Source organism: Bradyrhizobium sp. AUGA SZCCT0158 (assembly GCF_018130065.1).
Classification (GTDB): Bacteria; Pseudomonadota; Alphaproteobacteria; order Rhizobiales; family Xanthobacteraceae; genus Bradyrhizobium.
In genome coordinates, this window is record NZ_JAFCME010000010.1 from 1 (window position 1) to 54999 (window position 54999).

Genomic DNA, 54999 nt, shown 5'->3' on the forward strand with positions numbered 1-54999 from the left:
CCTGCTCAGAAGGGCGTCGGCCGTCGTCACGGACGTTGGGCGGGTTGCGGTGGACGCTGGTTTACGCTGAGACGACGGCGTGGATAAGCGTACGGCAAAACCGTGTGGTCCTGGCGCCCGTTGCAGGCGTCAAGTTGCCGGAGAAGCGTGAGCTGAACCGGCAGCGACGGAGTCAACCAAGAACTCGTCTCCGGGGAGATCACGGCATAAGCCGTAAAGCCATTGCGCAGGGAAGGCCAGGTGTTCTCCGCTGCCCTGTATGCTCGTGTGCAGCCTACTTAGTGCAAACCGCACACGGGACCGCGGGTGCAGCGCGCACCCGGTCTTCCCTGCGCCCTCCTCCTTCAGGAAGGGCGAAAAGTGACGCAAAACTCGGGCATCTCATGCCGTGAGAATGTGGACCCATGCCCTCACATTGTTTGATTCAGATCAGAAGACCATCATCGCAATCGGGCTAATTTCACGTTGCGGAAGGCAAATCAGAATCGAAGCACCAACTCGCAACGACAACCCGTGCTTGCCAAGTTCCCGCATTATGCAAAGATGGCTGCGCCTGGCCGGGCGCCTGTCCATGCCTTCTTGGTGCATTGCTTGATACTTCGGCTTGCTCTTTCGGAATGGAGAGTTGCGTGAGCGAATCCCTTCACCCTGCCGCCCCTCATCATCTGCCAGGCTTCATCACGGCGCCGGGAGACACCGACGTCCTGATGATCGTTGTCGGCATTATCCTGATTGCCGCCGTCGTCGGGGTCGGCAATCTCTATTTGCACCTGCACACGCTGCCGGAACGGATGGCCCACAAAACGCAGAAGCTGCAATTTGAGATCGTGGCCGTGCTGGGCCTGCTGGCGTTGTTTACGCACAACCACCTGTTCTGGGTGATCGGATTGCTCCTCGCAATGGTCGACCTGCCGGACTTCGGCACGCCGCTGCGCAGGATCGCCGGATCGGTCGAGAAGATGGCCGGCGGCCCGCCCGAACCAGACCCAACCGAGCCGGCTCCAGAAACCGCAGCCCACGCCGGCACGCACGGCCACGCCGCCAAGAGTGAGGCAAAGGCTCATGCTTGAGATCATCCTCTGCTCGCTGGTGACGATACTGCCGGACTATCTCTATCGCCGCTATCGGCAGGGAAAGCGCATCGGCCACGAAATCACGCTTTATTCGGTCTGGTTTGAACTGCGATATGGCATCATCACCTGCCTGATGCTCACGGTCGCGCTGATTACGATGATCTTCTATTATCATCCGTCGACCAATTCGGCGACGATGTACTACCGGACCGTCCCGATCATGACCGAAGTGACCGGCCGGGTGGCGGAGGTTCGCATCGATGTCAGCGCGCCCGTCAAGCAAGGTGAGGTGATTTTCAGACTCGACAGCGCCAAGCAGGAAGCAGCGCTGCTGACCGCCAAACGCAAGATCGCCGAAGTCGATGCCGCCATGCTGGCCGCACAGGCGGATGTTCTCAAGGCGGATGGGCAGATCCTGCAGGCTCAGGGCGATTATCAGCAAGCCACCGATGAGCTGAACACCAAGCGGGACCTCCAGCAACGCAATCCCGGCATCGTCCCGCAACGTGACATCGAAAAGCTGCAGGTGCTGCAGGCCGGCCGGCAGGGTACGCTTGATGCCGCCAACGCTTCAAAACAATCGGCCGCGGTCCGCGTCACCGCCCTGCTTCCCGCCGAGAAAGCGAGTGCAGAGGCGGCGCTGGCCGAAGCGCAGGTCGATCTGGACAAGACCTTTATTCGTGCCGGGTTCGACGGGCGGGTCGAGCAGTTCGGGCTGAGACCGGGCGATATCGTCTCTCCAATTATGCGGACGGCCGGCGTTCTCATTCCGGAGGGCGCGGGACGGAGGGCTCTCATGGCAGGATTTGGCCAGATCGAGGGTCAGGTCATGAAAGTCGGAATGGTGGCCGAGGCCACCTGCATTTCCAAGCCGTGGGTGATCATTCCGATGGTGGTTACCGTTGTGCAGGACTACATCGCGGCCGGCCAGTTCAGGGGCGGCGAACAACTGATCGAGGCGCAGAACACCGCGCGTCCGGGCACCATTCTCGTTTTCATGGAGCCGATCTACCAGGGCGGGCTGGAGGGCGTGACGCCCGGCAGCAGCTGTATCGCCAACGCCTACACCAGCAATCACGAACGGATCGCGTCAGGCAAGCTCAGCGCGTTCAAGAGCTTTGCGCTGCACGTCGTCGACGCCACCGGCCTCGTGCACGCCCTGCTGTTGCGGATTCAGGCCCTGCTGCTGCCCGTCAAGACACTGGTGCTGAGCGGGCACTGAGCCTTTTTTTGGATGCTGCCGATGCCGGTACAGAGACACCAGGCATTCCGGCCGCTCCGTCGCGGCTCGCGAACTCAGTGCGAGGTCATCCAGGCGCGGGCTTCGCGCTGCGCCGTGGCGATCTCGACATCCGACATCATCTCGGCGACTTCGCGGCGCATCGAGATCGCGTCTGCGCGGCCCTTCAGGGCGGCGAGATTGAACCATTTATGGGCGGCGACCAGGTTGACGACGCCGGAACGGCCGCTCGCCCAGTACAGGCCGCGCTCGAACAGCAGGTCGGGGATTGCGGTCTCCACCGGTGTCGCCGTCTCCAGATCGAATTGTCCCTGAAACATCGTAGTCTCCCCTTTTTATTGTTGCCGCCCTCCCCCGAGCGCGGCCCCTGTCCACTGTCAAAACGTCCCGTTATCGCCCCGCGCCGTTTGCCGGCTTGTTGGGATGATCATGGCCCATCAAATTTGAAGGGCAGTTTAAATATCGCGATGAACGGGGTGTAAACGTGAAGCGCCCGGGCGCCGATGGAGAATCTCAGAAGTGCCTGTGCCGCAGCAACAAGTGAGGATTCGTGAAGACCGGTTTACCGTGCCGCTTGGCAGAACGATAACCATCGCGACGCCTCGCATCTCGCGCGCGCCATCATCGGCGCAAACGGAAGACCTGGTATTGCAAGAGTTCCCGCAATGGATCGGGCGGGTGCGCGCCTGACCGATGCGCATGGGCGCGATCTGCGCCCGCCCCGGCGCAGGCCATGGGTGGTCAGGACAGGAACCCAAAGGGATTTGGAAAGATCAACATGCCGGGCGCCAAAGGCGCAGCGATCGGGAACGCAAGACGTTCCGGGGAGCAGCCGTTCCGGGGAACAGCAGGCGTTCCGGGGAACGAGGGCGTCGGCGAACACGTCAGGACCAGATTTCAATCGGGCTTTGGCCCGGTGAAATTGCGGAGCAAAGATTCCGCACCGAACGAAGAAAACTTGTTTCTTCTGCCGGACCGGTTTTGGAAAAGCGAACTCTTCCGAAAGTCGATCCAGCCGTTTGACCTGATGTCTCGCCGACACCCTCTTTCGTCGACCGAGCCTTCCGGATTATGTTTGCTCCGAGAAGCAAACCGTCTGAAGGCTCGAGTGACGCGCCGGCATCAAGCCGCCGGCAATTCTCTCAAAGACGAGAGCTTACTTCTTCTTCTTGGCGACCTTGCGGGTCTTCTTCGCAGTCTTCTTCACTGCGCTCTTTGCCTTCTTTGCCTTCTTAGCTTTCTTGGCCATGTTGCCCTCCTAATGTAAGTGAGATGGCTTAGTTCGCTGCGTGCACTCGGGAATCGATGTGCACTACACCCCGAATACACCAACACGTTCAAAAAAACAGCGTCCCGCTTAAGGAAGTGTTGACGCGGGAATGCGAGGGCGCGCTCGAAGCATCCTTCGGCGGCGGCGCAACAAGCTCGCGCAGCGATGCAAAAAGTGCAGCAACGACCGACGTCGGCGTTTGTCAATATTGAAGGAAACGCTTGCACTATAGATGTTTTGGCGATTCACGCATGCAATGATCAATGCGCAACCAACGTCATCGCGACTCAGCAAGACCGCCCAAAAGCCGCTTGCGCGGACTCTGAGTCGCGAATTTTGGCAATAAAAAAATTTTCGTGGATACAGCCTCCACGTCTCATCGGCGCTCGCCAAAACCGATTTTTGGGACGAATCGCAGCGACCGATTCGCTGATCCCGTTGTCCGTCGTGACGATGATTTTGATCCGCGATGCGCGATCGATGCACGCTTGCGCGCGTCGATCGCGACGGCAGCGACGGCGAAAGCGTCCCGTTACGGGACGCTTCCGATGCCGAGCTTCGCCTTCAAGAGATCGTTGACGGCTTGCGGATTGGCCTTGCCGCCGGACGACTTCATCACCTGGCCGACGAACCAGCCGGCGAGTTGCGGCTTGGCTTTCGCCTGCGCGACCTTGTCCGGGTTGGCGGCGATGATGTCGTCCACCACCTTCTCGATTGCGCTTAAGTCCGTGACCTGCTTCATGCCGCGCGTCTCGACCAGCGCGCGCGGGTCGCCACCTTCCTGCCAGACGATCTCAAACAGGTCCTTTGCGATCTTCCCGGAGATGGTGCCCTCGCCGATCAGGTCGACGATCGCCGCGAGTTGCACCGCCGACACCGGTGAGCCCGTAATATCACGGCCTTCCTTGTTGAGGCGTCCGAACAGTTCGTTGATCACCCAGTTGGCGGCAAGCTTGCCGTCGCGCGCCTTGTCGGTGAGCCCGGCCAGCACGGTTTCATAGAAGTCCGCGCTCTCGCGCTCGGCCACCAGCACGCTGGCGTCGTAGGGCGACAGTCCAAAGCTATCGATGAAGCGGGCCTTCTTCTGGTCCGGCAATTCCGGCAGCTCCGCTTTCAGCCCGGCCACGTAGGCTTCGCCGAACTCGAGCGGCAGCAAATCGGGATCGGGGAAGTACCGGTAGTCGTGCGCCTCTTCCTTGGAGCGCATCGAGCGCGTCTCGCCCTTATTTGGGTCGAACAGCCGCGTTTCCTGATCGATGACGCCGCCATCCTCGATGATTTCGATCTGGCGCCGCGCCTCATACTCGATCGCCTGACCGATGAAGTTGATCGAGTTCATGTTCTTGATTTCGCAGCGGGTCCCGAGCGGCCCGCCCGGCTTGCGCACGGAGACGTTGACGTCAGCGCGCAACGAGCCCTTCTCCATGTCGCCATCGCAGGTGCCGAGATAGCGCAGGATCGAACGCAGTTTTGTCACATAGGCCTTGGCCTGCTCGGCATCGCGGATGTCGGGTTTTGACACGATTTCCATCAGCGCCACGCCGCAGCGGTTGAGGTCGACATAGGACAGCGACGGCGCCTGGTCGTGCAGCAACTTGCCGGCGTCCTGCTCCAGGTGCAGACGCTCGATGCCGATGTTGACCGTGCGCCCGCCGTCGAGTTCGACCTCGACCACGCCCTCGCCCACGATCGGCGACTTGTACTGGCTGATCTGGTAGCCCTGCGGCGAATCCGGATAGAAATAGTTCTTGCGATCGAACACCGAGCGCAGATTGATCTGGGCATTCAGGCCAAGCCCGGTCCGCACCGCCTGCCGCACGCATTCTTCATTGATCACGGGCAGCATGCCCGGCATCGCGGCGTCCACCAGCGAGACATGGGTATTCGGCTCGCCGCCGAATTCGGTCGAAGCGCCCGAGAACAGTTTTGACCGGGAAGTGACCTGGGCGTGGACCTCGAGCCCGATGACCATTTCCCAATCGCCTGTCTGGCCCTTGATCAGCTTGCCGCTCGCCGCCGTCATGTCCGTTCTCCCAACAGCAGTGTAAAGACGATCCGGTCCCACTCTGCCTCAAGCGAATCGATCGCCGCTGGTTGGCCGGACTGGCGATACCAGTAGCCGGCGTTGCCGAGATCACCTTCCACGCGGTGCAAATAGGCGTGCACCCACGCCGCTTCCGCCGAGGATTCGTCCTGAACGATCTTATGCGCCGCGTCCCAATTGCCCTTGGCAGCCCACCACAACGCGGTGAGTGACGGGCTCAGCGTCGGCGGCGGCGCGTCATCGGAAAGGCTGGCCTTGAAATCTGCCATGGCCTCACCACCATCTGGCCGGCGTGAAGCGTCCGGCCGCCTGCTCGACCACTTCGCCGAGCGAGAACAGCGTCTCCTCGTCGAAGGGACGTCCGATCAGTTGCAGGCCGAGCGGCAGCCCCTGCGCATCCTTGCCGGCGGGAACGGCAATGCCCGGCAGTCCCGCCATGTTCACAGTCACCGTGAAGATGTCGTTGAGATACATTTCCACGGGATCGGCGCCGCCCTTCTCGCCGACGCCGAACGCCGCCGATGGCGTCGCCGGCGTCAGGATTGCGTTGACGCCCTTCGCAAAACAATCCTCAAAGTCCTTCTTGATCAGGGTGCGGACTTTTTGCGCGCGCAGGTAATAGGCGTCGTAATAGCCGGCGGAGAGCACATAGGTGCCGATCATGACGCGGCGGCGCACTTCGTCGCCAAAACCTTCGGCGCGGGTGTTCTCGTACATTTCGCCAATGGAGCGGCCGGGCACGCGCAGGCCGTAGCGCACGCCGTCGTAGCGCGCCAGGTTCGACGACGCCTCGGCCGGCGCCACGATGTAATAGGCCGGCAGCGCGTATTTGGTGTGCGGCAGCGATATCTCGACCAGCTCCGCGCCGGCCGCCTTCAGCCAGGCTGCGCCTTCGGTCCAGAGCTTTTCGACTTCGGCCGGCATGCCGTCGAGGCGGTATTCCTTGGGGATTCCGATCTTCATGCCTTTGACGGACTTGCCGATCGCGGCCTCGTAGTCCGGCACCGCGCGATCGACCGACGTCGTGTCCTTGGGATCGTGCCCCGCCATCGAGCGCATCAGGATCGCCGCGTCGCGCACGGTGCGCGCGATGGGCCCTGCCTGATCGAGCGAGGAGGCAAACGCAACGATGCCCCAGCGCGAGCAGCGGCCATAGGTCGGCTTGACGCCGACGGTGGCGGTGAAGGCCGCCGGCTGGCGGATCGAACCGCCAGTGTCGGTCGCGGTCGCGCCCATGCAAAGCAATGCGGCGACCGCGGAAGCCGAGCCGCCCGACGAACCGCCCGGCACCAGCGAGGTATTGGAGCCTTCGCGCCGCCACGGATTGACCACCGGGCCGAAGCACGAGGTCTCGTTCGAGGAGCCCATCGCGAATTCGTCGTTGTTGAGCTTGCCCAACATGACCGCACCGTCGCGCCAGAGTTGCGAAGTGACGGTCGACTCATAAGGCGGCACGAAATTGCCGAGGATTTTTGAGCACGCAGTGGTGCGCACGTCCTTGGTCGCGAACAGGTCCTTGATGCCGAGCGGAATGCCGGCCAACGGACCGCCCTCGCCCTTTGCAATTTTGGCGTCGATCGCGCGGGCCATGGCGCGGGCCTTGTCCGGCGTTTCCAGCACGAAGGCGTTGAGCGCGCGCGCCGCCTCGATCGCGGCAAGGTGCGCGTCGGTCAGTTCAAGCGAGGTGAAAGACTTGTTCGCGAGGCCATTCCTGGCCTCGGCGATCGTCATCGAAATCAAATCGGTCATTTATTGATCGGGCTGCAGAAGAATGGAGACAGGGTCTTGTCGCTCGCGGGGTCGTCTTGCTTGGGCCGCGTCAGCTCGGACGCCTCAAGCGCGTCGAGGACGGCGTCCATCGCCTTGTCGGGATCGGCGACCTTGCCTTGCCGCTCCATCGCGTCGAGATAGTTCATGTAGGCTTGGTAGGCCTTTTCATCGTCGCAGAGCATGCACATCGGACTTCCGATCTCGAACAAAGAAAGAGTTATTCCACGACCTTCGGCACCAGAAAGAAATGGTTCACAGTGTCGGGCGCGTTTCTGACGACATCGTCGGTGATCTCGCCGTCATTGATCACATCAGGACGTTTCTTCATTTCCATCGGGGTCACCGAGGTCATCGGTTCGACGCCGTCAACATTCACCTCCGAAAGCTGCTCTACGAACGCCAGCATGGCGTTCAGTTCGCCCTGCAGATGGGGAACTTCGGCCTCGGCGACCGCAATTCGCGCAAGATGCGCGATGCGGCGAACGGTAGCGGCATCAACGGACATTAATATAAGGCCTCAATCGGGGGATCGCACCCGCCGTATAGCAGAGCCCGGTTTTGCGCCGCAACCACGGGGAACCGCCCCGCCGGCATTTTGGGGCCAAAATACCGCCAAACGGTCCTTATAGGCCGCATCAAAGTGCCGCCGTTGTGCCCCGCGCCGGGAGTCCGGGGGTTTCGACAGGGAAAAGCCGCCGACGAAACCATTTACCGGGTGATGCAGTCGTTTTGAAACAGTCGCGGCGTGTACTCGGCCGTCACCCTGGAGGTCGTGCCATGTGGACAACGGAACACGACGGTGTAACGGAAAGTTGGGATCCTGCTCTGTGGTCGATCGGTGGCGTGCTTGGCGCCGCGATCCTATATCTGGCGTGTCTGGCCTGACGAACGTGAGGCAACGCCATGTCCAAAGCGAAAGAACTTCAGGAAAAGGCCGAGATGTTCGAGCGGCGCGCAGAAAGCGCCACCGATCCCATCTCGCAACGTCACTACAAAGAGATGGCCGCGCATTATCGATCGCTCGCCGTCGAGCACCTGGACGTCGTCAAACGCGACGAGCCGGCGCATTAACACAACGACCCCCGGTAGCCGCCGGACACTAAGCCAGCGAACTCAGCCTAACCAACGCCGCGCCCGCCAAAGCCCGCGTCAGTTCTGCGGCCGGCATCTCGCGGCCCATCCGCACCGCCTGCCCGGCCCAGAGATTGGTGAAATCGACCTTGCCGAGCTTTTCGGCGCCCGCCTTCAGCGGACCGAGTGCGGTCGCGGCGTGCGGAAAATCAGGCGCATCCGGGCAAATCGGTCCGACCTCGCGCATCACGCGGTTGGCGACGCCGCGCGCGGGCCGTCCGGTCATGACGTTGGTAATCACGGTGGCGTCATCGCTCGCCTGGGCAAGCGCTATCCGCGCCGGCGCGGTCACCTTCGATTCCGGGCAGCGCAGATAGGCCGTGCCGATCTGGACGCCCGCAGCTCCGAGCGCAAAGGCCGCCGCGATCCCGCGCCCGTCGGCAATGCCACCGGCCGCGATGACAGGCACTTTCACGGCGTCGACGACCTGCGGCACCAGCGCGAAGGTGCCGGGCTGCTGGGCGATATTCTCGGTCAGGAACATGCCGCGATGGCCGCCGGCTTCGGCGCCTTGCGCAATGATGACGTCGGCGCCGTGCTCCTCGAGCCATATCGCCTCTTTTACGATCGTGGCTGACGACATCACGATGGCGCCGGTCGCCTTGACGCGCTTCACCAGTGCGGCATCCGGCAGGCCGAAATGGAAGCTGACCACTTCCGGATTCATCTCCTCGACCAGCGCGCACATCGCCTCATCGAAAGGCGCGCGATTGGCGGCAGCGGCCGGCGCCGCGGGATCGAGGCCCAACTCCTGGTAATAGGGCGCGAGCCGCGCCTTCCATCCGGCCTCGCGTGCAGGATCGGCTGTAACCGCCGTGTGGCAGAAGAAGTTCAGGTTGATCGGCGCGGAGACGCGCTGGCGCATGATGTTGATCTGTTCGCGCGCCTTCTCCGCCGTGATCATCGCGCATGGCAGCGAACCCAGCGCGCCACCCTGGGCCGCCGCGATTGCCAGCTCCTGGTCCATCACGCCGGCCATTGGCGCCAGCACGATCGGGAATTCGGTCTTGAAGAGATCGAGAAGTCGGCGGTCTGGCCACATGGGTCTGCTCGCTTGAATGAGTGGAATCAGGCTCTTGATGCTGCGGAAGAATTGCGCCGTCCAGCCAGTATCTGGTCGGCCTCCGTGGCGATCCTGTCAACGATCACGGCCGCCGGCGGAACGTCATGGATAAGGCCGACGGCCTCACCGGCGATCACAGCAGCGACGTCGTAATTGCCGGCGGCTCTCGCGGCGGCATATTCGGCCGCGACCGCGGAGACATTCTGCATCAGTTCGACCTCGCGCCCGATCCAGCGGCGCGCGTGATCATTGATCAGGCAGCGGCCGTTGAACGGCGCCGGCCAGACATTGTTCCGGGAAATATCGAAGATGATACTCCTGATGCTGCTGCCGCTGGTCGCGTTACAGATGCGCTTTTTGGCTTCATCGGCGCCGTCGCATTCCTGGCTGGCGTAAAAGCGCGTGCCGAGCAGTACACCGGACGCTCCCAGCATCATCATCGCCGCCAGCCCGCGGCCGTCACCGATGCCGCCCGCCGCCGCAACCGGCACCCGGCCCGCCACGAGATCGACAATCGCCGGCACGATGTCGATGGTGGTGCGGGAGGCACCGTGTCCGCCGGCCTCGCTGCCTTGTGCAATCAGCAGGTCGGCACCGGCGTCTAGTGCCATCAGCGCCATGCCCTCGTCCTGCACCTGGCAGATCAGCAGCGCGCCGCTGGCCTTGATCTTGGTCGCAAAGGGTTTTGGATCGCCGAACGAGAGCATGATCGCGCGCGGCCGCGCCGCGAGCGCGATGTCCATCAGCTCCGGCCGCTTGGCGAGACTCCAGGTGATGAAGCCGATGCCAAAGGGGTCTTGTACGCTTTTGAGCTTGGCGGTCTCCTGCTCCAGCCAGGCCTGATCGCCATAGCCACCACCCAAAATGCCAAAACCGCCCGCGGCGCTGACCGCCGCCGTCAGCCGCGCACCGGCGATCACGTCCATCGGCGCCGACAGGATCGGATGCGTGATGCCAAGGAGAGCCGTCAATGGCGTGCTGATCGACATGTCCAAACCCTTCTAATCTGGACAGACACGATAAGCCGACGTATCATTCTCATAAAATGAATACTATAGAATGCTGCCATCGCTACCATGAAACGGAGAGCGGTCCATGGAATTGAGCGATCTCGTGACATTTTCGACGGTGGCGCGCCTCGGCGGCATCACCCGCGCCGCGGACGAACTCAACACCGTGCAATCCAATGTCACCCAGCGCGTCAAAGCACTGGAGACCGAGATCGGCACCGCACTGTTCGAGCGGCATAGCCGCGGCATGACATTGACCGGCGCCGGCCGCCGCCTGCTTCCCTATGCGCAGCGGATGGCCGCCTTGTCACGCGAAGCCGTGCTGGCCGCGCGCGACGATGGCGAGCCAAAGGGGCCTCTGTCGATCGGCTCGATGGAGACAACAGCTGCGGTGCGGCTGCCTTCCCTGCTCGCCGAATTCCACCGCCGCTTTCCGGCGGTGCGCTTGAGCCTGCGCACCTCGCCGACCGCAGATCTGGTTGCAGCCGTGCTTGACGGATCGCTTGACGGCGCCTTTGTGGCCGGTCCGATCGATCACGCCGACCTCAGTTCGACAATCGCTTTCACGGAAGAACTCGTGCTCGTGACGTCGAGGCGCTGGGCAAGTCTAGCCGCTTTGCGCGCGGGCACGCCAGAATCGGGGCCGACCGCCCTGGTCTTCCGCACCGGCTGCAGCTATCGGCAGCGTCTCGAACAGGTTTTCTCGGAGTTCGGCTGGCCGTCTTCGGCGCGGTTCGAGCTAGGCACGCTCGACGGCATGATCGGCTGCGTCGCCGCGGACATGGGCGTGACGCTGCTGCCGCGTGCCGTTGTCGGAAAAAACGAGACCGTCAACATCCACAAGCTGAAGGCCGCTCAGTCTGTTGTCGACACCCTGTTCATTCAGCGCCGCAGCGCCCACCAATATAGCGCGCTGCAAGGCTTTACCGCCTGCCTGAACAATAATGGCGAGGTCATTGCCGCCTGAGATCGAACCGGGTCCGCGGATCTGTCGTCTACCGTTTCACGAAATCTCGTGAGACATGATGAGACCGCGATGCGAAAGCTATTCAGGACCGCAGCCGAGATCGATGGCTCGCTGCGCGCGGCGGGGGTCCGTGCCGCTGACGCAATGGCCCTGGCCGCAAGGTCGAAGCCGTACATCTGGCTCGAAACCGCACCGGCCAACGACGAAGTCGAGATTACCTTGGCCGCAACCAAGATAGGCGGAACGCCAGACCTTCCAGTCACGATGCCATGGCCCTGGCGTCCGCCGTATCCCGATCATGAGCAGCGGGTCGAAGAGATGCAGACTGGCGTGACGCTCTTCAACCCGCAGGACATGGCCGCCCTTCAGGCCGAGACGCTCGAAGAGTTTCGCAAGCTGTTGCCCAGCGCGTTCGAAGGCTTCGCAGCCGATTCCGCGAAGGTCGATTTCAATCTCGATTTTCTTGTGGAGGATGCGCGGCGGACCGCGGAGCCGGCGCCGCTCCAGTTCATCGCACAGGTCGACTTGGCCGACGTCTGGTCTACGGGACCCATCGACCCGGACATCCCGCGCGACGGGCGGCTTTTGCTTTTTTACGACACCGACCATCGGCCGGGCGGCGATCGACCGGCAGACATCACGGGGGCCCGGCTGATCTATGACTTGACGCCCACCAATTCCTTAAGGCGAGCAAGCCCGCCGGTCGAATTATTGGCTCACAAGCGGACCGCCAGTTTTCGGCCGCAGCGGTGCGCGCTTCATGCCGGCGTGTGGCCTCCCTATTTCGGCTCGCCCGAATGGAATGCCTGCGAGATCAAGGCCAAGGCGGAGAAGACCGTGGAAGCCTGGTGGTACGACGTCACCCGGGACGGTCATGATCACCGCTTCGGGGGGCATCCGCTACAGATTCAGGGCAACATGCAAACCGAATGCGCGCTCGTCAGCAAGGGGCTCGACCTCAGCGCGTGGAATTCGAAGGCAGCCGAGCCGTTGAAATCCGACGCGGCGAACTGGCTGCTGCTGCTGCAAATCGCATCCGACGACCGTGCCGGCATGATGTGGGGTGATGTCGGCAACCTCTATGTTTGGATCCATCGGGACGCCTTGCGCGCCCGGCGCTTTGAAGAGGCGCGGGTGATCATGCAATGTTACTGACGTCAGACACTTCGGGTCAGCGGCCATTCAACGGCGCCGGAGTTGCGACATGACGGAACGGCCTATGCCATCAGCTGCCGCCTGACGCTCCAGCGCCGCAGCGCAACAACGGCCCAGATGGCCTCGACCAGTCCGAACGGCCAGGCGCCCTGCAAAAACCCGTAGGCCGAACCGAGCGCACATGCTCCGGCGAAGCCGAGGATGTACCGGTGGCCGCGGTCTTCAAGCGCGTAGCAGATGAGCATCGCCGTTACCGCGAACAAGCCGAACAATTGCAGTGCATCCATCCGTTGCCTCGTCGCGCCGTTTCGCTATGCGAAATTTCGTTGCCACATTTCTGTAACAAGGAAATTCGGGCCGCGCTGTGCGCCCATCGCGAAAAGCCACATCAAAATATTTGGATCGTCGCGCACTACTACGTTAGTATGAGACGCTGACTACCAAGAACCATAACGTCAACTCTGGGAGGATCTGCGATGCGCCACGCGTTCGTGCTGTGCTGTTCGGCTGCCTTGTTGGGAACGGTTGCAACGGCAAGCGCTCAAGACTGGACGAAATCGAAATGGGGACCGAACGACGAGATCGGCGCCGCCAACTATATGACCCCGGAGCTGGTTGTTAAGGCGGCCGGCCTCGTCAAGACCGGTAAGACCTACGCGCTTGGCATTCCCGTCGATACCAAGACGCCGGCCTACCCGCCCCGCGCCTTCAAGATCACCATCGTGCAACCCGGCCAGGCGGGCATCCCGGGCCTCGGGCCCACCAAGACCACCTATAATGACGACATCATCGAAGGCTGGGTCGGCGTCGGCAGCCAACTCGACGGTCTCGGCCATATCGGCGTCGAGCACGTCTATTACAATAACAACAAGCTCGCCGATTTCGCCGATCCCACCGGCCTGAAGAAACTTGGCGTCGAAAAAATCCCGCCGATGGTGACGCGTGGTGTGCTGCTCGACATGGCCGCCCACTACGGCACCGACGTGGTCAAGGAAGGCACCGCCTTCAACGTCAAGGAGATCGAGGAAGTCGCCAAGAAGCAAGGCGTCGAAATCCGTCAGGGCGACGTCGTGATCTTCCACACCGGTTGGCTCAGCCTGATCGGCAAGGACGACAAGCGATTTGGCGCCGGCGAACCCGGCCTCGGGGTCGAAGGTGCAAAATACCTCGTCGGTAAGGGCGTGGTCGCGGTCGGCGCCGATACCTGGGGGCTCGAAGCGGTCCCGTTCGAGACCAAGAACATCTTCGAGGTGCACCAGATCCTGCTGCCGATGAGCGGGACTTACATCCTCGAAAATATGGACACTGCCGAACTCGCCAAGGACAAGGCCTATGAGTTCCTGTTCGTGCTTGGCCACCCGCGCTTCAAGGGCGGCGTGCAGAGCATGATCAACCCTGTGGCGATCCGCTGAGACGACTTCGACAGGTGGCGTGGCGTTCTGGCATGGACGCCACGCCGCTTCCGGCTTTGCATGTCAGACTGGCTGCGTGTTATGCGGGTCCATGCCCGCCCTCATCCTCCCTCTCATCGAAGCGGTCACGCATTGGCCCGAGCGCGGTGCGCTGGTCGGCCTCGATCTCGGCACCAAGACCATCGGCGTCGCGGTTTCCAATGCCGATCGCAGGCTGGCGACCGGCGTTGAAACCATTCAGCGCAAGGCCTTCAAGGCCGACGCGGCGCGGCTGCTCGTCCTTGCCGGCGAGCGCAACGCGGTCGGCTTCATCCTCGGCCTGCCCATCAACATGGACGGCAGCGAGGGTCCGCGCGCTCAATCGACCCGCGCCTTTGCGCGCAATTTTTCCAAACTTACCGACCTCGCAATCGCGCTTTGGGATGAGCGGCTCTCAACGGCCGCTGTCGAGCGCGAATTGATCGGGATGGACGTCAGCCGGGCCCGCCGCGCCGAAGTGATCGACGAGCATGCCGCGATCTTCATCCTGCAGGGCGCGCTCGACCGGCTCGCCACCCTGCGCGGCGAGCGCTGAAGATGGCGGTGGTGGTCGCGGCGCTGCTGCCGGTGTTCTTGCTGATCGTGCTCGGCTTCATCCTGAAGCGGACGTTGTTGCGGCTGGAGACGCAGTGGCACGGGCTGGAGCGGCTGACCTATTACGTGTTGTTTCCGGTGCTCCTGATCCAGACGCTGGTGAAGGCCGACCTCAGCAAGGTCCCGGTCGCTGGCGTCGGCGGCGCGCTGCTGCTGTCGGCGCTGCTGATGTCGCTGCTGTGCCTGGCGCTGCAGCCCCTGCTCGCCCGCAGCGCGGTCGATGGGCCCGCCTTCACCTCGATCTTCCAGGGCGCCATCCGCTGGCAGACCTATGTGGCGCTGGCCGTCTCTGGCAGCCTGTTCGGCGATGCCGGGCTGGCGCTGGCGTCGGTGGCGATGGTCGCCATCATTCCCCTGGTCAACGTGTTCAGCGTCAGCGTGCTCGCGCAGTACGCCTCGACCGAAAAACAATCGGTCGGATCGATCGCCATGACGGTCGTGCGCAATCCCCTGATTTGGGCCTGCGTGATCGGGCTCCTGATCAACGTCACCCACCTTCCCCTGCCCAAGCTCTGGCATGACGTCGCCGACGCGCTCGGCCGATCCTCGCTGGCGATCGGCCTGCTGGTGACCGGCGCCGGCCTGCATCTCAACGGAATGTTCCGCCCGAGCCTTGCGGCGTCGGTCGCGGTGTTTCTCAAGCTGGTGCTGATGCCGGTGATCGCCGTCGCGCTGGCGCTGGGGTTCGGGCTGTCAGGCTCCAATCTGGCGATCGTCACCGCGTGCGCGGCGGTGCCGGCCTCCTCGAGCGCCTACGTGCTCGCCCGGCAGATGGGCGGCGATGCGCCGCTGCTGGCGCAGATCATCACGTTGCAGACCATTCTGGCGGCGATCACGATGCCAATCGCGATCGCATTGGTCGGGTGAGATCAGAAGTACGCAAACGCGTCGCCGCAGACGTCCGAAGATCGGCCCGAAGGCGCCGCGTCAGGTTCGTTACTGCCCGGCGAGCCAGAACGTTTGAATCGTCGCCGCCGTGTTGTTGAGACCGTGCAGCACGATGGTCAGCCAGGTCGAACCGGTGCGGTAGCGGAAATAGCCGAGCAGCAGACCGATGGTGAACACCTCACCGAAGAAGAACCAGCTGTACTGCAGGTGCATCGAAGTCCAAACCAGCGACGACAGGAAGATGGCGCCGGGCACTCCGAGGCGAGATTCCGACCAGCCTCGGTAGAGAAAGCCGCGCGCCATGATTTCCTCCGAGATCGGCGCAGCGACGCAGAACGCGATCACGAGCAGCCACAGCGCGCCGTCGGTCTGCGCCGACTTCAGCACATCGCCCATAAAGCCAGGCGTTATTTCGCGCCCCAGAGCGCGTGACAGCAAATCCCAGCCGCCGACCAGCACGGCCAGTGAGACCGCACCGATCAAAAAATTCTGCCACGTGGTCCAGCGCAGCGCGAGATAGTCAACAAATGGCGTGCGCGAGGCGCGCGTCGCGACCCAGGCCGCGAGCAGCACCGCAGGCATTCCCATGATCACGGACAGCGAGATCGTCAGCCCGGCGCCGACGACATGGATCGCCGCGGCGAGATCCCACGACCCCTGCCGCAACACAAAATAGGCGATCACCGCAGCCTGGCCGACGAACAACCCGGCAAAGATGAACAGCCCCCACAGCGCCGTGCCCCAGAACTTCCAGATCCGGGGCGGACGCAGGGCGGACGCGACGGGAGGGGGCGGTTGCGGGAGGCTGAGCGAATCCATCAACTGACTTTCAGGGCAGCGCCCGTTCCAGCAGACCAGCGACGTCGGCGCTAGCAAGATCGACCGCGCCGTACATGCTGGCGTGATTCCCGGCAAGACGCGTGGCGGCAAACAGTTCCGCATGCCGTGGCGACACCGCGTTGAGAGCCGCTGCGGCCGCAAGCAGCGCGAGTTTTTCGACCGCCAGCCGCGCCACCCGTTCGCTGTCGGGCCGGCGGAATGCCTTGCCGATAAAGCTGACCGCCTCGCCGGCCCCCGGCAGACCCAGCGTTTCGCCGGTGAGCTCGTGCAGAACCGCCGATGCCGCATCGGCCTCGCGTGACAGCGCCCGGAGCACGTCGAGGCACATCACATTGCCTGACCCTTCCCAGATCGCGTTGACCGGCGACTCCCGGTAATGCCGCGCCAAAATCCCCTCCTCGACGTAGCCGTTGCCGCCGAGGCATTCCATCGCCTCATACAAAAAGCCCGGCGCGCTCTTGCAGACCCAGTATTTGATCGCCGGCGTCAGAAGCCGCATATAGGCGGCCTCTTTGGCGTCTGACGGCGCCCGGTCGAACGCCCGGCACAGGCGCATGACCAGCGCGATCGAGGCTTCGACATGCAGCGCCATGTCCGACAGCACCGCCTGCATCAGCGGCTGATCGGCGAGATGCTTCTGGAACACGCTGCGGTGCCTTGCGTGGTGCAGCGCATGCGCCAGGCCTGAGCGCATCAGGCCGGCGGACGCAATCGCGCAATCCTGCCGCGTCAGTTGCACCATCTGGATGATGGTGCGGATGCCCTTGCCCTCGTCACCGATGCGCTCTGCATAGGCGCCTGTGAATTCTACTTCTGATGAAGCGTTGGAGCGGTTGCCGAGCTTGTCCTTCAGACGCTGGAAGCGGATCGCGTTGACGGTGCCATCGGACGCAAAGCGCGGCATGAAGAAACAGCTCAAGCCGCCCTCGGCCTGCGCCAGCACCAAAAAGGCGTCGCACATCGGCGCCGACATGAACCATTTGTGGCCGGTGATGCGATAGGCCTCGCCGTCACGCTCGGCGCGCGTCATATTGGAGCGAACATCCGTGCCGCCCTGCTTCTCGGTCATGCCCATGCCGACCGTCATGCCGCGCTTGGTCCACCACGGCGCAAAGCCCGGATCGTAAGAACGCGTTGCCAGCACCGGCATCACCTTCGCCAGCAGATCGGGCTGCTCGGCCAGCGCCGCGACCGACGCGCGCGTCATCGTGATCGGGCAGAGATGCCCGGTCTCGACCTGCGAGGCGATGTAGAATTTGGCCGCGCGCACCACTTCCGCAGCACCGCCCGCCGGCCTGCCGTCGGCGCTCCAGGTCGAATTATGCACGCCGGCATGCGCCGAGTGCGCCATCAGTTCGTGATAGGCCGGATGAAACTCGACCTCGTCGCGGCGGTTGCCGCGGGAATCGAAGGTCCGCAGTTTCGGAGTGTTCTCATTGGCGGCACGGCCTCGCGCCGCCATCGCCGCCGAACCCCAATGCGTGCCGAATTCGGATAGTTCACGGCTCGCCTCGCCACCGCCATTGGCGGCAACGGCGTCGACAAGCGGCCGGTCGACCGCGAACAGGTCGACATCTTCGAACGGCGGTGACTGGTTGAAGACCTCGTGGGTCGCGAATGATGCCTGGCTCATGGCGGGTCCTGCTCCGGGAATCAATTCCGTCGCGTGATCGGGAAATCATAGGCCTGCCGGCCGACCCCCGGCAGCGAAAAGTGCCACCACTCCTTCGAATAGTTCACAAACCCTTGCCGGGCCATCGCGGCAACCAGCGTGTTCCTGGACCTCCGTTGCGCTGGCGTGATCGAGGGGGCGGCGGTATGCGATTTGATGTCCGAGCAATCATAGCCGGTACCCATATCGACGCTGCCTTCCGGCGCCCGTACCTCGGCGGGCGCGGTGCAGTCGGCGTAGGCCTTGGTGGAATCGAATTTTGCGGAATTGTCGGCGGTCAGATCGACCAGGGTCAGATCGAGCGCGGCGCCGGTCGAATGTCCGGAGCGGGTCGCGATGTAGCCCAGGCGGAACAAATCGGCCTTGCGGAAGGCCGGGCTAAAGCGGCGATCGGCTTGCGTCTCCTTGCCGTTCTTTGACCACGCCACCATATCGGCGACCGCGCGCTCGGGCCGATAGCAGTCGAACATCTTCAACGACAGCTTTTGCCTGGCGAGTTCCTGCTGGATGTTCTTCAGCGCGAGGCCAACCTCGCGCTTCACGACGCATTCGGCGGCGTCATACCCCCTCAGCGGCTTGCCGACAAAGTTGTTCGAGGTCGCATAGCGCATGTCCTGGATGATGCTGGGATCGATATCGCGCAGGTAGACGAAGCCGCCCGGCAGGCCCTGCGCGTTTGCAGTCTGCGGCCCGGACAGGCCAAGACCGGTTAATCCGATCGCTAAGATAACGTGCCATTTCTGCATTGGACGCCTTCCCCGCGCGCCGAACGCGGCGCAATTGCGGCAACCCTCTTTACCCTGCGCGGCGACTGACCGGGGGATAACTCGCAAGCCCCCTATTCGCGCTTGCCCCGCTTGGGAAGTCTGCCTATAGCTCTCGTTTTAATGACCCCTGCATCGAAATCGACCTTCGTCCTCGGTCACCGGCATCTGCTGGGAATCGAGGGGCTTTCCGCCGCCGATATTACCGGCCTGCTCGACCTTTCCGAGGAATATGTCGAGCTCAACCGCCAGGTAGACAAAAAGCGCACTTCGCTGCGCGGTCGCACCCAGGTGAACCTGTTCTTCGAGGCCTCAACCCGAACCCAATCCTCGTTCGAACTGGCCGGCAAACGGCTCGGCGCCGACGTCATGAACATGTCGGTGTCTTCGTCCTCGATCCGCAAGGGCGAGACGCTGATGGATACCGCCGTCACGCTCAATGCCATGCATCCGGACATCCTGGTGGTGCGCCACCACGCCTCGGGTGCGGTGGAACTTCTGGCGCGCAAGGTTGACGGTTCCGTGATCAACGCCGGCGACGGCAGCCACGAACATCCGACCCAGGCGCTCTTGGATGCGCTGACCATCCGCCGCAACAAAGGCCGGCTGGAAGGCCTCGTGATCGCGATCTGCGGCGACGTGATGCATTCCCGCGTCGCCCGCTCCAATATCCTGCTGCTTAACACCATGGGCGCCCGCGTCCGCGTGGTGGCGCCCTCCACGCTGTTGCCGCGCGGCATCGAGCGGATGGGTGTCGAGGTCGCGCGCGACATGCGCGAGGGCCTCAACGGCGCCGACATCGTCATGATGCTGCGGCTGCAGCGCGAGCGCATGAACGGCTCGTTCGTGCCCTCGTCCGGCGAGTACTTCCATTATTTCGGTCTCGACCAGAAGAAGCTCGCCTACGCCAAGCCCGACGCGCTGGTGATGCATCCGGGCCCGATGAACCGCGGCGTCGAGATCGACTCATTCGTGGCGGATGGCGCGCAATCGCTGATCCGCGAACAGGTGGAAATGGGAGTGGCGGTGCGCATGGCGGTGCTGGAAGCACTCGCCCGCAACCTGCCGAACGCCTGACATGCTGACCGATCGCCGCCCCATCCTCCTGGCCAACGCCCGCGTCGTCGACCCCTCGCGCGACTTCGACGGCCCCGGTGACATCCTGATCGCCGACGGCATGATCCGCGACTCAAAGCGCGGCATTGGCGCTGCCGGCGTCCCCGAAGGCACCGATATCGTCAATTGCGCCGGCAAGGTCGTCGCCCCCGGGCTGATCGACATGCGCGCCTTTGTCGGCGAGCCCGGCGCCAGCCACCGCGAAACCTTTGCTTCCGCCAGCCAGGCGGCGGCCGCCGGCGGCATCACCACCATCATCTGCCAGCCTGACACCTCGCCGGTGATCGACAATTCGGCCACCGTCGACTTCGTGCTGCGCCGGGCGCGCGACACCGCGATCGTCAACATTCACCCGATGGCGGCGCTGACCAAGGGCATGGGCGGCGAGGAAATGACCGAGATCGGCCTGTTGAAGGCCGCCGGCGCCGTCGCCTTTACCGATGGCGCCCACAGCGTCACCAATGCGCAGGTGATGCGGCGCGCTTTGACCTATGCGCGCGATTTCGACGCGCTGATCGTGCACCACACCGAAGACCCCGATCTGGTCGGCGAAGGCGTGATGAACGAGGGCGAGTTCGCCGCAAGGCTCGGCCTCGTCGGAATACCCAATGCCGCCGAGGCCGTGATGCTGGAACGCGACATGCGCCTCGTGGCGCTGACCGGCGGCCGCTATCACGCAGCATCACTGAGCTGCATCGAGTCGCTCGAAATCCTCAAGCGCGCGCGAGACGCGGGACTTGCAGTTTCGGCGTCGGTTTCGATCAACCACGTCACGCTGAACGAAAACGACATCGGCCCCTACCGGACGTTCCTAAAACTGTCGCCGCCGCTGCGCACCGAGGACGACCGTCTGGCGCTGGTCGCGGCCGTGGCCTCCGGCCTGATCGACGTCGTGATGTCCGATCACAATCCGCAGGACGTCGAAGTGAAGCGGCTGCCGTTCGCGGAAGCCGCCGCCGGCGCGGTCGGGCTGCAGACCATGCTGCCGGCGGGGTTGCGGCTGATCCACAATGGCGAGATGGACTTCAAGACCCTGATCCGCGCGATGTCGACGCGCCCGGCCGAGATTTTGGGCCTCCCCGGCGGCTCGCTGCGCGCCGGTTCCCCTGCCGACGTCGTCGTGATCGATGCCGACGTACCCTGGGTGCTCGACCGCGACGATCTCAAATCGCAGTGCAAGAATACGCCGTTCGACGAAGCCCGCTTCTCGGGCCGCGTGGTCCGTACTATCGTAGGCGGACGGACGGTCTATGAACATGTCTAGCAGAGCGTTTTCAAGCGAAGTGGGTACCGGTTCGCGTCAAGAAAACGCGTCAAAAAAAGACGTGCGCGACATACTTCCGCGGCAGGAGCAACCGCGATGACGTTTGAACCATTCCTCGTCGTTGCGCTTTTCGTGGGCTATTTCTTTGGCTCGATTCCATTCGGGCTGTTGCTGACCAAGTTCGCCGGCACCGAGGATCTGCGCTCGATCGGCTCCGGCAGTATCGGCGCCACCAACGTGCTTCGCACCGGCCGCAAGAGCCTCGCCGCCGGGACGCTGATCGGCGACGCGCTCAAGGGCACACTCGCGGTCGTCGTCTGCGGCTATTATGGCGGCCCCAACGCCGCGATGCTGGCCGCATTCGGCGCCTTTCTGGGCCATCTCTATCCGGTCTGGCTCAAGTTCAAAGGCGGCAAAGGCGTCGCAACCTATATCGGCGTGCTGATCGGGCTGTTCTGGCCTGCGGCCATCGTGTTCTGCGTGATGTGGATCGCGACCGCCATCACCACGCGCTACTCGTCGCTGTCGGCATTGATCGCGGCCTTCGTGACGCCGCTGTTCCTGTGGTGGTTCCTCCACCCGGCGCTGGCTTCGCTGTTTGCGGTGATGACGCTATTGCTGTTCTACGCGCACCGCGAAAATATCAAGCGCTTGCAGACCGGAACCGAGAGCCGCATCGGCGCGAAATGACGACATCTTTGTCGTCATTCCGGGGCTAGCGAAGCGAGAACCCGGAATCTCGAGATTCCCCGGTGCGCAATTGCGCACCTGAGGTCTCGTCCTTCCATCCCGGAATGACAAGTCACCGCGCCAGCGCTTCCTCGACGAACCGCGCCGCCGCCAGCGCCTTCGCGTCCTCGCCATAGCGCGCGATGACCTGCACGCCCACCGGCAAGCCGCCGGCAGCGATATGCGCGGGGATGTTGACGCAGGGCGTACCCATCAGCGTCCACAGCCGGTTGTAGCGGGCGTCGCCCGTCGAGCCCAATCCCGCAGGTGCTGCGCCCGGGGCCGATATGGCCAGCAGCACGTCGACGTCATCAAAAACCTTCGTCAGCGCGACCCTGGCCTGACGTGTAACTTGCATCGCTTCGTCATAGGCGGCAGGCGTCATGCCCTTGCTTTCGTCGAGGCGTCCACGCAGGTTCGGCGCGACCGCATCGTAATGCACGCGGTATTCAAAGGCGAGCGCCTGATGCGCTTCGAATTCCTGTACCGTCGGGTGCTGGCGCCACGCTTCGGCTATGATCTCCGGCATCGCCAGCGTGCGCACGGATGCCCCTGCCCGTTCCGCAGTCCTGGCGGCGATCTGCAGTGCCTCGGCGCCTTCGGCCTCCGGTGCACCGGCAAATTCCTGGGTCACGACGCCGATACGCGGCGTCGATACCGACGCCAGCGGCAAGAATTCATCACGGCCGGTCATCGCCGCAAGCCCGTGCGCGACGTCACGGACTCCGGCTGCGAACAAACCAACGGTATCCAGCGTCCACGAATAGCACTTCACGCCGACGGTCGGCAGCAGGCGGTAGGACGGCTTGATCGCGGCACAGCCGCAGAACGAGGCCGGCCGGATCACCGAGCCACCGGTCTGCGTGCCCAGCGCCAGCGGGATCATGCCGGCCGCGACCGCGGCTGCCGAGCCTGCCGATGATCCACCCGGCGTGTGAGCATTGTTGCGCGGGTTGAGCGTCGCGGTCGGATCTGAAGATGCGAACGCCGTCGTCGTGGTCTTTCCGACGATGCTGGCCCCTGCCGCCTTCAGCGCCATCACGACAGCCGCATCCCCGCGCGATCGAAATCCCTTGTAGATCGACGAGCCCATCTCGGTCGGGAAATCGACGGTATCCATGATGTCCTTGATGCCGACGGCAATGCCGCGCAACGGCCCGTTGTCTTGCGCGCGAATATTCGCGTCATGGCACACGAACGCACCGATCTTCTTTTCCTGCGCGCCGATCGCCTCCAGCGACTGGGCAATCGCTGAAGCCGCGGAGAGATCGCCCTGCGCGATCCGGCGTTGAAGGTCGGCGAGCGAGATCATGGACATTCCTCCTGCGGCGGACCAACGGGTTTTACGGAGCGGACCGGAACGGGGCAACGCATCGGCGGGCATGGCAGCCGTGAGAACAGGTGTTGCTTGCAATCTCCGGTTGGGCAAAGCTGTATCGACATGCACGATCGAACGCCCAGCGCGCCCCACCTCACCGATTCCGAGCGGATCGACCGGTTGCGGCTCATTCGCTCCGACAATGTCGGCCCACGCACCTTCGCCTCCCTGCTCCGGCATTTCGGCAGCGCCCGCGCCGCGCTGGAGCGGCTGCCCGATCTGGCGCGGCGGGGTGGCGCGTCGGGACCGGGGCGCATCTGCAGCGAGGACGATGCGCGTCGCGAACTCGCAGCCAGCAGGAAGATCGGCGTCGCTCTGGTCGCGCCCGGTGAAGCCGGCTACCCGCCGCGCCTGGCCACGCTGGACGATGCGCCGCCGCTGCTCGGCATCCGTGGCGCGCCCGAGGTGATGATGCGGCCGATGATTGCGATCGTTGGCTCGCGCAACGCCTCCGGAGCCGGATTGAAATTCGCAGGCCAGATCGCGCGCGACCTCGGCGAAGCCGGTTTTGTGGTGATCTCCGGCTTGGCGCGCGGCATCGACCAGGCCGCGCATCGGGCAACGGTTACGAGCGGCACGGTGGCGGTGCTGGCTGGTGGCCATGACCGGATCTATCCGCCCGAGCATGAGAACCTGCTGACGGCACTGCTCGAACATGGCGGTGCGATTTCCGAAATGCCGCTTGGCCACGTACCCCGCGCCCGCGATTTTCCGCGCCGCAATCGCCTGATCTCCGGCGCGTCGCTCGGCGTCGTCGTGGTCGAAGCCGCGCATCGCTCGGGATCGTTGATCACGGCGCGGATGGCCGCCGAACAAGGCCGCGAGGTGTTTGCGGTCCCCGGCTCGCCGCTCGATCCACGCGCCGCCGGCACCAACGATCTGATCAAGCAGGGCGCGACGCTGACCACGGAAGCCAGCGACGTCATCAACGCGGTCGCGCCGATCATGGAGCGGCCGGTCGCGATTGATTTGCGCGAGCGCGACGGCGAGCCGCTTGATTTCGACGCGGGGCTAAGCGAGCGCGCCCGCATCGTCGATCTGCTCGGACCGAGCCCGATCAGCCTCGACGATCTTATCCGGATGTCGGACGCCTCACCCGCCATCGTCCGATCGGTGCTGCTCGAACTCGAACTTGCCGGACGGCTGGAGCGCCACGGCGGCGGGCTGGTGTCGCTGGTTTAGAAGCGCAGTGCCTCTTCGGCAGGGCTGAGACACAAAATCGCGAAAACAACCCCATGCAAAGTAAGATAAGTCACGACTAGCGGTACCGTGCTACTTACGACGCTAAGTTAGCGCTTGTCGTTGCGCGCGTCGAAACTGCTGCGCGCTCCCTCGATTTCCGGCAGATGCGCGAACGCCCATTGGCCGAGCGCCTTGACCGGCTCCGCCAGCCCGCGGCCGAGATCGGTCAGTTCGTAATCGACCCGCGGCGGAATGGTCGGAAAAACAGTACGCGTGACCAGGCCATCCCGCTCCAGTCCGCGCAGCGTCAAGGTCAGCATCCGCTGCGAGATGCCGCCAATCACGCGCTTGAGTTCGTTGAAGCGCTGCGGCCCGCCGATCAGCTGCATAATCACGAACACGCTCCATTTGTCACCGACGCGGGCCAGCACCGAGGCGACGGCGCGGCAATCGCCGGAGGCATGCGGATTGGCCGGTAAGGCAGGCACATTGATGTGCTCGGGTCTCATGGATGTGCTCGGGTTTCAAAATTGTGCGTTCTTGCGGGGTTTTACGACAGTCACTCATATAGCGCCAGTTACAAACCAATACCAAGGGTGACCCAAATGAAGCTTCTACATATCGACTCCAGCGTCCTCGGCCCCCACTCCGTCAGCCGCCAGGTTTCCGCCGCCATCGTGGACCGCCTGCGTCAATCCACCCCCGGCCTCGAGGTCAGTTACCGCGACCTGACCCTGACACCGCTGGCGCATCTGTCGGGCTCGCACCTCGCCGCCGGCCAGGGCGCCACGCCCGAGGCGTCGCTGCAGCCGGACCTCGCCGCCGGTCAGGCGGTGCTCGAAGAGTTTTTGGCCACCGACATCGTCGTGCTCGGCGCGCCGATGTACAATTTCACCATTCCGAGCCAGCTCAAGGCCTGGATCGACCGCATTTTGGTCGCGGGCAAGACGTTCAAATACAGCGCGCAGGGTGTCGAAGGTCTGGCCGGCAACAAGCGCGTCATCGTCGCGATCTCGCGCGGCGGATTTTACGGCCCGGGCACGCCGGCCGCCGTTGGCGAGCATCTGGAGACCTATTTGCGCTGGGTGTTCGGCTTCATCGGCATAGCCAATCCCGAATTCATCTCCGCCGACGGAATCCAGATCGGTCCCGAGCATCGCGAAAAAGCGGTCGCCGGCGCGCTGAAAGCCGCGGGCAATCTGAACGCAGCCTGAGTTGATGCGTGAGCGGTTGCCGTCGCCAGGCGCGTGACGGCAGCCGCTCCAATCAGAAAACGCCGTTGATGCGGAGGATAACGACAATCAAGGAGGCCAGAAGACCGACACCCGAAAACAGCGCGACTGAAACAAACTGCGCGGTGTCCGAACTTTCCGCCGGGGTCGAGGAGATGCCAGTGGTCTTCGGCACGACAGGGCTCACCGGTTGATGGTTGCTTACGAAACTCCTGTCTTCGAAATCTCAAGCAGTTTCACGCAGGGTTCAATGGGCGTTCTGGCTCAGCGCCAATCCGCCGCAGGGCGCAGAAGCTGGCCAGCGTGCGGCCGGCTTCGATAGTGCCGGGATATTCGCCTACCCCCGATAGATCGGTGCCCCGCTCGGCGAGGCCGTAGCACCCCCGTCGACGAACAATTCCTGCCCCTGGATATGCGCGGCATCGTCGGACGCCAGGAACAGCACCGTCTTCGAAATGTGATCGGGTTCGCCGATGCGGCCGAGCGGCGTGGTGGCGCCGATGCGCTTCTCGAACGCCTTTTCGGCTTCGGGGGTCGCCAGTGCCGCGCCCCAGATCGGGGTGCGGATCGCACCCGGCGAGACCACGTTGACGCGGATATTGCGCGGCGACAGTTCGGACGCCATCACCCGCGCCATCGCACGCACGCCGGCCTTGCTTGCCGCATAGGCGGAGTAGCCGGGATTGCCGAGCACTGAAATCACCGAGCCGTTCAGGATGATGGAGGCGCCGTCGTTGAGATGCGGCACCGCGGCCTGCACGGTGAAGAACACCGCCGTGATGTTGGTCCGGATCACGTTCTCAAAGGTCTCTAACGTGGCCGATCCAAGCGGCGTGCCGCCGGCAATCCCGGCATTGGCGAACACGACGTCGAGCTGGCCGAATTTTTCAACCGCCTGCTTGATCGCAGCCTCGGTGGCGGCGATATCGGTGGCGTCGGCGACGATCGCAAGCGCATTTGGCCCGAGTTCTCTGGCGGCGACCTCCAGCGTCTCCTTGTTGCGCCCGGTGATGGCGACCCGCGCCCCCTCCGCCACGAACAGCTTGGCCGTCGCAAGTCCGATGCCGCTGTTTCCGCCAGTAATGAACGCCGTCTTGTTCGCCAGCCTCACGGGAGCCTCCGATGGTTGCATTATTAAACTAAGTTGCCATCTAGGCTATCTGGTTTCATAATGCAACTACACAGGGCTGTGATCATCCAAAGCATTTTTCGAGCGTGGAGTCCGGTTCGCATAGCAATCAAGCTTGCGCAGATTGCGTAGACTTATCTGCGGTAGAAAACGCGTCAGACAAAGAATCTCCGGAGATGGCCATGGTGAAACGGACCAGCTTTGAGAATGACGATTGCCCGATCGCGCGATCGCTGGATGCGATCGGCGACTGGTGGTCACTGCTGATCATCCGCGAGGCGCTGTTCGGCAGCCGCCGCTTCGGCGAATTCCAGAAAAGTCTCGGGCTCGCCAAGAATATCCTCACTGTGCGACTGCGCGCGCTGGTCGATCAGGGCATTCTCAAGCTGGCCCCCGCCTCCGATGGCAGCGCCTATCAGGAATATCTTTTGACGCCGAAAGGCCGCGGCGTGTTTCCGATCCTGGTAGCTCTGCGCCAGTGGAGCGAGGAATTCGACGATCACCCTGCGGAAATCGCGACCATCCTGGTCGACAAGGAAAAGGGCCGCCCGGTTCGCAAGCTCGAACTCTATTCGCAAGATGGGCGGCTATTGACCGCGGCCGATACCGCGCTCAAGCCGCGGCGGGACTCCAAGTCATCACGGAAACTCAGGTCTATTTCGGCCTGAACAGATGCGCCGCTTACGACAGCTTGCGCTTGCTCCGCAGCCGCAGGTGCTCCTGGGCTTCCAGCAGCGCCATCCCGAGCAAATGGCTGAGGACCTCAAGCCGATGGCGCTCGGCGAGTTTTGTCAATTCGGCAACGGTCTCCGCTATGAAGGCCACGGCCTCGTCGGGGCCGCCCTCCTCTCCCGATTCAACCGCTGGCGCTCGCCGATTCTTGCCTGAAGCGGTGCGCTTCCGGCCTCCCCCTGCCTTGCTCAATAAAAATGCACCCAATCCCATATAGTATGGACAAGAAATAACCCCTTTGCGGGCGCAACTCTAGGGCGCAATTCGCAACTTCCTGTATACAAGTTCGGACGTCCAAAACCCCTTTTTGGCCCCTGCTCCTCATCTGTCGATTTGACAGGGGCCGCCTCACCACCCATGTTCGGGTCGAAACGGCGGCCGCGAGTCTCGCGGAACCGGCCTTAATCTTTTCCCGTAAGCTATTGGAATGACATGAATATCGTCATTGTGGAGTCGCCGGCGAAAGCCAAGACGATCAACAAATATTTGGGCGCCTCCTATGAGGTTCTGGCCTCGTTCGGCCATGTCCGCGACCTCCCCGCCAAGAACGGATCGGTCGATCCGGACGCCAATTTCCAGATGATCTGGGAGGTCGACCCCAAGGCGGCAGGCCGGCTCAACGATATCGCCAAGGCCCTGAAGGGCGCCGACCGACTGATTCTCGCAACCGACCCTGATCGCGAGGGCGAAGCGATCTCCTGGCACGTGCTCGAAGTGCTCAAGGAAAAGCGCGCGCTGAAGGACCACAAGATCGAGCGCGTGGTGTTCAACGCCATCACCAAGCAGGCGGTGACCGATGCGATGAAGTCGCCGCGCCAGATCGATGGCGCGCTGGTCGACGCCTATATGGCGCGCCGCGCGCTGGACTATCTGGTCGGCTTCACGCTGTCGCCGGTGCTGTGGCGCAAACTGCCGGGCGCCCGCTCGGCCGGCCGCGTTCAATCGGTCGCGTTGCGGCTGGTTTGCGACCGCGAGCTCGAAATCGAGAAATTCGTGCCGCGCGAATACTGGTCGCTGGTGGCCACATTGACGACGCCGCGCGGCGACACGTTCGAAGCGCGGCTGGTCGGCGCCGACGGCAAGAAGATCCAGCGCCTCGACATCGGCACCGGCGCCGAAGCCGAAGACCTCAAAAAGGCGATCGAGGCCGCCAACTTCACGGTCTCGACCGTCGAAGCCAAGCCCGCGCGCCGCAATCCGCAGGCCCCCTTCACCACCTCGACGCTGCAGCAGGAAGCCAGCCGCAAGCTCGGCTTTGCGCCGGCGCATACGATGCGGATCGCACAGCGGCTGTATGAAGGCATCGATATCGGCGGCGAGACCACCGGTCTCATCACCTATATGCGTACCGACGGCGTGCAGATCGATGGCTCGGCCATCACCCAGGCCCGCAAGGTGATCGGCGAGGATTACGGCAACGCCTATGTGCCGGAGGCGCCGCGCCAGTACCAGAGCAAGGCCAAGAACGCCCAGGAAGCGCATGAAGCGATTCGCCCGACCGATATGTCGCGCCGTCCGGCCGAAATGCGCCGGCGTCTCGATACCGATCAGGCCAAGCTCTATGAGCTGATCTGGATCCGCACCATCGCAAGCCAGATGGAATCCGCAGAACTGGAACGCACTACCGTCGATATCGCCGCCAAAGCCGGCTCACGCGTGCTGGACCTGCGCGCCTCAGGCCAGGTGGTGAAGTTCGACGGCTTCCTCGCGCTCTATCAGGAAGGCCGCGACGACGAGGAAGACGAGGATTCCCGTCGCCTCCCCGCGATGAGCGAGGGCGAAGCGCTAAAGCGGCAGGATCTCGCCGTCACCCAGCATTTCACCGAACCACCGCCGCGCTTCTCGGAAGCCTCGCTGGTCAAGCGGATGGAAGAGCTCGGCATCGGCCGCCCCTCGACCTATGCCTCGATTCTGCAGGTGCTGAAAGACCGCGGCTACGTCAAGCTCGAGAAGAAGCGATTGCATGGCGAGGACAAGGGCCGCGTCGTGGTCGCGTTCCTGGAAAACTTCTTCGCGCGCTATGTGGAGTATGATTTTACCGCCAATCTGGAAGAGCAGCTCGATCGCATCTCCAACAACGAGATTTCCTGGCAGCAGGTGCTGAAGGAGTTCTGGACCGGGTTCGCCGGCGCGGTCAGCGACATCAAGGATATTCGCGTCTCCGAAGTGCTGGATGCGCTCGACGACATGCTGGGACCGCACATCTATCCGCCCCGCGCGGATGGCGGCGATGTCCGGCAGTGCCCGACCTGCGGCACCGGCAGACTCAACCTGAAGGCCGGAAAGTTCGGCGCCTTTGTCGGTTGCTCGAACTACCCGGAATGCCGTCATACCCGTCCGCTTGCTGCCGACTCCGAGGCCACCGCCGACCGCGTCCTCGGCAAGGATCCCGAGACCGATCTCGACGTCGCGGTGAAGGCCGGCCGCTTCGGTCCCTATATCCAGCTCGGCGAGCAGAAGGATTATGCCGAAGGCGAAAAGCCCAAGCGCGCCGGTATTCCGAAAGGCTCCTCGCCCGGCGATATGGAGCTCGAGCTTGCGCTAAAACTGCTGTCGTTGCCGCGCGAGATCGGCAAGCATCCCGAGACTGGCGAGCCGATCACCGCCGGCATCGGTCGCTTCGGCCCATTCGTGCGCCACGAAAAGACCTATGCGAGCCTGGAAGCCGGCGACGAGGTGTTTGACATCGGCCTCAATCGCGCGGTGACGCTGATCGCCGAAAAGATCTTGAAGGGCCCGAGCGGCCGCCGCTTCGGCGCCGATCCCGGCAAGCCGATCGGTGAGCACCCGAGCCTCGGCGGCGTTGCCGTCAAGAACGGCCGCTACGGCGCTTACGTGACCGCCGGCGGCGTCAACGCCACCATCCCGAGCGACAAGACGCCGGATACGATTACGCTCGCCGAAGCCATTGCACTGATCGACGAACGCGCCGCCAAGGGCGGCGGCAAGCCGAAGCGTGGCGCGAAGAAAGCCGCACCGAAGAAGGCCGCCAAGGCCAAAGCGCCCGTTGATCCAGACGCGCCGAAGCCGGCCAAGAAGGCGGCGGTGAAGAAGGCTGCGGCTAAGCCGAAATCGGAAGCGGTGAGCAAGGCGCGCGCACCGGTCGCGTCCGCGGCAAAGACCTCAGCAGCAAAGCCTGCAGCAGCACCCAAAACGCCTGCGAAGAAAAGCGCGGGCAAGGCCCGGGGATAAGTGAAGAGAAAACACGACAATGGCTTTCCGGCCCGGGACGCCATCGTTGCCTTCATCCGTGCCAATCCAGGCAAGATCGGCACCCGCGAGATCGCCCGCGAGTTCGGCCTGAAGAACGCCGATCGTGTCGAACTGAAGCGAATCCTGCGCGAACTCGCCGACGAGGGCACCATCGCCAAGCGCGGCCGCAAGGTTCTCGAACCCGCCGCGCTGCCGCCGACCGTGATGGCCGACATCACCGGCCGCGACACCGACGGCGAGCTGCTCGCCACCCCCACCGAATGGGATGAAGAGGAATTCGGCGCGGCACCGAAGATCCGCATCCATGTTCCGCGTCGTCCGCAACCGGGCACTGCCGCCGGTGTCGGCGACCGCGCGCTGCTGCGCGTCGAGAAGACCGACGACACCGCTGGCACGCCCTATCGCGGGCGCGTCATCAAGGTCATCGACCACGCCCGCACCCGCCTGCTCGGTATTTTTCGGAAGCTGCCCAATGGCGGCGGAAGGATGATCCCGGTCGACAAGAAGCAGGCCGGGCGCGAACTGAACATCGCCAGCACCGACACCGGCGGCGCCGAGGATGGCGACCTGATCAGCGTCGATCTGGTGCGCACGCGCGGCTACGGGCTGGCGTCCGGCAAGGTAAAGGAGCGGCTCGGCTCGCTCGCGACCGAAAAAGCGGTCAGCCTGATCGCAATCCACGCCCACGACATTCCGCAGGCCTTCACCCCATCAGCATTGCGCGAAGCCGAGGACGCAAAGCCGGCGACCCTCAAGGGTCGCGAGGACTGGCGCGAGTTGCCGCTCGTGACCATCGATCCCCCTGATGCCAAGGACCATGACGACGCGGTTCATGCCGCCCCCGACGACGATCCGAACAACAAGGGCGGCTACATCGTCCATGTCGCGATCGCCGATGTCGCGTTCTATGTGCGCCCGGCTTCGGCGCTCGATCGCGACGCGCTGACGCGCGGCAACTCGGTGTATTTCCCGGACCGCGTCGTGCCGATGTTGCCCGAGCGTATCTCCAACGATCTGTGCTCGCTGGTGCCGGGCGAGCCGCGCGGCGCGCTCGCGGTGCGGATGGTGATCGGCGCCGACGGACGCAAGCGCTCGCACAGCTTTCATCGGGTGCTGATGCGCTCGGCCGCCAAGTTGAACTATGCGCAGGCGCAGGCCGCAATCGACGGCCGGCCCGACGACACCACCGGTCCCCTGCTCGAGCCGATCCTCAAACCGCTCTATACGGCCTATGCACTGGTAAAGCTGGCGCGCGACGAGCGTGATCCGCTGGATCTCGATCTGCCCGAACGAAAAATCCTGCTGAAGCCCGACGGCACCGTCGATCGCGTCATCGTGCCGGAGCGGCTGGATGCGCACCGGCTGATCGAGGAGTTCATGATCCTCGCCAACGTCGCCGCCGCCGAGATGCTGGAGAAGAAGGCGCTGCCGCTGATCTACCGCGTGCACGACGAGCCGAGCCAGGAGAAGGTTCATAACCTGCAGGAATTCTTAAAAACACTCGATCTGCCGTTTGCGAAAGCCGGTGCGTTGCGCCCCGCCCTGTTCAATCGCGTGCTCGGCCAGGTCCGCGGCGAGGATTATGAGCCGCTGGTCAACGAAGTGGTGCTGCGCTCGCAGGCGCAGGCGGAATATTCCGCGGAGAATTACGGCCATTTCGGCCTGAACTTGCGGCGCTATGCGCATTTCACCTCGCCGATCAGGCGATACGCCGATTTGATCGTGCATCGCGCTCTGATCCGCGCGCTCGGCCTCGGCGAAGGCGCGTTGCCGGACACCGAAACGCTGGAAACGCTGAGCGAAGTCGCCGCACAGATATCCGTCACCGAACGTCGCGCCATGAAGGCCGAACGCGAGACCGCCGACCGGCTGATTGCGCATTTCCTCGCCGACCGCATCGGTGCGACGTTCCAGGGCCGCATTTCCGGCGTCACCCGCGCCGGACTGTTCGTGAAGTTGTCTGATACCGGCGCCGACGGGCTGATCCCGATCCGCACGCTGGGAACAGAATATTTCAACTATGACGAGACCCGGCACGCGCTCGTCGGCTCACGCAGCGGTGCCATGCACCGGCTGGGGGACGTTGTCGACGTACGTCTGGTAGAAGCAGCGCCAGTAGCTGGCGCGCTGCGGTTCGAGTTACTATCTGAAGGCAAGGTCATTCCGCGCGGCAGAAAACAGGGCGGCCGCCGCGAAGGTTCGAAAGCCCCGGTCACGCCATCGAAGACGCGTCCGGGCCGTAGCCCGCATCCGAAGGAACGCAAGGGCAAAGCCAAGCCCGGCAAATCGAAGAGAGGCAAGTCATGGAAACGGTGAGCCCCGCGACGACAGTCTGGACCAGGGAATCCGTGAAGGGCGAAAAGCGTGATCTCTGGAGCGCGATGAAGCGTGGCTTCATGTGCCGCTGCCCGCGTTGCGGCGAAGGCAAGCTGTTTCGGGCGTTCCTGAAAGTCGACGACCACTGCAAGACCTGCGGGCTCGATTACACGCCGCACCGCGCTGATGATTTGCCGGCCTATCTCGTCATCGTCATCGTCGGCCACATCGTGGTACCGGTCGTGCTGTGGGTGGAAACCAATTATTCGCCGGCGATCTGGCTGCAGATGGCGATCTACCTGCCCTTCACCTTCCTCTCGTCGCTGTTGTTGCTGCAACCGGTCAAGGGCGCCGTGGTCGGTTTCCAATGGGCGCTGCGCATGCATGGCTTTGACGAAAATGCCCCTAGCGACATCCCTCCGGTCTAGCTAAACCAAGAACAACAAGAGACTGAACGGGGATGGAATGACCGAAGCAGCGCCTGCAATCGTCGAAGGAAAAGAAGCCGATCACCATCCCTACTTCCGACCGAAGGACGCCGCGACGCTGATCCTGATCGACCGGAGCGGCGACAAACCGAAGGTCTTGGTCGGCAAACGCCACGACAATGTGGTGTTCATGCCGGGCAAATATGTTTTCCCAGGCGGCCGCGTCGACAAGGCTGACAACCGCGTCCCCGTCGCCGCCCCCATCACCAATGAACTCGAAGCCAATCTGCTCAAGGGCAGCCCCAAGATCGCGCCATCGCGTGCGCGTGCACTGGCGGTAGCAGCGATCCGCGAAGCCTGCGAGGAGACCGGTCTCTGCCTCGGCCGCAAGGTCGAAAAACCCGTAAAACTCGAAGGCGCCTGGCAGCCGTTCTCGGATGCCGGCCTGCTGCCCGATCCGTCCAGCCTGTTCCTGATCGCACGCGCGATCACCCCGCCCGGCCGCGTCCGCCGTTTCGACACCCGCTTCTTCACCGCCGACGCTTCCGCCATCGCGCACAAGGTTGAGGGCGCGATCCATGCCGACGCCGAACTGGTGGAACTGGTCTGGGTCGAGATCGGTTCAAAACCGCTCGCCGATGCGCATGCCATGACCAAGAACGTGCTCGCCGAACTCGACCGCCGCCTCGCCACCGGCCCGCTGCGCCACGACGCCCCGGTGCCGTTCTTCCATTTCTACGGCGGCAAGATGCAGAAGGACGTGCTCGGGGCGTAGCCCGACCTCTCTCCCAGTGATTGCGAGCGGAGCGAAGCAATCCATCTGTCCCCGTGCGGTGATGTGGTTGCTTCGCGGAGCCTGTCATCGGGCGCGCATTCGCGCGACCCGATGGCTCGCAATGACGGTATTGATGGCGTCGAATCGTTCTCCTCCAGTCCCTTAAATTGCAAAATTCTTCCCGCCCCGCCCGATGGCGCAACCACCCGCCATGCCTATCTCTTTCCCCAACACCAACGAACACGGAAACGGGGCGATGGCACAGCGGCAACTCAAGCTCGGCGCGTTCATGCGGCCGGTCTCTATCCACACCGGCGCGTGGCGCTATCCCGGCGCATGGCCCGATGCCAACTTCAATTTCCCGCGTATCAAGCAACTGATCCAGAAGCTCGAAGCCGGCAAATTCGACGCCTTCTTCATGGCCGATCATCTGGCCGTGCTGAACATGCCGGTCAATGCGCTCAAGCGCAGCCACACCGTGACCTCGTTCGAACCGTTCACGCTGTTGTCGGCGCTGGCCGGCGCCACCGAACATATCGGCCTGATCGCGACGGGTTCGACCACGTTCGACGAGCCCTATCACGTCGCGCGCCGCTTCGCCTCGCTCGATCACATCAGCAATGGGCGCGCGGGGTGGAATATCGTCACCACGTCCAATCCGGACGCCGCGCTGAATTTCGGGCTCGACGACCATATGGAGCATGCCGAGCGCTACAAGCGGGCGCGCGAATTCTATGACGTGGTCACGGGTCTGTGGGATTCCTTTGCCGACGATGCCTTCGTGCGCGACGTCGAATCCGGGCTCTATTTCGATCCAGCAAAAATGCACGTGCTCAATCACAAGGGAAAATATCTGAGCGTGCGCGGCCCTCTCAACATCGCCCGCCCTGTGCAGGGCTGGCCGCTGATCGTGCAGGCCGGTGCCTCCGACGACGGGCGGCAGTTGGCGGCGGAGACCGCCGAAGCCGTGTTCACCGGCGGCGGCCCTCTCGCCGATGCCCAAAAACTCTACGCCGACATCAAGGGCCGGATGGAAAAAATCGGCCGCAACCCCGAGCATCTCGTTATTCTGCCCGGCGCCTTCGTCGTGGTCGGCGACAGCGTCGATGAGGCAAAGGAGAAGCGCGCAAAGCTCGACAGCATGGTGCATTACGACAGCGCGATCGCCTCGCTGTCCGTCCAGCTCGGCACCGACGCCTCCGGTTTCGATCCCGACGGACAATTGCCTGACATCCCCGAGACCAATGCCAGCAAGAGTGGCCGCCAGCGACTGGTCGATGTCGCCGCGCGCGACAAGCTCACCGTGCGCCAGCTTGCCCAGCGCGTCGGCGGCTATGGCGGGCTCGCCTTCGTCGGCACGCCCGTGACCATTGCCGACCAGATGGAGGAGTGGCTGGTGAGCAGCGGCAGCGACGGGTTCAACATCATGTTCCCGTTCCTGCCCGCCGGCCTCGACGATTTCGTCGACAAGGTGGTGCCGGAACTGCAGAAACGCGGGATTTTCCGCAAGGAGTATGAAGGCCGGACCCTGCGGGAGAATTTGGGGCTGCCGAGGCCGAAAAACCGGTTCTTTGAGGGTTAATTACCCGGTTTCATGCAGGTTTCCAGCCTGGAAACCTTGACTTTGGGCGATCAGAAGCTAGGTTGCCCGGCAAATGCGGGCCGATTTGGCCGGCACCGAATTCCACACATCAAGGGTTCTGAACAATGGCCAAAGCGGTCACCATCAAGGTCAAGCTCGTTTCCACGGCGGACACCGGCTTCTATTACGTCGCCAAGAAGAACTCGCGCACCATGACCGACAAGCTGGTCAAGAAGAAGTACGACCCGGTCGCGCGCAAGCACGTCGAGTTCAAGGAATCGAAGATCAAGTAAGCGTTCAGCGCTGCTTTCTGACTCGAACGGGGCCTCGCGGCCCCGTTTTTGATTCTGTGCGTGCTCTAAGCCGCCTGCATCTGTCGTGGCGGCTCGCTCGGCCGGATCAAGGCGAACGCGACCTGGATGATTCCGCCCGCAAGTCCGAGCGCGACGCCGATCCGCCACGCCATGGTGTAGGAGCCGAGCTGGTCGTAGATCAGCCCTCCCCCGTAAGCGCCAAGGAACGAGCCGATCTGGTGGCTCATGAAGGCGAGGCCCTGAATCATCGCCTGCCATTTCAGGCCGAACATTTCAGCGACGGCGCCCGCGACCAGCGGGCCGACGCCCATCCAGAGGAAACCCATGATCGCGCCAAACAACAGCGTGGTCGCCGGGGTTGCCGGAAGCATGAAGTACCAGGCGAGCGCGATCGAACGGAAAATGTAGATGCCGCCGAGCAGCGCCAGCTTGTTCCAGCGCTGGCCGGCCCAGCCGAAGAACAGGCTGCCCAGCACGTTGAAGCCGCCGATCATGCCGAGCGTCTGCGCGCTCAGCATCGGATCGAGGCCGCAGATCAAAAGATAGGACGGCAGATGCGTGGTGAGAAATACGAGCTGCATGCCGCAGACGAAATAGGCGCAGGTCATCACCACGAACGATGCGTTGCCGAACGCGATCTTGGCGGCGGTCGAAGCCGAAGCGTCGCCGATGTCGTCGGCGGCCTTGGGCGGCAGCGGGATCTTGTCGGCCCTGCCCGCGTACCAGGCGGCCGGCAGCATGAACAGCGACAGAATCACAAAGCCGGCGACGCCAGCGCGCCAGCCAAAACCCTCATTCAACATCTGCCCGATCGGCGCCGACACCAATGCGCCGAGCGACCCCGCCGCCGAGACCATGCCCATCACGGTGCTGCGCACCGTGGCCGGCACCGCGCGTGCGGAAACCGACATCGCAATCGCATTGGCCGTGCAGGCCAGCGAGAAACCGATCAATAGACCTGCGCCGATCAGGATCGGGATCATGCCTTGCGCGGTCGCCATCAGGGCAAGGCCGACGATGTACATCAGCGTGCCCACGATCATGATCGGGCGGAAGCCGTAGCGCACCGTCAAGGCGCCGGCGACCGGCTGCAGGAATCCCCAGGCGAGATTTTGCACCGCCAGCGCCAGCGTGAAATCCGACACGGAAATTCCGATGTCCTTCGTCAGCGGCTGCATGAAGATACCAAAACTCTGCCGCAGGCCCATGCTCAGGGTCAGCATGACAGAGGCGCCGATCAGGATCGGGAGGGTTGGACGCAGGATTTGCAGCAGGGCCATTGTTTTTATTCTCCCTAGCGGCCGCGATGCGAAAGCCGCGTCCTGCGTTTGCGGTCTGATTTAGGTACACAGACCTGTGTAACAAGGCTATAAGGGCCGTCTGCTGTCAAGCCTGAAGGATATCGCGCACGCGCATGGCACCTCTGCCCGCCAAACCGGCAATGAAAGACCGGATCCTGGAAACCGCCGATAGGCTGTTCTATCTGCAGGGGATTCGCGCGGTCGGCGTCGACACCATCGCGGCCGAAATCGGCATCAGCAAGCGCACGCTGTACAACCACTTCCCCTCCAAAGATGCGCTGATATCGGCCTATCTGGCACGCCGCTTCGTGCAGCCTCGGCCGTCAGACAAGCCAGCCGTCGAGCAGATTCTCAGCACCTTCGATGCGTTGGAGCGGCGCTTTGCAGCCAAGGATTTTCGCGGCTGCCCGTTCGTCAACGCGGTGGCCGAACTCGGCGGCGAGGATAAATCCGTCCGCAAGATCGCAATCGCGTTCAAGGAAAGCCGCCGTCTGTGGTTTCGCGATCTGCTGATACAGCTCGGCGCCGCCGACGCGGAAGGCCTTGCGACGCAGCTCGCGTTGCTGGTCGACGGCTCGATCGCGCAAGATCTGGTTCGCAACGATCCGGCGATGGCGCGGGCGGCGAAAGAAGCCGCAACGGTGTTGCTCAGGCATGCCGGGGTGAAAGTCGGCGGCGGGGAGACCGCGCAATAGCCACAGATCAGCGCGCGTTGACCCTCTATCGCCGTCCCTGCTAACGCTAGGAACAACAGCCAAACAAACGGCGCAAGCAAGGAAACACCATGGAAGACTTGACGGTGACCGCCAAGGGTTACGACTTCAAACCGGCCCACGCGGCCATGCAGCGTTATATCGACGGCGATCTGCTGTCCGGCATATCCTGGGCCGTCATGGTTGGCCGCGATCTGGTGGATGTGAATTGCGTCGGCTGGGCCGACAAGGAAGCGCAGGCGCCGCTGCGCCCCGACCACATCTTCCGGATTTTTTCCAACACCAAGCTGATCACTTCCTGCGCCGCATTGTTGCTGTTCGAGGAAGGCAAATTCCGGCTCGATGATCCGATCGAGAAGTATATTCCGCAGCTTGGAAATCGAAAGGTGTTGCGCGCTGGAGCGACTTCGCTCGACGACACCGAGCCGGCCAAGAGCTCGATCACCATCCGGCAACTGCTGAGCCACAGCTCCGGTCTGAGCTACGGTTTCTTCGATCCCGGCACCACCATCTTCACGGCGCTCAACGAGCGCGGCGTCCACAATCCCATGACGACGCTGGCCCAGATGGTCGATGTGCTGGCCGACCTGCCGCTGATCTATCAGCCGGGCACGTCCTGGGAATACTCGCTTGCCATCGATGTGGTGGCGCGGCTGGTGGAAGTCATCAGCGGCCAAAGCTTCGACAAGTTCATCAAGGCGCGCATCCTCGATCCACTCGGCATGGTCGACACCGGTTTCGTCGTACCGGAAAAAGATCACGGGCGGCTGGTCGCATATTACGCCGGCGCCGACATGATGGAGCCGATGAAGCCGGGCCTCACCCGCACCGACAACGCGCCCTTCCCCGGCGCCTATCTGCGGCCCATTGCGCGGCTCAATGGCGGCGGCGGCCTGGTCTCCACGATGCCCGACATGGTCGCGTTGATCCGAAGCCTGCTGCCTGGCGACCGAACGCTGCTCAGGCCGGAGACCATTGCGCAGATGATGACCAACCAGCTGCCGGACGGCCAGTGGATTCGCTTCGCGCTGATGGGCGAACAGGTCGGCAAGGCGCACACGCTGGCCGGCGGCCTGATCGTCAATCCGACACCCTTCGACCACCCGGACGCTTCGGGCGAGCTCTATTGGGGCGGCGTCGCCGGCACGCAATGGTGGATTTCGCCGCGACACAACATGGCCGGCGTGATGATGGCGCAGCGGCAGATGGCGTTCGTCCATCCGTTCTCGTTCGAATTCAAGCGTCTGGCGTACGACGCGGTGAAGCGTGGGCGGTAGCTCGACTGCGACCATTACAAATGCTGTCATCACCCGCGAATGCGGGTGATCCAGTATTCCAGAGACGTTAGCGATTGAATCGAGAAGCCGCGGCGTACTGGATCACCCGCATGCGCGGGTGATGACACCGAGCTAGGTGAAACGCCAATGCTTACGCCGCCGCCGAAACCACGACTCTGTTGCGGCCGTCGTGCTTGGCGCGATACAGCGCGGTGTCGGCGCGTTTGAGCACGTCGCCGATCGGCTCGCCCTTGCGCTCCAGCGTCGATAGTCCGATCGAGACCGTGACCTCGATGCGCTTGGTGCCCTTGGCGATAGCGAACTTCTCGCTCACGATCGAGCGGCGCAGCCGCTCCGCCACCATGCCCGCGACATGCAGGTCGGTTTCCGGCATCACGATGACGAACTCCTCGCCGCCATAACGGCAGGCGAGATCGATGCCGCGGATCGACTTGCGGATGCGCACCGCGAATTCACGCAGCACGTCGTCGCCGCCGTCATGGCCGTAATTGTCGTTGATGGCCTTGAAGAAATCGATGTCGAGGATCATCAGCGCCAGCGGCTTGCCGCGGCTCGAGGCCTGCTCGGCGAGCGTCGCCAGATGGCTCTCCATGTAGCGGCGGTTATGCAAGCCGGTCAGCGCGTCGGTGATCGCCATTTCGATCGAGTTCTGCACGTTGTCGCGCAGATGATCGGTATAGCGGCGCCGGCGGATCTGGGTGCGCGCGCGCGCCAAAAGTTCGTTCTTGTCGACCGGACGCAGCAGATAGTCGTTGACGCCGATCTCGAGCCCGCGGAGCAGCCGCGCATTGTTGTCGGCATCGGAGATCGCCAGTATCGGCACCTGACGGGTCCGCTCCAGCGAGCGCGCCTGACTGCACAGCCGCAAGCCGTCGTAGTTTTCGAGGCTGAGCGAGACGATCAGCAGATCGTAATTGCCTTCGGCAGCGTGAAACAGCGCTTCGGCCGGATTGGCCTCGACATCGACGGTATGCTCGGCGGAAAGCAGCGGCGCCAGCCGCTCGTAGGATGACGGGCGGTCGTCGACCAGGAGGATGCGTCCGCCGATGCCCTTGTCGGCCACGGCGGTTCGCTCGGGGGCTTCCATGCCGATTTCGAGCGAGGTGATGGCGCGCATGCGCAGCTCATCGGTCATCATCTTCAGCCGCGTCAGCGAACGGACGCGCGCAATCAGCACCACGTCGGATACCGGCTTGGTCAGGAAATCGTCGGCGCCGGCCTCGAGGCCGCGCACGCGGTCAGCCGGGCTGTCGAGCGCGGTGACGATGACAACCGGAATGAAATGCGTGGCCGGATTGGACTTCAGCCGGCGGCAGACCTCAAAGCCGTCCATGTCGGGCATCATGACGTCGAGCAGGATGATGTCGCATTCGGCGCGCGAACAGACTTCGAGCGCCTCGGCGCCGTTGGTCGCCGTCAGCACATCGAAATACTCAGCCGACAGACGGGCTTCCAGCAGCTTGACGTTGGCGGGAACATCATCGACGACCAGGATACGCGCAGACATCGAAACTCACTCCCACTACCCAATAAAACGCCGTACCGTTTCAATAAACTTGCCGACCGAAATTGGTTTGGACAAATACGCCTCGCAGCCGCCCTCGCGGATGCGTTCCTCGTCACCCTTCATCGCGAACGCCGTCACCGCAACGACCGGTATCGCGCGCAGTTCCGGATCGTCCTTGATCCAGCGCGTCACCTCGAGGCCGGACACCTGCGGCAGCTGGATATCCATCAGGATCAAATCGGGGCGCAGCTTGCGAACGAGATCCAGTGCCTCGAAACCATTGCTGGTGCCCGAGGTCTGATAGCCATGCGCCTCCAGCAGGTCGCGAAAGAGCTTCATGTTGAGCTCGTTGTCCTCCACGATCAGGACGGTTTTGGCCATCCCGTCCCTCCCTCATCCCAGGAAACAGGCCCGGCCTTGGGGTGCTTGCGCACCGCCTTTCCGGGCTTGTCGAAAAGTGAAATCAAACTAGCGCCAGATTCGCTCTAACCCGTTAAATCCGAGTCCTGTTTTTCTACTAACAAGTGCCATCTTTTCGCGAAGCGGTTTCCACTTGCTTGAACACGTTCCGCAGACTCGGGCATGATGGCCGTCAAACTAGAGACCATAAGTTAACGGAAAGGCAAACCCGTCTGTTGAAAAAGCCTGTTCACAACCCCCGGGAAGTAGCTGAAATCGTTGCGGTTCAGGCGTTGTCCTTCATTGCGTCCGATCCGGAGCGGCTGGGCCTGTTTCTGGCCGAGAGCGGTTTAGGCCCGGAGACGCTCCGGACGGCCGCCGCCGACCCGCAATTTCTGGCCAGCGTGCTGGATTTCGTGATGCGCGATGACGCAACCGTGAAGGAGTTTGCGGCCGCCTCCGAGCTCCATCCGACCAACATCGCCGCCGCCCGTCAGGTGCTGGGCGACCCGCATTGGGAGCGTGACGTGCCGTGAGCGCGCTGGCGCAGGGGCCGCGCTGTTTTTGCCGGGATTGCCTCGGCGACCTCGACATCAAGGCCAGGCGGTGCGGTGAATGCGGCTCGCCTCGCCTGGTTCGCCACCATGCGTTGCCGGCGCTGGCGATGGCGCATATCGATTGTGACGCGTTCTACGCGACGGTGGAAAAGCGCGACAACCCGGAACTTGCCGACAAGCCGGTCATCATCGGCGGCGGCAAGCGCGGCGTGGTGTCGGCCGCCTGCTACATCTCGCGGACGTTTGGCGTGCGCTCGGCGATGCCTATGTTCAAGGCGCTGGCGCTTTGTCCCAACGCCATCGTGATTCGGCCGGACATGGCCAAATATGTCCGGGTCGGCCGCGAGGTGCGCCACGCCATGCAGACGCTGACGCCACTGGTTGAACCGCTGTCGATCGACGAGGCGTTTCTCGACCTTTCCGGCACCCAGCGCGTTCACGGCATGATTCCCGCAAAAGTGCTGGCGCGCTTCGCCCGCGACGTCGAGCGCGACATCGGCATCACGGTCTCCGTCGGCCTGTCCTGCAACAAGTTCCTCGCCAAGATCGCCTCCGATCTCGACAAGCCCCGCGGCTTTGCCGCCCTCGACCAGGACGAAGCCCGCGAAATGCTGGCCGACAGGCCGGTCGGCTTCATCTATGGCGTCGGCCCTGCGACCCAGGAAAAGCTGCAACAGCGGGGCTTTCGCACCATCGCCGATCTGCAGCGCGCCGACGAGGTCGATCTGATGAAGCAGTTCGCCAGCGAAGGCCGCAGGCTATGGCGGCTGGCGCGCGGCATCGACGACCGCCTGGTGGTGCCCGATCGCGGCGCCAAGACCATTTCGAACGAAACCACCTTCGATAACGACATCCGCGATTTCGCGACGCTGGAGCGAACGCTGTGGCGGCTGTCGGAGAAGGTGTCATCGCGCCTCAAAAGCAGCAACCTTTCCGGTTTGACCATCACGCTGAAATTGAAGACCGCCGATTTCAGGCAGCGCACCCGCTCGCAGTCGATCCAGGCGCCGACACAACTGGCGGCAAAAATCTTTGCGGTGTCCCGTGAGTTGCTGGCGAAGGAGATCGACGGCACCGCCTTTCGCCTGATGGGCACCGGCGTCAGCGCGCTCCGCGCAGGCTCGCAGGCCGACGACACCGACATGCTGGATCGCCGCTCGGCCCACGCCGAACGCGCGATGGATGATCTGAGGAAGAAGTTCGGCAATGCGGCCGTGATCAGGGGCATTGCGTACAAGGGGCCGGTGCAGGAAGAGGAGGAAGAGGAAGAGTAACTAATCTTGTCATGGCCGGGCTTGACCCGGCCATCCACGTCTTCCTTCTTCGCGGCGCCAAAAACGTGGATGCCCGGGACAAGCCCGGGCATGACGGAATTCAGTGCAGCACCGACGACCAACCCGTCACTTACAAGGCTTGGAATCCCTGACGTCAAACTTCCCCATCGCGCCGGAAATGACAAAGTCATTGTAATCCAGCATCAGCGCGCGGGAGACGCCGTTCTCGAATAGCTCGAACGACATCGCATAAACCGGCGTCTGCTCGCCATCCTTGGCCTTGGCGTCGCGGTCGTAATAGCTCACCGTGACCGGCCAGCGCGTCAGCGATTTCATCTGGTCGTTCGCGGTGGAGGGATCGGGCGAAGCGATGGTCTTGGTGCCGGGAATCGGCTGCCCGATCACCGACAGCGTGTTGTAGACCTTCTCGCCATTGTCAGAGCCGTCATAGACCATCAGTTCCAGCACCGACTTGCCTTCGCGCGCGGCCGCGATGATGTGCTGGATCTGCTCGGTCGGGAACACGATCTTGCCTTCGAGGTTGAACGTCTTGGCCACCGGCTGCTTCAGCTTGACCGTGATGTGATCGCCGGTCCGCTCGGCAACGCCGTCGACCGGGGCGGATTCGGTATCGTTCATCCGCGTGTCGATCTTGAAGCGGTAGCTCTTGCCTGCCGCATCCTCCCAGGACGTCGAGCGCAAATCGCTGAGCGTCAGCTTGCCCTCGCCGCTGTCGAGCTCCGACACCTGCCTGAATTCGGAGGTGTAGCCCTCGCAGGCGCTGCCGGAGAAATTGTAGAGGATGCGCCCGCGCGCGCCGCTGATGGCGTTGGAGCCGCGCGACTTGACCAGGTTGAGTTCGTAGAGCGCCTGATGGGCAAGGAATGGCCCGCTTGCGGCTGACAGCGCTGGCCCGGCCTGGAAAACCGATCCTGTTGCAACGGCTGCGATTGTCAGCACCCAAGCACGAGGCGGAATCCGGAACGGTCGAGCCATGTGTTCTCCTTGTGCAGCGGAAGATTCGATACATTACTGTCGGCTCTATTGCGTCGCAACTAGGGCGGTGTCACGAAATCGTAGGAATTTGACGTCGGAATGCCACGTTTTCCGGCCTGTTTCTCGGAATTGCCGCCGCTTGCGGGTGTTCGCCTCCAATCCACCCTCGCTTGCAACCACGGACGCGATGCGCGAAACAAAGCGGACCTGAAAAGGTTCAGGTGTGGTCAATTCAAACGGGGACGAAACATGGCGGGTACGGTCGAACAGAAGCTGGCGGCACAAGGTATCACCTTGCCCGAGCCCCGCGCCGCCATGGCGAACTATGTCGGCTTCGTCCGCACCGGAAACCTGCTGTTCGTCTCCGGCCAGGTGTGCGCCGATACCGAAGGCAAGCTGATCGCCAAGGGCAAGCTCGGCGCCGGCGTCACGACCGAACAGGGCTATGCCGCCGCACAGGGCTGCGCGGTCAACCTGCTCGCGCAGATCAAGGCCGCGCTCGGGGATCTCGACAAGGTGGTGCGCGTGGTCCGCCTCGGCGGCTTCGTCAATTCGGCGCCGGATTATTTCGACGGGCCGAAGGTGCTGAACGGTGCTTCGGACCTGATGGTCACCGCCTTCGGCGACAAGGGCCGCCATGCCCGCACCACCGTCGGCGTCTCTTCCCTTCCCTCCGATGCGGCGGTCGAAGTCGACGGCGTGTTCGAGGTCTCCTGAGGGGAATTCGGAGTGTCTGCACCTGACTGGTTGACGGCGCGGCCGGTCGCCCATCGCGGCCTGCATGATGCCGCGCGCGGCATCCTCGAGAACATGCCGGGCGCGGTGCAGGCGGCGATCGCAGGAAACTTCTCGATCGAGGTCGATATCCAGCTCACCGCCGATGGCGAGGCGATGGTGCACCATGACAATGCGCTCGGCCGGCTCACCGAGGGCTCGGGCGCGTTGCTCGGCAAGACCGCGGCCGAACTGAAGGCCGTGAAGTTCAAGAACACGCCGGAGCGGATGATGACGCTCAGCGACCTCTGCGCGCTGGTCGCCGGCCGCGTACCGCTGGTGATCGAGGTCAAAAGCCATTTCGATGGCGATCGCAGGCTGGTGAAGCGGATGGCCGAGGTGCTCGCCACCTATTCCGGACCCGCAGTCGGCATGTCGTTCGACCCCGACCAGGTGCTGGCGCTGCGCGAATTGATCCCCTCGCTGCCCCGCGGCATCGTGGCCGAGCGCGAATATACCGAGGACGAATGGCCGGAGGCGTCGGCGGCGCAGCGCCGGGGCATGACCCATCTGCGCCACGCCTTCCGCACCCGGCCGCATTTCGTCGCCTATTGGGTCAACGAACTGCCGGCGGCCGCGCCCTGGATCGCCCGCAATATTTTCGGCCTGCCGCTGCTGACCTGGACCGTGCGCACGCCGGACCAGCGCGCCAGCGCCGCCCGATATGCCGACCAGATGATCTTTGAGGGGTTTGTTCCTTGAAGTTCCTGCTCGGAGTTTCCCGCCAGGAACCTGATCCGCACCGCATGGCCTTGAAGTCACGGGCGCAATGCAACATCTTTGCCTGACTTGGTCACCATCGCGATGGCTGATCGCAAGGGACCGGCTGCGAATTCTCGATGGCGTCATCCGAAATCACCCTCGAAGCCGTCCCCTCCGCCAGCGATATCCCGGCTGCGGAATGGGACGCCTGCGCCAATCCGAAGGGCGATCCGAACAGCCTCGAAAACCTCGACACGCTGGCTTCACCCGGCGCGTCAGGTGATTCGTGCGCCGACTCAAAACCTGCCTATAACCCGTTCGTTTCACATGCCTTTTTTGCCGCCGCCGAGGCCTCCGGCTCGGCCTGCGCCCGCACCGGGTGGGGTCCGCGGCATCTGCTCGCCCGGCTCGATGGCAAGATCGCCGGCATCGTTCCCTGTTATCTGAAATCTCATTCGCAGGGCGAGTATGTTTTCGACCGCGGCTGGGCCGACGCGTATGAGCGCGCCGGTGGCCGCTATTATCCAAAGCTGCAGGCCTCGGTGCCGTTTACGCCCGCCACCGGTCCACGCCTGCTGATCCGCGGCGACGTCGACCACGAGCGGATCGGGACGGCGCTCTCGCAAGGTCTGATGGCGCTGTGCAACGCCACCAACGCCTCTTCCGTGCACGTGACGTTTGCCCCCGAGGCGGAAGCGAAGTTTCTCGGCGCCCAGGGATTCCTGCAGCGCACCGACCAGCAGTTCCACTGGCACAATGACGGCTACAAGACCTTTGATGATTTCTTGGGATCGCTGAACTCCCGCCACCGCAAGGCGATCAAGCGCGAGCGGCGCGAGGCCGTCTCCGCCGGCATCACCATCCACCGCCTGACCGGAGCTGGTATCACCGAGGAGGCCTGGGACGCCTTCTTTGCGTTCTACATGGAGACCGGCTCGCGCAAATGGGGCCGGCCCTACCTCACGCGAAAATTCTTCTCGCTGATCGGCGAGAGCATGAGCCGGGACGTACTGCTGGTGATGGCGCGGCGGGGCGGTCGCTGGATCGCCGGCGCCATCAATTTCATCGGCGGCGATACCCTGTTTGGCCGCAACTGGGGCGCGGTCGAGCATCATCCGTTCCTGCATTTCGAGGTCTGCTATTATCAGGCCATCGAGTTTGCGATCGAGCGCGGCCTGAAAACGGTGGAAGCTGGCGCCCAGGGCGAGCACAAGCTGGCGCGCGGATATCTGCCGCAGACGACCTATTCGGCGCATTACATCGCCGATCCCGATCTGCGCCGGGCGATCGCGGACTATCTGAAGCGCGAACGCGCCTATGTGGCCGAGGTCGGGCGGGAACTCACCGAGGCGGGGCCGTTCCGCAAGGCCGCCGACGAGGCTTGACCTTTACAATACCGATCCGAGAATGAGACCAAACCTAAGGGAGCCACCATGTCCGCCGCCTATGACACCAACAACATCTTCGCAAAGATCCTGCGCGGCGAGTTTCCCTGCCACAAGGTCTATGAGGACGAGCATGTGTTCGCCTTCCTCGACATCATGCCGCGTTCGCCCGGCCATACGCTGGTGGTGCCGAAGGCCCCCGCCCGCAACATCCTCGACATCACGCCCGACGACTACGCCCATGTCGCCCGCGGCGCCCACAAGATCGCCGCCGCCGCGATGAAGGCGTTCAAGGCCGACGGCATCACCATCCAGCAGTTCAACGAACCCGCCGGCGGACAGGTCGTCTTCCACCTCCACATGCACGTGCTGCCACGCCACGACGGCGTCGCCATGCTGCCGCCCGCCAGCCGCAAGGAAGACGTCAAGGTGCTGGAAGACAACGCGACCAAGCTGATCGCGGCGCTGAAGGGGTAGTTACCCGTCATTGCGAGCGAAGCGAAGCAATCCACTTGCTGAGATATGGATTGCTTGCTGCGCTCCTCGCAATGACGGAACTTGGAGTTCTATCGTTGGTCGCCGCGAAACGGTTCTGCGACGACTTGATGGTCGTCTTCGAAAACGATGTATCCCGGCCTGTCGGTAGTAACTTGGGATACTTGATATCCATTCCTCTCGAGGATGGCGATCAACTCACGCATTTTGGCGATGTGCTCGGTCGCCGTAGGTTTAAGCCAGGATATTCCGGCGGTCTTTTTGCGATAATAACCCTTCGACTTACTGGTATTGAATCGCTGCGGTACTGCGAGATTGGCGCGGAACCAGGCCAGCAGCCCCTCCAACGGATCTCTGTCCGAAATAGATATGAGAGTGCCTTCGCGCAGCTCATATGCGGCACCGAAGATGCCTTCCTCGGCACCCGTGTCGGGATGAGAACGCGGCAGAACGAAGCGCAAAAGCATTTGCCCTCGACGATCCTTCACTCCGTCTCGAAATCGCCGGCCTGCGGCGGCGCCAGCGGCGTGAATTCGCAGCGGTCCGGTTTCAGGTCGATCAGCGGCGTCTCGTCGAGGCAATCGAGGCCGCGCACCAGGACCACATTGCCCTCGACGCCGACCAGCTTGACGATGGACGTGCCGATCGGGTTGGGCCGTACCGGCGTGCGCAGCGAGAATGCGCCGCGCGTATTGCCGTTGTTCTTCGGGCTTTGCAGCACGAGGTCGCGGCGCGACTGGTGCAGCCAGTAGATCACTTCGAGATTGGAATAGAAGTCGACGCCCTTGATCGCGGGCACCCAGGGCTCGAAAATCTCCAGCCGGCAGACCGGGCCGTCGTGACGGCCCTGCCGCGGGGTTTCCAGCCGCGATTTCCAGGGCGTGCGGATGCGCCCGATGAAAACCAGGCCGGCGTCGCGCGCCGGCGGCATATCGACGGCGAGTTCGCCTTCGCGGATTTCGCTTTCCCGAACCATATCCTAATCCAGTGAGATGTTGAGCGCCTTGATCACGCCCGCCCAGCGCGCGCGATCGGTCGCGATGAACTGGTCGATCTCGGCCGGGTTGCGCGGCCGCAGCGGCGGAAAGCCGACCTTCTCCAGCGAGGCGCGGAACGTATCATCGCCAAGCGCCTTGTCGAGGCTGGCGGTGATCTTTTGCGCGATATCGTCAGGCAGTTTTGACGACGCTGAAACGCCGTACCAGACGCTGACGCCGTAGTCCGGATAGCCGCTCTCGGCCATCGTCGGAACGTCGGGCAGATCGGGGATTCGTTGCGCCGAGCTCACCGCGAGCGCCCGCAGCAACCCGCCCTTCACCGGCGGCAGCGCGGTGCCGAGCGTGTCGAACATCAGCTGGATGTTGCCCGATATCAGATCGGTCAGCGCCGGACCTGCGCCCTTGTAGGCGACATGAACCATGTCGACGCCGGCCATCTGCTTGAACATCTCGCCGGCGAGATGAATGGTGCCGCCGGTGCCGGCCGATCCAAAATTGAGCTTGCCGGGGTTTTGTTTCGCGTAAGCCACGAACTCCGCGACCGTCTTGGCGGGCACGGAAGGATGAACCTCCATGACCACAGGCAAATCGGTGATCAGGGCCAGCATGCGAAAATCCCGCTGCGGATCATAGGGCAGCTTCTTGTACAGCATCGGGTTGAGCACGAAGATCGATGCCGCCGTGAAGAACAGCGTGTAGCCGTCGGGTTCGGCCCGCGCCGCGGCCTCGGCGCCGATCGCGCCCTGCGCGCCGGCCTTGTTCTCGATCACCACCGGCTGCTTGAGGTCGCGGCTGAGATATTCGCCGACCATGCGGCCGAGCACGTCGGTCGGGCCGCCTGCCGCATAGGGCACGATCAGCTTGATCGCGCGGCTCGGATATTCGGCCGCCTGCCCTTGCGGCGCGGCTGTAACCAAACCAAAGGCCAAAGCCGCCACTGCGCGCCAATTCATGCTGTTCCTCGCCGTTTCTGAGTTGGAGGAACAGTACCGGATTATGCGGCACCTGCAATCAACCGAGCCACCATTTTCCCGCCACCAACGCGACCTCGCCCGAAACGACGCCGGCAAAGATCGACCGCCGCGTCAGCATGAACACCGCAAAGCCTGCGGCGACCGCGCCGTAGCGCAGCCAGTCCGGCACGCTCGCGAGCGCGCCCGGCGGCTGCACCAGGATCTGCGCGATGACGCCGGCGAGGATCGCGGTCGCCACCGCCCTCACCCAGATCAGCGCTTCCGAGCCCTCGTCGACGCCGCCGCCGAGCCACAGCCCGAGCATGCGCCAGACCTCGTTGGGCAGGAAACCTGCGACGACAAGCACCAGCAGCGCGTGGGGGTCACCCAGAAAATTTGCGAGCCAGTCGCTCATGCGCGCGCCCGCCACCAGTGCGCGCCGTAGGCGATCGTGCCCGCGCTGACACCGCTGATCAGGATATCGACGCCGGTCTGCAGAGTTGCGACGAGCGGATACAGCGCGAGCCCGAGCACCAGCGCCAGCACGTCCGATATCTGCCGGCAGTTGCGCGCGGTGGAAAGCAGGAACGCCAGCGGCGTCAACATCAGGATCGCCGCGGCGAACAGCACCGGCAGATTGGCGGCCAGGCCGTAGCCGACCGTGGTCGCGACCAGACAGACCAAGAGAAGTCCGCAGCCGAGCCCATGCGTGAACGCGATGCGCCGCTCGCGCGGCACCAGCGGCAACAGCCGGTGGCACTCGACCCAGAGCGTGACGGCGATGAAATGCGCCGCGAGCAAGAGATGACGACGCTTGGTGCCTGATGTCCGCATGGTCGGCAGCACCGACACCACCATCGGAAACAGCCTGATGGCGCTGACGGCGACCGCGATCGCGGCCTGCACCACCGTTGCCCCCGAGCCCAGCGTCGTAATCAGGATGATCTGTGCCGGGCCCGCCCAGACCAGAACCGTGCTGCCGAGCACCCACCCCAGGCTGAAATGGCTGTCATGCGCCAGCGCGCCGATGCCGACATAGGTCGCAAACAGCACCAGGGTCAGAACCGTCGTCGCAACCGAGCGCATCCCCAATGCGAAGGCGCGCAACGGGCTTTGCCATGTCACGGAGTCGAGCGGAGGGAGCGCCACGTAAAGCCGGCCGGGGGTGAATCCTGGCAGGCATAACGGGAGTGAAACAAGGCGCCGTCAAGCGCGGCCCGCCTCAGGGCTGGCATGCAGCCGCGCGTCCGCGGCCTTACGACGCCGCCATCCGCCCGACGGCGTCATCGTAATTGCCCAGCACGCGCTCTTCGAGATCGGTATCGCAATATTCGACCACCTCGGCGATCTTGTCGCCGCGAAATTTGAACACGAAGCAGTATTCGTTGTTGTAGCGCTGGCCGCGCTTGGTCTGCACGTCGCCGCGCACTTCGGCCACCACGTAATCGCCCTCGGCGACCAGATTGATGGCGTGCGCCCGATACTCGGTCGCGAACAGCGCAAACAGCGGTTTCAGCAGCTTGGTGCGGACCTCTTCCTGTCCGCTAAAGCGTTTCGACCAGCTGCTGTGGCCCGGAAAGCGCCAGACATAGTCAGGATGCACGGACGCCCCGAACACGCTGCGATCGCCGGTCTCCAGCGCCTGATAGATGCGGCGAATGGTATCCTTGTTCTCGATGGTTCCCATGTTGAATTCTCCGTTGTGGGTGCAACGGTGATGCCTGAGCCGCACTCTATTCGTCCAATCGATCGATTGTATAATCGCCATCCACCAGGTGAATTCACCCCGGCACGCCCCTGTTCCGCAGCACAAAGCACGCCCCGCCGGCGCGGCGGATGCGGTTGCAGAGATCATCCGCGGCCGGCCGCGTGTCCGCGCCGATCCGCACCTGGTAGAAGGCTCGGGTACCGCGGCTGCGCATCACGGAACTGAGCAGGCTCGGGTCCTGGTCGCCGATCACAGCACTCAGTCGCTTCATCGCGCGCGCATACATGGCCAGCGCCTTGTCGCGGTTGAAGCCAGCAGCGAGCTGCACGCCCCACAATTTCGCGGCGGAGAGCGTGATGCGCTGTTCGAGGCCCGTCACGAAGGGATTGGGCGCGCGCTTGAGCAAGGCCATCAGTTCGCGGCAACTGGACGCTGGCGCGGCTTCCGGCATCTTGCCGTTCCGTCCCGCGGTCGCCCACTCCTCGACCGTTGAGCCGGTGATGGCGACGACGTAGTTGCGGGTTTCCTGCGGCATGTATCCCGTGCCGGCGAGCCATTCCTGCACCCGCCTCGGGCCGGCATTATAGGCCGCCGTAGCTAAGCCGAGATTGCCGAACTGATCGCGCAACTCGCTGAGGAACTCGGCGGATTTCGGTAGTGCCTGCACGGGATCGAAGGGATCGAGCAGCCGCCGCTCGTTCGCGGTTCCCGGCATGAACTGCGCGATGCCCTGCGCGCGCTGGCCGCTCCTGGTCATCGGCCCCACCGCATCGGATTGAAAGCGGCTCTCCTGCCAGATCACGCGCGCGAAGAATTCCAGCGGCAGGTTTGCCGCCCTCGCCGCCGATTCCACCATCAGGCACAGCGCCTCGCGCGTATTGCTCTCGCGCGCGGTCTCCTTGGGCTTCTCTGCAGGTGTCGCTTCTGGGGGCGCTGCTGGTTCCTCGACACTTGGCCGCGCCGCCTCAGATTTTGTGTCTTCGGCAGCAGCCTGCCCCAGGCAAGCCAGCGTCGCCAACATGCACAATCCAGTGCGAAGCCTTCGACCTGTTCCCACCGTACTACGACCCTGAAAATTGAGGAACTTAGCCCTAATATTTCAAATAGTTTCAGTGATTCGTGGAAAAATCCGATCAACTGCAATTCGCACGAACAAATTGACGCGTGCGTCCCGTCCTTGCGGAAGGCTGGTCATTTCGGGCCTGCCACCGTTGAGGACGAACCACTCGTCCGCCCCACGATCAGGGCCTCGCGCGCGCGCCGGGAATGCGAAGCCGAAATTGCCGACCGCGAGGCAATTGGCCCCGAAATCGTCAATACCGAAAGCCACCCACAACCAATCGCAGCTGACGGTGACAGGCATGATGGCATTCTTCGAGCGTCTCCTGAATACGTCGATCTATGCTCCGCGCGGAATATGCCTTTTGTGGGAACCCGAACTGATCTGGCTGCACGTCGTATCGGACGCGGCGATCGCGCTGGCGTACTTTTCGATCCCGTTCGCGCTCGCGATCTTCGTTTCAAAACGCCGAGGCTACACGGAGAATTCGATCATTCACCATGGCCGGCTTGATCCGGGGTGTCCTGCTGCTTGCCAAGCCCTACCGGCGCTCGGATCTCGCAACGCTGATCGGGACGGCGCTGGCAGGTCCGGTCGGCGTGGCGGTGCGATAGGTTGTCTCGAAATGCTTGAACGAGCCGTTCGTCATCGCGGGATCGTCTGCCCGGCTGATGCACAGCGACCCGTGTTTCGCGCACCAGGCCGTGTAGGTCCCCTTCAATCTGGATTCGATTGCGGCGCCTTCAGCGAAGGATGGTCCATCGACGGCGCCAGCCAGCACGAATCCAATCGACAGCAATCTGGATATTGAGACGCGTCCAACCATAATCTTACCCCTAGAGTGAGCCACTGACCTTCTCGAAGCAGGAATTCAGGGCCATGCAGGCTTGAATTGCCTTTCTGAGATCCTCCGACGGCTGACCGTCGAGCGGGACTTCCGGAAAGCCGTTCTGACGCAGAAATATTTGCGCCCGCAAGAACGAGCGGCGACCGCCCGCCTCCAAGGCATTGACCGCTTCCACCGCCGCATCGTTAAACCGCTTCAGGCGGACCGAGACGAATGCTCGCTGCATTCGAAACTTCGCGAGTTCGTCGCCGCCGATCGCATATTTCGGCGGACCGCCGCTGATCGGTCCCAGAAGCGTGTCGTAGTCAGCCAGCGCCGCCTTGTCGTCGCCAAGGATTTCGTTTGCGATAGCCCGGGCGCTCACCAGATCGTATCGCCCCGGATCCTGCTTGAGCGCTTCGGTCAAGTCGGTCACCGCCTGCCGCGCGTTACCCGCTCTGATGTTGGCGTTGCCGCGGAGCGCGAGCAGATTGGGATCGCGACTGTCCTCCGCGAGCAGGACATCCAGATCGGCGATAGCTTCCTTAGCCCGCCCTGCGTCCATCAACAGTTTCGCACGCGACTTCCGCGAATAGCGATGCTTGGGAAACGCTGACACAATCTTGTCGAACGCGCGCAACGCTTGTGTTTCGCTCGTGAGCAGGAAACGTGTCGCGTTCGATGCCTGAATGTTCGCATCGTCAGGCCGTTGTTGCAGCGCGATTGCAAATTCGCGTTCGGCGCGGGCGTTGTCCCCGGCCGACATCGCCAGGCGCGCGACAAGATGACGAATATCCACGTCGTCCAGGGCGAGTTTCAACGCTTCATCAGCCTCGACGAATGCGTTCTGCTTGTCTCCCATATCAATGTAGAACTGGGCACGGCTGAGGCGCGCGGCCGCCTGCTGCCCGACATCACCGCCCGCGGCGAGTTCCGGCAACTGGCACGCTTTGCCCCCTGTATATTTTGCGAGCATGCAGGGATTGGGGCGCAGCTCAATGAAACCTGCCTCCGGCTGCTCAGACTCTGCCGCCTGTGCCGGCACAGACCCAAGTGCCCCGGCCATGACGATGGCCGCACAACATCCGATCGACTTAAGCTGCCTCATCAGCCGCACCTTTCGTCCAACATGCAGGCGCGAGCCGCGTCCATGATCGCCGGGCGCGGATCTGCATCCGGCGCAATGGCCGCGAGATAGCCGAGCCTCCTCAACATGCCGAGTTTCTGAAACATGAAACCGCGGTCCATCCGGAAGGCCGTGATCCCCTGCCCTGCCGCCTCCTCGCTTCGTCCGAGTTTTCGTAGTGCCAGCGCATAGGACCAGCGCAAGCCCCCGTTCTCGGGATATTGCTTGAGAGCAAGGGCGAATTCCGTGGCGGCCGCGTCGTGCTGCTCACGGATAACAAGAAGGTACCCCCGCTGCTCGTGGCTCACCCAATAATCAGGATCGAGTGCAAGCGCTTTATCAAGATCGGCCTGAACGGCATCCAAGGGTGGCGGTGGCATCCCTGGAAAAAAACCAATCTGCGACAGCCTGAATTCGGCACGCCGGGAGTATGTGATCGGATCGGGATCAAGCTCGGCCGCCATATTATAGGCCTGCCAAGCCTCGTTTGTCCGTCCAAGCTTCCTGAGCATTTCGGCCCGCTTTATCGCTGTTGCGATGCGGTGGGTGGTCGACTTCAAATAGGATTCCGCCGCCCGCGGTTTGGTAATCAGATCTGCGGGCAG

General features: G+C 63.3%; 59 protein-coding genes and 1 pseudogene (1 of these 60 only partly in view). 29 read left to right on the plus strand and 31 right to left on the minus strand.

The window, feature by feature from the left end:
• The first annotated feature begins 629 nt into the window (after positions 1 to 629).
• Together JQ574_RS15965 and JQ574_RS15970 are read left to right on the plus strand one after the other, a co-directional pair.
• Positions 630 to 1070, plus strand: coding sequence for a hypothetical protein (locus JQ574_RS15965; RefSeq protein WP_312014651.1), 441 nt, complete (start codon positions 630 to 632; stop codon positions 1068 to 1070).
• The gene (locus tag JQ574_RS15970) at positions 1063 to 2295 is read left to right on the plus strand and encodes an HlyD family secretion protein (protein ID WP_212212239.1); all 1233 of its coding nucleotides are present in this window, start codon (positions 1063 to 1065) and stop codon (positions 2293 to 2295) included. The genes JQ574_RS15965 and JQ574_RS15970 overlap by 8 nt, the downstream gene beginning before the upstream one ends.
• A 74-nt stretch (positions 2296 to 2369) precedes the next feature.
• On the opposite strand, the gene JQ574_RS15975 is transcribed toward JQ574_RS15970, so the two are convergent.
• The 6 genes from JQ574_RS15975 to gatC all read right to left on the minus strand — a co-directional run bounded on the left by JQ574_RS15975 (position 2370) and on the right by gatC (position 7902).
• Positions 2370 to 2633, minus strand: a complete 264-nt coding sequence (locus JQ574_RS15975; protein ID WP_192733680.1) for a hypothetical protein — start codon at positions 2631 to 2633, stop codon at positions 2370 to 2372.
• 1482 nt (positions 2634 to 4115) lie between these two features.
• A complete protein-coding gene (gatB, locus tag JQ574_RS15980; protein WP_212212242.1) occupies positions 4116 to 5606 on the minus strand; it encodes an Asp-tRNA(Asn)/Glu-tRNA(Gln) amidotransferase subunit GatB in 1491 nt (496 codons plus the stop codon).
• Positions 5603 to 5896: a hypothetical protein gene (locus JQ574_RS15985; RefSeq protein WP_212212245.1), complete on the minus strand. Its 294-nt coding sequence runs from the start codon at positions 5894 to 5896 to the stop codon at positions 5603 to 5605. The genes gatB and JQ574_RS15985 overlap by 4 nt, the downstream gene beginning before the upstream one ends.
• A gap of 4 nt (positions 5897 to 5900) precedes the next feature.
• On the minus strand, positions 5901 to 7376 hold the full coding sequence (gene gatA / locus JQ574_RS15990; protein WP_212212261.1) for an Asp-tRNA(Asn)/Glu-tRNA(Gln) amidotransferase subunit GatA: 1476 nt from the start codon (positions 7374 to 7376) through the stop codon (positions 5901 to 5903).
• Entirely contained in the window at positions 7373 to 7585 is a 213-nt protein-coding gene (locus JQ574_RS15995) for a hypothetical protein (protein WP_212212263.1), read from the minus strand. Before JQ574_RS15995 ends, gatA begins: the two co-directional genes overlap by 4 nt.
• 29 nt (positions 7586 to 7614) lie before the next feature.
• On the minus strand, positions 7615 to 7902 hold the full coding sequence (gene gatC, locus JQ574_RS16000; protein WP_192733685.1) for an Asp-tRNA(Asn)/Glu-tRNA(Gln) amidotransferase subunit GatC: 288 nt from the start codon (positions 7900 to 7902) through the stop codon (positions 7615 to 7617).
• 398 nt (positions 7903 to 8300) lie between these two features.
• Between gatC and JQ574_RS16005 the strand changes: the two genes are divergently transcribed.
• Positions 8301 to 8468, plus strand: a complete 168-nt coding sequence (locus JQ574_RS16005; protein ID WP_192733686.1) for a hypothetical protein — start codon at positions 8301 to 8303, stop codon at positions 8466 to 8468.
• Between the two features lie 28 nt (positions 8469 to 8496).
• Here the strand turns inward: JQ574_RS16005 and JQ574_RS16010 are convergent, their stop codons facing one another.
• Together JQ574_RS16010 and JQ574_RS16015 are read right to left on the minus strand one after the other, a co-directional pair.
• On the minus strand, positions 8497 to 9570 hold the full coding sequence (locus tag JQ574_RS16010) for a nitronate monooxygenase family protein (protein WP_212212265.1): 1074 nt from the start codon (positions 9568 to 9570) through the stop codon (positions 8497 to 8499).
• A gap of 26 nt (positions 9571 to 9596) precedes the next feature.
• Positions 9597 to 10580: a nitronate monooxygenase family protein gene (locus JQ574_RS16015; protein WP_212212268.1), complete on the minus strand. Its 984-nt coding sequence runs from the start codon at positions 10578 to 10580 to the stop codon at positions 9597 to 9599.
• Between the two features lie 106 nt (positions 10581 to 10686).
• On the opposite strand from JQ574_RS16015, the gene JQ574_RS16020 reads away from it, so the two are divergent.
• Positions 10687 to 11568, plus strand: a complete 882-nt coding sequence (locus JQ574_RS16020) for a LysR family transcriptional regulator (protein WP_212212271.1) — start codon at positions 10687 to 10689, stop codon at positions 11566 to 11568.
• A gap of 69 nt (positions 11569 to 11637) precedes the next feature.
• Positions 11638 to 12723 carry a DUF1963 domain-containing protein gene (locus JQ574_RS16025; RefSeq protein ID WP_212212274.1) on the plus strand — a complete coding sequence of 362 codons (1086 nt, stop codon included), beginning with the start codon at positions 11638 to 11640 and terminating at the stop codon, positions 12721 to 12723.
• Between the two features lie 62 nt (positions 12724 to 12785).
• Here JQ574_RS16025 and JQ574_RS16030 read toward each other — a convergent pair whose 3' ends face one another.
• Positions 12786 to 13010: a hypothetical protein gene (locus JQ574_RS16030; RefSeq protein WP_212212276.1), complete on the minus strand. Its 225-nt coding sequence runs from the start codon at positions 13008 to 13010 to the stop codon at positions 12786 to 12788.
• A 189-nt stretch (positions 13011 to 13199) separates the two neighbouring features.
• Between JQ574_RS16030 and JQ574_RS16035 the strand changes: the two genes are divergently transcribed.
• From JQ574_RS16035 to JQ574_RS16045, 3 genes are all read left to right on the plus strand, one after another.
• Positions 13200 to 14135, plus strand: a complete 936-nt coding sequence (locus tag JQ574_RS16035) for a cyclase family protein (RefSeq protein ID WP_212212278.1) — start codon at positions 13200 to 13202, stop codon at positions 14133 to 14135.
• Between the two features lie 91 nt (positions 14136 to 14226).
• Entirely contained in the window at positions 14227 to 14709 is a 483-nt protein-coding gene (ruvX, locus tag JQ574_RS16040; RefSeq protein ID WP_212212280.1) for a Holliday junction resolvase RuvX, read from the plus strand.
• A 2-nt stretch (positions 14710 to 14711) separates the two neighbouring features.
• On the plus strand, positions 14712 to 15635 hold the full coding sequence (locus JQ574_RS16045; protein WP_212212282.1) for an AEC family transporter: 924 nt from the start codon (positions 14712 to 14714) through the stop codon (positions 15633 to 15635).
• A gap of 69 nt (positions 15636 to 15704) precedes the next feature.
• Here JQ574_RS16045 and JQ574_RS16050 read toward each other — a convergent pair whose 3' ends face one another.
• From JQ574_RS16050 to JQ574_RS16060, 3 genes are read right to left on the minus strand one after another with little or no spacing between them, the layout of a single operon-like run.
• Entirely contained in the window at positions 15705 to 16475 is a 771-nt protein-coding gene (locus tag JQ574_RS16050) for a CPBP family intramembrane glutamic endopeptidase (RefSeq protein ID WP_212212285.1), read from the minus strand.
• Between the two features lie 10 nt (positions 16476 to 16485).
• Positions 16486 to 18129 (minus strand): acyl-CoA dehydrogenase family protein, encoded by a 1644-nt coding sequence (locus tag JQ574_RS16055; RefSeq protein WP_212212288.1) that lies wholly within the window; start codon positions 18127 to 18129, stop codon positions 16486 to 16488.
• A gap of 20 nt (positions 18130 to 18149) precedes the next feature.
• Entirely contained in the window at positions 18150 to 18914 is a 765-nt protein-coding gene (locus tag JQ574_RS16060; protein ID WP_212212291.1) for a M15 family metallopeptidase, read from the minus strand.
• A gap of 141 nt (positions 18915 to 19055) precedes the next feature.
• On the opposite strand from JQ574_RS16060, the gene JQ574_RS16065 reads away from it, so the two are divergent.
• The 3 genes from JQ574_RS16065 to plsY all read left to right on the plus strand — a co-directional run bounded on the left by JQ574_RS16065 (position 19056) and on the right by plsY (position 22002).
• A complete protein-coding gene (locus tag JQ574_RS16065; RefSeq protein ID WP_192733697.1) occupies positions 19056 to 20009 on the plus strand; it encodes an aspartate carbamoyltransferase catalytic subunit in 954 nt (317 codons plus the stop codon).
• Between the two features lies 1 nt (position 20010).
• Entirely contained in the window at positions 20011 to 21312 is a 1302-nt protein-coding gene (locus JQ574_RS16070; RefSeq protein WP_212212308.1) for a dihydroorotase, read from the plus strand.
• 96 nt (positions 21313 to 21408) lie between these two features.
• Positions 21409 to 22002 (plus strand): glycerol-3-phosphate 1-O-acyltransferase PlsY, encoded by a 594-nt coding sequence (gene plsY, locus JQ574_RS16075; RefSeq protein ID WP_212212311.1) that lies wholly within the window; start codon positions 21409 to 21411, stop codon positions 22000 to 22002.
• Positions 22003 to 22114: 112 nt separating this feature from the next.
• Here plsY and JQ574_RS16080 read toward each other — a convergent pair whose 3' ends face one another.
• Positions 22115 to 23353: an amidase gene (locus JQ574_RS16080; protein ID WP_212212314.1), complete on the minus strand. Its 1239-nt coding sequence runs from the start codon at positions 23351 to 23353 to the stop codon at positions 22115 to 22117.
• Positions 23354 to 23482: 129 nt separating this feature from the next.
• On the opposite strand from JQ574_RS16080, the gene dprA reads away from it, so the two are divergent.
• On the plus strand, positions 23483 to 24601 hold the full coding sequence (dprA, locus tag JQ574_RS16085) for a DNA-processing protein DprA (protein WP_212383683.1): 1119 nt from the start codon (positions 23483 to 23485) through the stop codon (positions 24599 to 24601).
• A gap of 107 nt (positions 24602 to 24708) precedes the next feature.
• Here dprA and JQ574_RS16090 read toward each other — a convergent pair whose 3' ends face one another.
• Positions 24709 to 25110: a helix-turn-helix domain-containing protein gene (locus JQ574_RS16090; RefSeq protein WP_212212319.1), complete on the minus strand. Its 402-nt coding sequence runs from the start codon at positions 25108 to 25110 to the stop codon at positions 24709 to 24711.
• A 96-nt stretch (positions 25111 to 25206) separates the two neighbouring features.
• Here JQ574_RS16090 and JQ574_RS16095 point away from each other — a divergent pair, with 96 nt between their 5' ends.
• Positions 25207 to 25815 carry an FMN-dependent NADH-azoreductase gene (locus JQ574_RS16095; RefSeq protein ID WP_212212322.1) on the plus strand — a complete coding sequence of 203 codons (609 nt, stop codon included), beginning with the start codon at positions 25207 to 25209 and terminating at the stop codon, positions 25813 to 25815.
• Between the two features lie 52 nt (positions 25816 to 25867).
• Here JQ574_RS16095 and JQ574_RS16100 read toward each other — a convergent pair whose 3' ends face one another.
• Both JQ574_RS16100 and JQ574_RS16105 read right to left on the minus strand, forming a co-directional pair.
• Complete coding sequence (locus JQ574_RS16100) at positions 25868 to 26008, minus strand: hypothetical protein (RefSeq protein ID WP_212212470.1); 141 nt, start codon at positions 26006 to 26008, stop codon at positions 25868 to 25870.
• 162 nt (positions 26009 to 26170) lie between these two features.
• Positions 26171 to 26944 (minus strand): SDR family NAD(P)-dependent oxidoreductase, encoded by a 774-nt coding sequence (locus tag JQ574_RS16105; protein ID WP_212212325.1) that lies wholly within the window; start codon positions 26942 to 26944, stop codon positions 26171 to 26173.
• Between the two features lie 200 nt (positions 26945 to 27144).
• Between JQ574_RS16105 and JQ574_RS16110 the strand changes: the two genes are divergently transcribed.
• Positions 27145 to 27630, plus strand: coding sequence for a helix-turn-helix domain-containing protein (locus JQ574_RS16110; RefSeq protein WP_212212328.1), 486 nt, complete (start codon positions 27145 to 27147; stop codon positions 27628 to 27630).
• Between the two features lie 13 nt (positions 27631 to 27643).
• Here the strand turns inward: JQ574_RS16110 and JQ574_RS16115 are convergent, their stop codons facing one another.
• On the minus strand, positions 27644 to 27787 hold the full coding sequence (locus JQ574_RS16115; RefSeq protein ID WP_192733705.1) for a hypothetical protein: 144 nt from the start codon (positions 27785 to 27787) through the stop codon (positions 27644 to 27646).
• Positions 27788 to 28126: 339 nt separating this feature from the next.
• Here JQ574_RS16115 and topA point away from each other — a divergent pair, with 339 nt between their 5' ends.
• The 6 genes from topA to rpmG all read left to right on the plus strand — a co-directional run bounded on the left by topA (position 28127) and on the right by rpmG (position 36301).
• Complete coding sequence (gene topA, locus JQ574_RS16120) at positions 28127 to 30886, plus strand: type I DNA topoisomerase (RefSeq protein ID WP_212212331.1); 2760 nt, start codon at positions 28127 to 28129, stop codon at positions 30884 to 30886.
• Positions 30887 to 33223, plus strand: coding sequence for a ribonuclease R (rnr, locus tag JQ574_RS16125; RefSeq protein ID WP_212212334.1), 2337 nt, complete (start codon positions 30887 to 30889; stop codon positions 33221 to 33223).
• Complete coding sequence (locus JQ574_RS16130; RefSeq protein ID WP_212212337.1) at positions 33211 to 33651, plus strand: DUF983 domain-containing protein; 441 nt, start codon at positions 33211 to 33213, stop codon at positions 33649 to 33651. Before rnr ends, JQ574_RS16130 begins: the two co-directional genes overlap by 13 nt.
• A 37-nt stretch (positions 33652 to 33688) precedes the next feature.
• Positions 33689 to 34426 carry an NUDIX domain-containing protein gene (locus JQ574_RS16135; RefSeq protein WP_212212339.1) on the plus strand — a complete coding sequence of 246 codons (738 nt, stop codon included), beginning with the start codon at positions 33689 to 33691 and terminating at the stop codon, positions 34424 to 34426.
• Positions 34427 to 34682: 256 nt separating this feature from the next.
• The gene (locus JQ574_RS16140) at positions 34683 to 36008 is read left to right on the plus strand and encodes an LLM class flavin-dependent oxidoreductase (RefSeq protein WP_212212342.1); all 1326 of its coding nucleotides are present in this window, start codon (positions 34683 to 34685) and stop codon (positions 36006 to 36008) included.
• Between the two features lie 125 nt (positions 36009 to 36133).
• Entirely contained in the window at positions 36134 to 36301 is a 168-nt protein-coding gene (gene rpmG, locus JQ574_RS16145; RefSeq protein ID WP_027537094.1) for a 50S ribosomal protein L33, read from the plus strand.
• A 65-nt stretch (positions 36302 to 36366) separates the two neighbouring features.
• Here the strand turns inward: rpmG and JQ574_RS16150 are convergent, their stop codons facing one another.
• Positions 36367 to 37602 carry an MFS transporter gene (locus JQ574_RS16150; RefSeq protein ID WP_212212344.1) on the minus strand — a complete coding sequence of 412 codons (1236 nt, stop codon included), beginning with the start codon at positions 37600 to 37602 and terminating at the stop codon, positions 36367 to 36369.
• 134 nt (positions 37603 to 37736) lie between these two features.
• Here JQ574_RS16150 and JQ574_RS16155 point away from each other — a divergent pair, with 134 nt between their 5' ends.
• Entirely contained in the window at positions 37737 to 38318 is a 582-nt protein-coding gene (locus JQ574_RS16155) for a TetR/AcrR family transcriptional regulator (protein WP_212212346.1), read from the plus strand.
• 89 nt (positions 38319 to 38407) lie between these two features.
• Complete coding sequence (locus JQ574_RS16160) at positions 38408 to 39613, plus strand: serine hydrolase (protein WP_249119388.1); 1206 nt, start codon at positions 38408 to 38410, stop codon at positions 39611 to 39613.
• A gap of 151 nt (positions 39614 to 39764) precedes the next feature.
• Here the strand turns inward: JQ574_RS16160 and JQ574_RS16165 are convergent, their stop codons facing one another.
• A complete protein-coding gene (locus tag JQ574_RS16165) occupies positions 39765 to 41141 on the minus strand; it encodes a PleD family two-component system response regulator (RefSeq protein ID WP_212212348.1) in 1377 nt (458 codons plus the stop codon).
• Positions 41142 to 41156: 15 nt separating this feature from the next.
• The gene (locus tag JQ574_RS16170) at positions 41157 to 41522 is read right to left on the minus strand and encodes a response regulator (protein WP_027538546.1); all 366 of its coding nucleotides are present in this window, start codon (positions 41520 to 41522) and stop codon (positions 41157 to 41159) included.
• 254 nt (positions 41523 to 41776) lie between these two features.
• Between JQ574_RS16170 and JQ574_RS16175 the strand changes: the two genes are divergently transcribed.
• Together JQ574_RS16175 and JQ574_RS16180 are read left to right on the plus strand one after the other, a co-directional pair.
• Positions 41777 to 42076, plus strand: coding sequence for a DUF3572 domain-containing protein (locus JQ574_RS16175; protein ID WP_212212462.1), 300 nt, complete (start codon positions 41777 to 41779; stop codon positions 42074 to 42076).
• On the plus strand, positions 42073 to 43371 hold the full coding sequence (locus tag JQ574_RS16180) for a DNA polymerase IV (protein ID WP_212212350.1): 1299 nt from the start codon (positions 42073 to 42075) through the stop codon (positions 43369 to 43371). The genes JQ574_RS16175 and JQ574_RS16180 overlap by 4 nt, the downstream gene beginning before the upstream one ends.
• A gap of 126 nt (positions 43372 to 43497) precedes the next feature.
• On the opposite strand, the gene JQ574_RS16185 is transcribed toward JQ574_RS16180, so the two are convergent.
• Positions 43498 to 44367 carry a cell envelope integrity EipB family protein gene (locus tag JQ574_RS16185; protein ID WP_212212352.1) on the minus strand — a complete coding sequence of 290 codons (870 nt, stop codon included), beginning with the start codon at positions 44365 to 44367 and terminating at the stop codon, positions 43498 to 43500.
• Positions 44368 to 44616: 249 nt separating this feature from the next.
• Here JQ574_RS16185 and JQ574_RS16190 point away from each other — a divergent pair, with 249 nt between their 5' ends.
• The 4 genes from JQ574_RS16190 to JQ574_RS16205 all read left to right on the plus strand — a co-directional run bounded on the left by JQ574_RS16190 (position 44617) and on the right by JQ574_RS16205 (position 47705).
• Positions 44617 to 45084, plus strand: coding sequence for a RidA family protein (locus JQ574_RS16190; RefSeq protein WP_212212354.1), 468 nt, complete (start codon positions 44617 to 44619; stop codon positions 45082 to 45084).
• 12 nt (positions 45085 to 45096) lie between these two features.
• Positions 45097 to 45843: a glycerophosphodiester phosphodiesterase gene (locus tag JQ574_RS16195; RefSeq protein ID WP_212212365.1), complete on the plus strand. Its 747-nt coding sequence runs from the start codon at positions 45097 to 45099 to the stop codon at positions 45841 to 45843.
• A 137-nt stretch (positions 45844 to 45980) separates the two neighbouring features.
• On the plus strand, positions 45981 to 47228 hold the full coding sequence (locus JQ574_RS16200) for a GNAT family N-acetyltransferase (RefSeq protein WP_212212367.1): 1248 nt from the start codon (positions 45981 to 45983) through the stop codon (positions 47226 to 47228).
• Between the two features lie 48 nt (positions 47229 to 47276).
• Positions 47277 to 47705: an HIT family protein gene (locus tag JQ574_RS16205; protein ID WP_212212369.1), complete on the plus strand. Its 429-nt coding sequence runs from the start codon at positions 47277 to 47279 to the stop codon at positions 47703 to 47705.
• 89 nt (positions 47706 to 47794) lie between these two features.
• Here JQ574_RS16205 and JQ574_RS16210 read toward each other — a convergent pair whose 3' ends face one another.
• The 8 genes from JQ574_RS16210 to JQ574_RS16245 all read right to left on the minus strand — a co-directional run bounded on the left by JQ574_RS16210 (position 47795) and on the right by JQ574_RS16245 (position 52745).
• Positions 47795 to 48190 (minus strand): hypothetical protein, encoded by a 396-nt coding sequence (locus JQ574_RS16210; protein ID WP_212212372.1) that lies wholly within the window; start codon positions 48188 to 48190, stop codon positions 47795 to 47797.
• Positions 48191 to 48207: 17 nt separating this feature from the next.
• Complete coding sequence (tsaA, locus tag JQ574_RS16215) at positions 48208 to 48699, minus strand: tRNA (N6-threonylcarbamoyladenosine(37)-N6)-methyltransferase TrmO (RefSeq protein WP_212212375.1); 492 nt, start codon at positions 48697 to 48699, stop codon at positions 48208 to 48210.
• Between the two features lie 3 nt (positions 48700 to 48702).
• Positions 48703 to 49674: a tripartite tricarboxylate transporter substrate binding protein gene (locus JQ574_RS16220; protein WP_212212378.1), complete on the minus strand. Its 972-nt coding sequence runs from the start codon at positions 49672 to 49674 to the stop codon at positions 48703 to 48705.
• A 58-nt stretch (positions 49675 to 49732) separates the two neighbouring features.
• Positions 49733 to 50089, minus strand: coding sequence for an AzlD domain-containing protein (locus JQ574_RS16225; protein ID WP_212212381.1), 357 nt, complete (start codon positions 50087 to 50089; stop codon positions 49733 to 49735).
• On the minus strand, positions 50086 to 50823 hold the full coding sequence (locus tag JQ574_RS16230; RefSeq protein WP_312014650.1) for an AzlC family ABC transporter permease: 738 nt from the start codon (positions 50821 to 50823) through the stop codon (positions 50086 to 50088). Before JQ574_RS16230 ends, JQ574_RS16225 begins: the two co-directional genes overlap by 4 nt.
• Before the next feature lie 106 nt (positions 50824 to 50929).
• Positions 50930 to 51361, minus strand: coding sequence for a nuclear transport factor 2 family protein (locus JQ574_RS16235; protein ID WP_212212384.1), 432 nt, complete (start codon positions 51359 to 51361; stop codon positions 50930 to 50932).
• 94 nt (positions 51362 to 51455) lie between these two features.
• Positions 51456 to 52403 carry a lytic transglycosylase domain-containing protein gene (locus tag JQ574_RS16240; RefSeq protein ID WP_212212387.1) on the minus strand — a complete coding sequence of 316 codons (948 nt, stop codon included), beginning with the start codon at positions 52401 to 52403 and terminating at the stop codon, positions 51456 to 51458.
• Between the two features lie 78 nt (positions 52404 to 52481).
• Positions 52482 to 52745: a hypothetical protein gene (locus JQ574_RS16245; protein WP_212212390.1), complete on the minus strand. Its 264-nt coding sequence runs from the start codon at positions 52743 to 52745 to the stop codon at positions 52482 to 52484.
• On the opposite strand from JQ574_RS16245, the pseudogene JQ574_RS35135 reads away from it, so the two are divergent.
• A pseudogene (locus JQ574_RS35135) lies at positions 52744 to 52914 on the plus strand (hybrid sensor histidine kinase/response regulator); the annotation flags it as partial. The gene JQ574_RS16245 and the pseudogene JQ574_RS35135 sit on opposite strands and share 2 nt — an antisense overlap.
• Before the next feature lie 364 nt (positions 52915 to 53278).
• Here the strand turns inward: JQ574_RS35135 and JQ574_RS16250 are convergent.
• On the minus strand, positions 53279 to 54376 hold the full coding sequence (locus JQ574_RS16250) for a lipopolysaccharide assembly protein LapB (RefSeq protein WP_212212393.1): 1098 nt from the start codon (positions 54374 to 54376) through the stop codon (positions 53279 to 53281).
• A protein-coding gene (locus tag JQ574_RS16255; protein WP_212212396.1) for a tetratricopeptide repeat protein crosses the window boundary here: on the minus strand, positions 54376 to 54999 show its 3' portion. 612 nt of this gene lie beyond the right edge of the window; only the last 624 of its 1236 coding nucleotides appear in the window; its start codon lies off the right edge, out of view; the stop codon is at positions 54376 to 54378. Before JQ574_RS16255 ends, JQ574_RS16250 begins: the two co-directional genes overlap by 1 nt.

Bases quoted from the DNA above. Each gene is read 5' to 3' on its own strand.
- JQ574_RS15970 (WP_212212239.1), top strand. From the start codon at position 1,063: ATGCTTGAGATCATCCTCTGCTCGCTGGTGACGATACTGCCGGACTAT.
- JQ574_RS15975 (WP_192733680.1), bottom strand. From the start codon at position 2,633: ATGTTTCAGGGACAATTCGATCTGGAGACGGCGACACCGGTGGAGACC.
- gatB (WP_212212242.1), bottom strand. From the start codon at position 5,606: ATGACGGCGGCGAGCGGCAAGCTGATCAAGGGCCAGACAGGCGATTGG.
- JQ574_RS15985 (WP_212212245.1), bottom strand. From the start codon at position 5,896: ATGGCAGATTTCAAGGCCAGCCTTTCCGATGACGCGCCGCCGCCGACG.
- gatA (WP_212212261.1), bottom strand. From the start codon at position 7,376: ATGACCGATTTGATTTCGATGACGATCGCCGAGGCCAGGAATGGCCTC.
- JQ574_RS15995 (WP_212212263.1), bottom strand. From the start codon at position 7,585: ATGTGCATGCTCTGCGACGATGAAAAGGCCTACCAAGCCTACATGAAC.
- gatC (WP_192733685.1), bottom strand. From the start codon at position 7,902: ATGTCCGTTGATGCCGCTACCGTTCGCCGCATCGCGCATCTTGCGCGA.
- JQ574_RS16005 (WP_192733686.1), top strand. From the start codon at position 8,301: ATGTCCAAAGCGAAAGAACTTCAGGAAAAGGCCGAGATGTTCGAGCGG.
- JQ574_RS16010 (WP_212212265.1), bottom strand. From the start codon at position 9,570: ATGTGGCCAGACCGCCGACTTCTCGATCTCTTCAAGACCGAATTCCCG.
- JQ574_RS16015 (WP_212212268.1), bottom strand. From the start codon at position 10,580: ATGTCGATCAGCACGCCATTGACGGCTCTCCTTGGCATCACGCATCCG.
- JQ574_RS16020 (WP_212212271.1), top strand. From the start codon at position 10,687: ATGGAATTGAGCGATCTCGTGACATTTTCGACGGTGGCGCGCCTCGGC.
- JQ574_RS16025 (WP_212212274.1), top strand. From the start codon at position 11,638: ATGCGAAAGCTATTCAGGACCGCAGCCGAGATCGATGGCTCGCTGCGC.
- JQ574_RS16030 (WP_212212276.1), bottom strand. From the start codon at position 13,010: ATGGATGCACTGCAATTGTTCGGCTTGTTCGCGGTAACGGCGATGCTC.
- JQ574_RS16035 (WP_212212278.1), top strand. From the start codon at position 13,200: ATGCGCCACGCGTTCGTGCTGTGCTGTTCGGCTGCCTTGTTGGGAACG.
- ruvX (WP_212212280.1), top strand. From the start codon at position 14,227: ATGCCCGCCCTCATCCTCCCTCTCATCGAAGCGGTCACGCATTGGCCC.
- JQ574_RS16045 (WP_212212282.1), top strand. From the start codon at position 14,712: ATGGCGGTGGTGGTCGCGGCGCTGCTGCCGGTGTTCTTGCTGATCGTG.
- JQ574_RS16050 (WP_212212285.1), bottom strand. From the start codon at position 16,475: ATGGATTCGCTCAGCCTCCCGCAACCGCCCCCTCCCGTCGCGTCCGCC.
- JQ574_RS16055 (WP_212212288.1), bottom strand. From the start codon at position 18,129: ATGAGCCAGGCATCATTCGCGACCCACGAGGTCTTCAACCAGTCACCG.
- JQ574_RS16060 (WP_212212291.1), bottom strand. From the start codon at position 18,914: ATGCAGAAATGGCACGTTATCTTAGCGATCGGATTAACCGGTCTTGGC.
- JQ574_RS16065 (WP_192733697.1), top strand. From the start codon at position 19,056: ATGACCCCTGCATCGAAATCGACCTTCGTCCTCGGTCACCGGCATCTG.
- JQ574_RS16070 (WP_212212308.1), top strand. From the start codon at position 20,011: ATGCTGACCGATCGCCGCCCCATCCTCCTGGCCAACGCCCGCGTCGTC.
- plsY (WP_212212311.1), top strand. From the start codon at position 21,409: ATGACGTTTGAACCATTCCTCGTCGTTGCGCTTTTCGTGGGCTATTTC.
- JQ574_RS16080 (WP_212212314.1), bottom strand. From the start codon at position 23,353: ATGATCTCGCTCGCCGACCTTCAACGCCGGATCGCGCAGGGCGATCTC.
- dprA (WP_212383683.1), top strand. From the start codon at position 23,483: ATGCACGATCGAACGCCCAGCGCGCCCCACCTCACCGATTCCGAGCGG.
- JQ574_RS16090 (WP_212212319.1), bottom strand. From the start codon at position 25,110: ATGAGACCCGAGCACATCAATGTGCCTGCCTTACCGGCCAATCCGCAT.
- JQ574_RS16095 (WP_212212322.1), top strand. From the start codon at position 25,207: ATGAAGCTTCTACATATCGACTCCAGCGTCCTCGGCCCCCACTCCGTC.
- JQ574_RS16110 (WP_212212328.1), top strand. From the start codon at position 27,145: ATGGTGAAACGGACCAGCTTTGAGAATGACGATTGCCCGATCGCGCGA.
- topA (WP_212212331.1), top strand. From the start codon at position 28,127: ATGAATATCGTCATTGTGGAGTCGCCGGCGAAAGCCAAGACGATCAAC.
- JQ574_RS16130 (WP_212212337.1), top strand. From the start codon at position 33,211: ATGGAAACGGTGAGCCCCGCGACGACAGTCTGGACCAGGGAATCCGTG.
- JQ574_RS16135 (WP_212212339.1), top strand. From the start codon at position 33,689: ATGACCGAAGCAGCGCCTGCAATCGTCGAAGGAAAAGAAGCCGATCAC.
- JQ574_RS16140 (WP_212212342.1), top strand. From the start codon at position 34,683: ATGGCACAGCGGCAACTCAAGCTCGGCGCGTTCATGCGGCCGGTCTCT.
- rpmG (WP_027537094.1), top strand. From the start codon at position 36,134: ATGGCCAAAGCGGTCACCATCAAGGTCAAGCTCGTTTCCACGGCGGAC.
- JQ574_RS16150 (WP_212212344.1), bottom strand. From the start codon at position 37,602: ATGGCCCTGCTGCAAATCCTGCGTCCAACCCTCCCGATCCTGATCGGC.
- JQ574_RS16155 (WP_212212346.1), top strand. From the start codon at position 37,737: ATGGCACCTCTGCCCGCCAAACCGGCAATGAAAGACCGGATCCTGGAA.
- JQ574_RS16160 (WP_249119388.1), top strand. From the start codon at position 38,408: ATGGAAGACTTGACGGTGACCGCCAAGGGTTACGACTTCAAACCGGCC.
- JQ574_RS16165 (WP_212212348.1), bottom strand. From the start codon at position 41,141: ATGTCTGCGCGTATCCTGGTCGTCGATGATGTTCCCGCCAACGTCAAG.
- JQ574_RS16170 (WP_027538546.1), bottom strand. From the start codon at position 41,522: ATGGCCAAAACCGTCCTGATCGTGGAGGACAACGAGCTCAACATGAAG.
- JQ574_RS16185 (WP_212212352.1), bottom strand. From the start codon at position 44,367: ATGGCTCGACCGTTCCGGATTCCGCCTCGTGCTTGGGTGCTGACAATC.
- JQ574_RS16190 (WP_212212354.1), top strand. From the start codon at position 44,617: ATGGCGGGTACGGTCGAACAGAAGCTGGCGGCACAAGGTATCACCTTG.
- JQ574_RS16200 (WP_212212367.1), top strand. From the start codon at position 45,981: ATGGCGTCATCCGAAATCACCCTCGAAGCCGTCCCCTCCGCCAGCGAT.
- JQ574_RS16205 (WP_212212369.1), top strand. From the start codon at position 47,277: ATGTCCGCCGCCTATGACACCAACAACATCTTCGCAAAGATCCTGCGC.
- JQ574_RS16210 (WP_212212372.1), bottom strand. From the start codon at position 48,190: ATGCTTTTGCGCTTCGTTCTGCCGCGTTCTCATCCCGACACGGGTGCC.
- tsaA (WP_212212375.1), bottom strand. From the start codon at position 48,699: ATGGTTCGGGAAAGCGAAATCCGCGAAGGCGAACTCGCCGTCGATATG.
- JQ574_RS16220 (WP_212212378.1), bottom strand. From the start codon at position 49,674: ATGAATTGGCGCGCAGTGGCGGCTTTGGCCTTTGGTTTGGTTACAGCC.
- JQ574_RS16225 (WP_212212381.1), bottom strand. From the start codon at position 50,089: ATGAGCGACTGGCTCGCAAATTTTCTGGGTGACCCCCACGCGCTGCTG.
- JQ574_RS16235 (WP_212212384.1), bottom strand. From the start codon at position 51,361: ATGGGAACCATCGAGAACAAGGATACCATTCGCCGCATCTATCAGGCG.
- JQ574_RS16240 (WP_212212387.1), bottom strand. From the start codon at position 52,403: ATGTTGGCGACGCTGGCTTGCCTGGGGCAGGCTGCTGCCGAAGACACA.
- JQ574_RS16245 (WP_212212390.1), bottom strand. From the start codon at position 52,745: ATGCCTGTCACCGTCAGCTGCGATTGGTTGTGGGTGGCTTTCGGTATT.
- JQ574_RS16250 (WP_212212393.1), bottom strand. From the start codon at position 54,376: ATGAGGCAGCTTAAGTCGATCGGATGTTGTGCGGCCATCGTCATGGCC.